The following is a 57,671-nucleotide window of genomic DNA, read 5'->3' as shown; positions in this document are numbered from 1 at the left end:
GATGTTGGCGCGGAAGCGGGCGAGCCCCTTCATGCCGAACGAGAGATCGAGCTCGTTGCGCTGCTCGAACGCCGCCACCTGCTCCTCGCTCAGCACCGAGTAGCAGAGCTGCTTCGTGTCGCTCGGCATGAGCGGCGGGAGCTTCAGCGGCACCACCGTGCCGTCGATGCGCAGGAGCGGCGGCGTGCCGCTCGTGATGTGCATGTCGCTCGCGCCCTTCTCCACCATCGCGCGGAGGAGCTGCTGGAGCGTGTACCGGAGGCCTTCCTGCTGTCCGACGAGCTCGGTGGTCATGCGCTCAGTCCCCCATCGTCACGCGGCCGACCTCCTCGGTCGTGGTGACGCCCGCGAGCACCTTCTCGATCCCGCTCATCCGGAGGGTCAGCATCCCGCCCTTGATCGCGGCGGCCTTGAGCTCGGCCGTGGACGCGCCCTGGAGGACCATCTCCTTCAGCGCGTCGGTGAAGCGCATGACCTCGTAGAGCGCGACGCGGCCCTTGTAGCCGGAGCCGTTGCAGGTCTTGCAGCCCGCGCCGCGGATGAGCTCCGCGCGCGCCACCTGCTGCTCGGTGAAGCCGAAGTCGAGGAGCACCCTCGCGTCGACCTTCAGCGGGACGCGGCAGTCCGGGCAGATCTTGCGCGCGAGGCGCTGGGCCAGCACGAGGTTCACGCTGGCGGTGATGAGGAACGGCTCCACGCCCATGTTGAGGAGGCGCGAGATCGTCGACGGCGCGTCGTTCGTGTGCAGCGTCGAGAGCACGAGGTGGCCGGTGAGTGCGGCCTTGACGGCGATCTCGGCCGTCTCGAAGTCGCGGATCTCGCCGACCATGATGATGTCCGGGTCCTGCCGGAGGAACGACCGCAGCGACATCGCGAAGTTCAGCCCGATGTCGTCGTGCATCTGCACCTGGTTGATGCCGTGCAGGTTGTACTCGACAGGGTCCTCGGCGGTGCTGATGTTCGAGCCGATCTGGTTGAGCTCCGACAGCGCCGAGTAGAGCGTCGTCGTCTTGCCGGAGCCGGTCGGGCCGGTGACGAGGACCATGCCCCACGGCTGGCCGATCGCCCACTTGAAGTCGGCGAGCGGCTTCGGATCGAAGCCGAGCTTCGCCATGTCGAGCTGCAGGTTCGACTTGTCGAGGAGGCGGAGGACGATCTTCTCGCCCCAGATCGTCGGCAGCACCGAGACGCGGAAGTCCATCTCCCGGCCCCTGCCCATCTTCAGCTTGATGCGGCCGTCCTGCGGGAGCCGCCGCTCGGCGATGTCGAGCGAGCTCATGATCTTGAGGCGGCTCGAGATCGCGTTCTTCAGCTTGATCGGCGGCTGCATCTCCTCCATCAGCACGCCGTCGATGCGGTAGCGCACGCGGAGCTTCTTCTCGTACGGCTCGACGTGGATGTCGCTCGCGCCCTTCTTGATGGCGTTCAGGAGGATCGCGTTGACGAGCCGGACCACGGGCGCGCCCTCGGCGGCCTTCTCCAGCTCGAGGACGTTCACGTCGTCGGCCTCGACCTGGAAGCCGACCTCCTCCTCCCCGAACTCGCTCAGCACCTCGTCGTAGGAGGGCCCGACGTTGTAGGCGCGCTCGATCGCCTCCGTGATGCCGGTCTCGGACGCGACGACGGGCTCCACGTTGAAGCCCGTGAGGAACTTGATGTCGTCGATCGCGTGGAGGTTCGTCGGGTCGGCCATCGCCACGACGAGCGCCGTCCCCGACCTGGAGATGGGGATGATCTTGTGCTTCTCGCAGACGTCCCGCGAGACGAGGCGCGAGACCTCCGCGTCGATCTCGTACTCGTCGAGGGCGACGGCCGGGACGCGGTACTGCGTCGAGAGGAAGCTCGTGATCTCTCCGTCGGAGATGTACCCGAGCTTGGCGAGCGCGTACCCGAGGTTCTGACCTGTCTTGCGCTGCTCCTCTTGGGCTTGCCTGAGCTGCTGGAGGCTGATGAGCTTTTCGCGGACGAGCAGTTCGCCGAGGCGGTTCGTTGTCGACATCGAGGCCGCAAATCCTGCGGGTGACGAGGGAGGGAGTCAACGCTGGCGGTTGGGGCCGGCGCGCATCAAGGGTAGGATGTCGGATGGGGGCGAGGATGGCGCTGCGTGAGTCTCTTTGAGTGGTTCGGGCTCAGGCGGGGGGACAGCCGACGCAGGGCGGCCGAGGCCAAGGAGCTCGCCGGCGATCTCGCGGGGGCGGTCGAGCTGTACCTCGACGCCGGGATGCCGGACGACGCGGCCCGGGTCCTCCTCCTCCGGGCGGACGCCGAGCGGAGCGTCGAGAAGCGGATCGCCTTCTGCGCGTCGGCGTCCCGCATGGCGGAGAGCCCGGAGCTCAAGCGCGCGGCGCTCGGGCGCAAGGCGCTGCTCGCGTTCGATCTGGTGCGCGCGCGGGGCGCGAGCGTGATGCGGAGCGAGGCGCTGGCCGTCGCGCGCGAGCTCGAGGAGGCGGGCGAGCTCGAGCGCGCGGCCGACGCGTACGCCCTGGTGGGCGACACCGAGTCGGAGACGCGGGTGCTGGCCGCGGCGGGCGCGATCGAGCGGCTCGAGGAGCGGCTCCGCTCCTCGATGACCGTCGAGAGGGACCAGCGAGAGCTCGCCGCCGTCCTGCGGTCGATCGCGGATCTCGACCGGATGGCGGAGCGCCGCGAGGCGATCGCGGTGGCCGAGGCCTGGATCGCGGGGAACCGCGGCGGCGAGCAGGTGGCCGACGCCCTGCGCGCGATCCGCGCGCGGCTCCTCTCGGGGCCGATCCTCTCGCTCGAGCTCGGCGGCGCGCTCCTGCGGTGCGCGCTCGGCGACGAGGTCACGATCGGCCGCGGCGAGGCGACCGTCGTCGTCGCGTCCCGCGCCGTCAGCAGGACGCACGTGCGGATCCGGCGCGGCCCGTCCGGCGTCGAGGTCGAGGACCTCGGGACGCGCAACGGCACGACGCTCGCGGGCGCGCGGCTCACGGGGCCGCTGCCCGTCGGCCGCGGCGTGCAGCTCCTGCTGGGCGGGGAGGTGCCGTGCGCGATCACGCCGGGGACGGGGGAGGGGTGCGTGGTGGAGATCGCGGGCGATCGCTTCACGGCGCCGCTCGGCGATCTGCCGGTCGGCCCCTGGCGGATCCGCGTCGATCGGGCTGGGGCCTCGGCGTTCGTCGCGCTGAAGACGCCGCCGGGGGCGCCGCCGCCGTTCCTCGGCGACTACCAGCTCGCGCCGTCGGTCGAGCTGTGCGCGGGCGACGCGATCGCCTCGGCGCGCGGGGGAACCGCGGTCTTCCGGCTACCCCCCGCGGGCGAGGCTCCGTCGATCCGGCGTGGCGGCGCCGAGGGCGGCGCGGCGTGAGCCTGTGGCGGCGGCTCAAGGAGCGCCTCGGCGGCGCCGCGGCGGACGGCGGTGCGCCGGCGGACGCGCGCGGCGCCGCCGGGCCGGGCGGGGCGGACGTCGGGGGCAGCGCGCATCCTGCGCGAGCGGAGCGGCCGCAGGCGCACGCGCGCGCGTCGCGTGAAGGTGGAGGCGACGACATCGCGCGCCTGCGGAGCTCCGGCACGCGGGAGGGGCCCTCGACGGACGAGGTCATCGCCGTGCTCCGGCGGGCGCGCGGGACGCTCCGGGAAGCCGAGGCCGTGGCGCACCTCGTCGCGGCGATGGAGGAGCGGGTGCTGCCCGATCCGATCCGCGTGGCCTGCGCGGATCTGCTCGCGGCCCGGGGCGACGAGCAGGGCGCGCTCGCCGTGCTGGAGGGCGCCGCGTCGCGCGAGCGCGGGGGCGCGTCGCGCGCCCAGCCGGTGTCCTCGACCGAAGGCCTCGTCCTCGCGGCCGATCTCTACGCCTCGCTGGGGCAGCTCCCGCGCGCGGTCGGCGCGATCGAGCGGGTGCTCGTCCGGGAGATCGGCGCGCCAGGCGCGCGCGAGCGCCACCAGCGCTGGCGGGCGGCGCTCGGCGCGGATCGGCCCGCCGCGGTCGCCCGGCTGGAGGATGTGACCGTGGTCGCGCCCTCGGCGGGCAAGAGCCCGTTCCGCCTGCTCCGGGAGGTGGCGCGCGGCGGCGCCGGCGCGGTTTACGAGGCCGAGGACGAGGTGCTCGGCCGGCGCATCGGGTTCAAGGTCTACCACGGGCGGGGCGGCGACAGGGCGCACCTCACCCGCGAGGTGCGGCTCGCCGCGGCGCTCGGGGGCCCCGGCGTCGTGCGGGTCTTCGACGCGGACCCCGAGGAGGGGTGGATCGCGCTCGAGTGGATCGCGCGGGGGTCGGTGAGGGACGTGCTCCGCGCCGGCGACGCGGCGGCGCTCGCGCCGATCGCGCGGTGGGCGCGTCCGCTCGCGCGCGCGCTCGCCCGAATCCATGAGCGCGGTTACGTCCACGCGGACGTGAAGCCGGCCAACGTGCTCCTGCGCAACCTCGGCGAGCCCGTGCTCACCGACTTCGGGCTGGCCAGGCCGCGTGGCGCGCCGTCCGCCGGCGGCAGCCCAGGGTACGTCTCACCGGAGCGGCTCGCCGGGCGGGCGAGCGATCCGCGCGATGACATCTACGGCTTTGGCCGCGTGCTCGAGGACGTCCTCGTCCACCTCGAGCCGCTCGGCGGCGAGGGCCTCGCTCCCTGGAAGGACCTGTCGCTGCTGTGCCTCGGCCCGGACGACGACAGGCCGCCGGACGGCGCCGCGCTCGTCCGGGCCGCCCGCTGAGCGACGCGGCGGGCTCAGCAAGCTTCGAGGCAGCGCTGGTACCGATCGAACGCGGCCGCGTCGGTGCCATCGAACGCGCCGCAGGGAGCCTCCGCCGCGCACGCCGACGCGCACCGGACGCGGCCGTCGCACGACGCCTCGGCGGAAATGCCGCTGCCGTGGAAGCCGCACTCGTCGGTGTGCTCCGTCGCCTCGTCGCACACGCTCCCGCAGCCGGACACGAGGGCGACCGCGAGCGCAATTGACGCGGCTGACGCGGCTGACGCGGCGCGAGCTGCTCGTGCGCTGCGGGGTACTTCCGTCCACCAACGACGCCTGCCTTCGCTCATGCCTGTTCTCTGCCGGCTGATCTCTCGTGCGGGGGACCTCACGCTGCGGCGTGGTGCGGCGCAGCGTGGCAACCCGCTTCGCTTCGGGCGCGGCCCTGGGTAGATTGCTCGCCTGCATGCGCGTACGCAACGAGAAGAGGGCGCCCTGATGCGCTTGGCCGTCGTCGCCACGCCCAGCCTGCACCGCGATCAGCGGCCGGCGCCCGGCTCGCTCGACGGAGATCTCATCCGGGCCCGCCTCTCGCTGGACGACGCGGGCTTCCGGGTGATCGACGTCGATCCCGCCCGGGATCTCGCGGAGCAGCTCGACGCGCTGTTCGACGAGGTCGTTGCGACGCGGAGGACCCTGGTCGACGCGGAGGACGCCGCGCGCGACGACGCATCCACCCTGTTCCTCTTCTACGCCTCCAGCGCGGTCGCGCTGTCGCCGGACGGGGAGCTCTTCCTCTGCCTCGACCCCGAGAACCCCGGCGTGGGCGACGCGCTGGGCGACATCGCCTCGGTGTTCCGCGATCGCGCGCGCGGCGAGGTGCTCTTCGTCCTCGAGTGCCATCACGGCCCCGGGGCGACCTCGCGCGCCGTCGTCGCCGCCGCGGAGCAGGCGGTGGCGTCTTCCGTGACGGGGGTCGAGCTCCTCGTCGCGGCCCACCCGATCGGCTCGCTCGACGCGGATCTGCCGTCGGTGCTCACCCGCGCCTTCGTCGAGCACCTCGACGAGGCCGAGCCGGAGCGCGGCCTCACCGCGGAGGCGATCTTCCGCCGCGTGGAGGGGAACGCCGACCTCGCCAGCGCCATCCCGTGCTTCGCGCGGACGGGCGGGCGGGGCTCCTTCTCGGTGCTCGTCCCGCGCGGCGGCGCCCCGGGCGCGCCCCCGGCGGAGAGGCCCGAGGCAGCGCAGCTGGTCGTCGCGGACGAGCGGGACGCCGCCACCACGCCGGCGCCGGCGCCGGACGATCCGGTCGCGCAGTACCTCGCGGCTGGCGACATGCTCGCCACCGCCGCGGACCTGGAGGGCGCGCTCACCGCGTACAAGAAGGCGCTCGCGCTCGTCGGCGTCGCGCACCGGGACGCCCGCGCGGAGGTGCATCTGCGCATCGCCCAGACCAGGTGGCGCCAGGAGCGGCACCGCGAGGCGATCGAGAGCTTCGACAAGGCGCTCGCGCTCGCGCCGGAGCACCGGCCCGCGCTCGAGGCGCTGGTCGAGCTCCACCTCACCGGGCGCGATTTCGTCCGGCTGCGCATCGCGGAGGAGCGGCTGCTCACGCGCGTCGAGGGGGACGGCGATCGTTTCGGGCTCCTCGTCCAGTTCGCAGAGCGCTGGGAGAGCATCGCCGGGGAGCCGGCGCGCGCGCTGGAGCTCCTCGAGCGGGCGCGGGAGCTCCGCCCCGACGACCCCACGGTCTTGCGCGGCCTGGGCCGGCTCTACCAGGCAGCGGGCGACGTCGATGCGTCGATCGTGGCGCGCCGATGCCTCATCGACCTGATGGAGGAGCCCAGGGAGCGGGCGGTCGCGCTCCTGGAGCTCGCGCGCACCGCGATGCAGGGCGAGGCCCGCGCGACCTTGACCGAGGTCACGCGGGAGCGGGACGGGATCGAGCTGCTCGAGCGCGCGCTGGACGCAGATCCCACGTTCCTCGATCCGCTCTCCCTCATCGCGATCCTCCTCTCGGCGCGGCAGGAATGGGGCGAGCTCGAGCTCGCGTACCGGCGGATGCTCGAGCGGGCGCAGCGCATCGCCGACCTGCGCGTCCGGAGCGACGTCACCTGGGAGCTCTGCCGCCGCCTCGGCATGCTCTTCCGCGATCACTTGGAAGATCCCAGCTCCGCGCTGGAGGCGTTCGAGGGCGCGGTGGATGAGCGACCGGACGATGTCCCGGGGCGGCTCAGCGCGGCGTCGCTCGCGCGGACCGCCGGCCGGCTCGAGCGCGCCGCCGCGCACCTCCAGGCCGCCGCGGTGCTCGATCCCGGCAACGTCCAGGTGTTTCACGACCTGTTCGACACGTTCCAGAAGCTGAGGCGGGTGGACCAGGCGTGGTCCGCCGCGAGCGTGGCTGTCTACCTCGGCGCGGCCGAGGCGCGGGAGCGCTTCATCTTCGAGGAGCACCGCCCGGCGGGCCTCGTCCAGCCTGCGCGCGGGCTGAGCGTCGCGACGTGGGACCTCCTGCGCGCGGGCGATCGCGATCGCGCGCTCGAGGAGGTCCTCGCGTCGGTCGCCGGCGCGGCGATCCGCGCGCGCTTCGCCCAGCGCGTGCGGGAGAAGCGGGTTCCCCAGCTCGATCCGGCAGCGCGCTCCGACGCGGAGCGGAACGCGGCCGGCGTGGTTCGCCTGTTCTCGTGGGCGAGCCGGTGTCTCGGGATCGCCGCGCCGGCGGTCTACCTCCGCAAGGACGCGCCGATCGCGGTCGCCGCGGTGCCGGTCGAGGAGCCGAGCATCCTCGTCGGCGGCGAGGCGCTCCGCGGGAGGACGGCGGCCGAGCTCGCGTTCCTGGTGGGCAGCCACGTCGCGTACCACGTCGGCCCGCACCGGCTGCTGCTCCATTTCCCGTCGCTCGAGGAGCTCGGCGTCTGCCTCGCGGCGGCCGTCAAGGTGGCGCGGCCGTCGGAGCTCGTACCCGCCGACCTCGAGGGCGCGGTGCTCGGGCTGGTGCCCCTCCTCGACGAGCACCTGACGGAGAGCGAGCGTGACGCCCTGGAGGCCGCGGTGTTCGAGCTCTACGAGATCCGCGCGCCGCTCGATCTCGCGCACTGGGTGGGATCGGTCGAGCGGTGCGCTGCCCGGGTCGGCTATCTGCTGACCAGCGATCTCTCGGTGGCGGCGTCGTCGCTCTCGCGGGGAGACGCGCCGGGCGTGCTGACGGCCGAGGAGAAGATCGGCGATCTCCTCTCGTTCACGGTCTCGGACGCCTACCACGCCTTGCGCGAGGAGCTCGGCGTCGCGATCGAGCCCTGAAGCTGCCCGTTCACTCCTTGCCCCGGAGGTAAGCGAGGTACGCGTCGTGGCTCGGCGGGCGGCCGAGGAAGCGGGTGACGAGCGCTCCTGCCTCGACGCCGCCGCCCTTCGCGAGCACCTCGTCGCGGAACGCGCGCGCGACGGCGGGGTTCAGCAGGCCTTCCTGCTTGAAGCGGGTGAGCACGTCGCGCGAGAGCGACAGCGCCCACTGGTAGCCGTAGTAGCCCGCGTCGTAGGTGATGAGGTGCCCGAAGCTCGACTGCAGGTGCGTCCCCTTCACGAAGGCGAAGGACTCGTTCGCGCGCTGCGCCTGCTCCACGACCACGGTCGCGTCGAAGCCCGGATCGCGGGTGTGGAGCTCCAGATCGATCGACGCGAGGGTGAGCTGCCGCTGCGTCGCGAGCGCTCGACCGAAGCCTCGCGCGCGGGTCATCGCCTGGAAGAGGGCGTCCGGGATCTTCTCGCCGGTCGCGTGGTGCTTCGCGAACAGATCGAGCACCTCGCGCGACCACGCCCACTCCTCGAACATCTGGCTCGGCGCCTCGACGAAGTCGCGCACCGTCGCGGTCCCTGAATAGGAGGCCAGCTCCGAGCGCGTCAGGAGGTGGTGCAGCACGTGCCCGAACTCGTGGAAGAACGTCACCACGTCCTCGTGGGACATCAGCGCCGGCTGCGCCCCCGGCTTCGGGAAGTTGCACTCGAGCGCCGCGACGGGGCTCTGCCACGACCCGTCGTCGAGCAGCTTCGCGGTCCGCACGGTGAACATCGCCGCGTGTTTGTACTTGTCGGGCCTGCTGTAGAGGTCGAGGTAGAACTTGCCGATCAGCTTGCCCTCGGAGCGCACCTCGTACGCGGTCACGTCGGGGTGCCACGCCTTCGCGGGGACCTCCTTGTACTCGAGGGCGTACATCTTCGCGGTGATGTCCATGAGCCCCTGCTTCACCGCGCCGAGCTCGAGGTAATCCGAGAGCGCCTGCGAGTCGAACTGGTACGTGGACGCGCGGACCCGATCCTCGAGGAAGTAGCGATCGGAGGGGGGGAGCTTGTCGGTCGGCTTGCCTCCGAGCCGCACGTGCTCCTTCATCAGCGCGGCGAACTCGGCCTTGGCGGGCTCTTTCAGCGCGGTCCTGACCTGGTCGAGGAAGCCGCGCACGGCGCCGCTCGTCTTGGCCATCCGCGGCTCGATGGCGTAGTCCGCCCAGCTCTTGTAGCCGAGCATCTTGGCCTTCTCGGAGCGGAGCGCGAGGAGGCGATCGACGAGCTTCACGTTCTTCTCGCCGCCGCGGTTGGTGAACAGGACGTAGAGAGCGAGCGCTGCCTTGCGGTCCTTGGCGTAGGTGACGAACGGGAAGAAGTCGGGGTAATCGGTGGTGATCTCGACCTTGCCGTTCGCCTTGGGCGCGTGCTTCGCCACGTACTCCTTGGGCAGCCCTTGGAGGGACGCGGGCGCGATCTCGATCGATGCGGTCGACGCGGACAGGTTCGACATGAACTCCTGCCCGATGCGGGTGATCTGCTCGTTCACGTCGCGGAGGCGCTGCTGTCGGTCGACCGGCAGCGACAGGCCGTTGCGGCGGAAGTCGCGCAGGACATCGGAGAGCAGCCGGGCGCGCTCACCGTTCAACGTCTCGCGCGCGTCGCCTTTCTCGGCGTACGCCTCGATGACGGCGGCGAGATCGGCGTCCAGCCACATCGCGGTCGTGAACCTGTCGACCTTCGGCTCGCAGAGCCTTGCGGCCTCTCGCACCGCCGCGTCCGGGTGCGCGACCCCCATCAGGTAGGGGAACTCGCCCGCGCTGTTCACCTCGAGCGCGGCGTCGTCGAACCGCCCGAGCGTCGCGGCGTAGGTGAGCTTCTCCGGCGGCGCGCCTCGGAGCGCCCTGATCGCGGCGAGGTGCCCCTCCGCGGCGCGCAGGTGCTCGTCGCAGAGCTGCTTCACGCCCTCCACGGTGAGCCCCTGCGCCACGGGATCGAACTCGGCGCGCGTCGGCGTCTCGGACGGCGCGGTCGTCGCCGGGGTCGACGTCGCCGCCTGCGGCGCGGCGCTGCCGGCCGTGGCCGGCGAGGAGACCCCGCCGGTCTGGGTGCCAGCGTTGCAGGCGACGAGCAGGAGAAGTGAGAGGAGCCCGGAGCGCGCGGGGGTGGTGCCGACCTTCATGTCGGTCGGGCTATACCACGGGGAGCGAGGTGCTTCAGACCGTCACTCGGTCTCCGGCGGCAGGTAGGCGAAGAGGCAATTGTATCCTCGGCTCGTCACGTCGGCGGCGGGCGTCCCGGCCGATACCCTGACGAGCAGCCGGTTGTCCGCTGGGGCCTCCGGGATCGCGACCCGCTCGACGTACAGGTTTTCGTCCTCGGTCTCCGTGGCCGAGTAGGTGGCGGCGTCGATCGATGTGCCGTCTCCGTTCAGCACCTCGGCGCTGAGCTCGCGGACCCCGGACCCGTTGCGCTGCGCTTCGCAGACGACCGAGAACGTCCAGCCCTCCTCCACGTCGTCGAGGGGGACGGCATAGATGTCGACGTCGGCGGTCTCTCCGTCGGCGAGCTGGCCCTCGATCGCGTAGCTGACGCCGCCTCCTCCGTTGGCGAAGGAGACAAGGCCGCCTTCCGGCGTCTCCACGACACCGTTGGTCTCCTCCTCCGCCTCGAGGGGATCGGAGCTCGTGCGGTTGTGCAGCACGATGTAGAAGTCGTTCTTTCCTACCTCTCCCGCAGGGCGCTTGACGAAGACGAAGTACTCTTGCCCAGCTTCCACCGGGAGGGCGATATCGCCGCCCGTCGAGGGGTCCACCTTCGCGTACGCGTTGGTCAGATCGGTCGAGGCGAACACGGCGATCTCGCTGACCTTCACCGTCGAGCCGTTGCCCTCGACCCCTGTCGGCTGGTCGACGATCAGCTGGGCGAGGATGGCATTGTCGACCGCAGGGGTCTCCGGCGGGGTGAACGAATACACGTCGACGTCGGTCGCGCTCTCGAAATTGCCGAAAGCGAAGGTGGTGAAGTAGCCCGACTCGTCGTTGTTCAGCTCATAGTGCAGCTGCACGGCCTGCTCGGCGTCATTGTTGGGCTCGGTGTCGCTGATGAGGCTGTCGGTATCGCTCTCCGCCACATCGAGCGCGAGGAGCGCCACCCCGTAGTCGAAGCTCACGACCTCGGCGGGGTCGAAGCAGCCGTTCGGGAAGGCGAACTGCGGGAAGGCGGCGTTGCAATCCTGGACGACGATGACGTACTCGCCGTCTGCTGGCAGGACGGTGAGCAGCTCGCTGTCATTGGTGAAGCCCTGGGCCGGGTCGTCGTTCTGCGCGAGCTGGTTCCCGTCGGCGTCGAGCAGCGTGATGACGGTATCCGGGTATGTCGGATCCCGCTCGTCATCCGAAGGCCTCGCGTCGCTCAGGATGTACACCGGCTGCCCCTTGGCTCCGGTGAAGCTGTAGTAGTCAGCGTCCTCGTCCAACGGCTCGAGCGTCCCCTCGAGCCAACCGTCCTCGGGTTGGATCGGCTCCGCTTCTTCGGGGCTGTCGTTCCCGTCGTCCACCTCGCCTGAGCCCGTGGAGGTGCTGCCGGCGGTGGGGCCGGTGGTCGCGGAGGACGTCGTGGTGCCCCCGGCTCCTCCCTCGCCGCCGCCGCCTCCGTTGCCCTCGTCGTCTCCGCCGCAGCCAGCGGCGGTCGCCGCGATCGTGCTGAGCACGAAGAAACCCAGAAAATGCATCGACTTCATGGCACCTCCAACGTTTTCTATCCCACAGCGACTCCAGGTGTAGCGGCGTGGGAAATATACACCTACGCTTCTGCTCGTCCTGCGCGCCATGGGAGCGCACGCTTTCGACGGGCGGAGATCTGGAGCATACGTAATGGCCGGGTGCTGCTCCACAGCCGAATGGCCGAGTTCGGATCGCCCTGTAGAGCTCGGTGGTTGGCGCGTCGGATGGCAATGGCTCCGGGCATGACTCCCTGAGAAGAGCCTCCGTCTTCGTTGGTGCGATTGACGACTCGGGCGGAACACGGAGTTCGCCGGTGGGCTCACCGGCTCGATTCGCCTCCGGCGGCGTGCGCTTCCAGCAGGGATCCGGGGCAGGGGCGAGCCGGCGCCGCGCGGCCGCCCCCTGCTCGCCTCTCGCCGCCGGCTCGGCCGCGTGCTCCGATGGCCGCTGGAACTTTCGCCATGCCCCGTCCCGCGCTCGTCCTGGCCCTGCTGCTCTTCGCTCCCACCCCTGGATGCTCGTCGGACATCGACGCGTGCGAGGTGGTCTGCACCAAGAACGCCGAGTGCCAGACCGACAGCCCTGGAAAGGACACGTGCGTCGCGCTGTGCCTCGAGCTGTCCGACCGCGCGTCCTATGCCACGGCCATCGAGCGCACGGCCGAGTGTTACGAGGAGGAGGCCCGGTCCTGCGCGGATCTCGCGGGTGGCGTCTGCGACTACTCGCCGGAGGATTGAGCGACGAGGCCCGCCGCCTCTCCGGCGCGGGGCGCGCTTCCTACTCGGCCGCCATGAACGGATAGGCGACCGCGCGCGGCGGGGCGAACGTCTCCTTCACGACCCGCGGGGAGACCCAGCGGAGCAGGTTGAACAGGCTGCCCGCCTTGTCGTTCGTGCCGGAGGCGCGCGCGCCGCCGAACGGCTGCTGCCCGACGACTGCGCCGGTCGGCTTGTCGTTGATGTAGAAATTGCCCGCGGCGAAGCGGAGCGCGTCGCTCGCCGCCTCGATGAACGCCCGATCCCGCGCGAACACGGCGCCGGTCAGGCCATACGGCGACGTCTCGTCGCAGAGCGCGAGCGCCCTGTGCTCCTCGCCGTCGGGGTAGACCCAGACCGTGAGCACCGGCCCGAACAGCTCCTCCGCCATCAGCGGGTGGCGCGGATCCGTGGTCTCGATCAGCGTCGGCTCGACGAACCAGCCGTCGCTCCCGTCGTGCGCGCGCGCGCCGCCGCCGCACACGATCGAGCACGCCGCGTCCGACTTCGCCGCGGCGATCCGCCCCGTGAGCCGGGCGTGCGCGCGCTCGTCGATCACCGCGCCCATGAAGTTGCGGAAGTCGGCGACGTCCCCCACGCGGATCGCCCGGATGTGGCCCACGAGCCGGTCCTTGAGGGCCGGCCAGAGCGAGCGGGGGATGTACGCGCGCGACGCGGCCGAGCACTTCTGCCCCTGGAATTCGTAGGCGCCCCGGACGAGCGCCACGGCGAGCACGTCGACGTCGGCGCTCGCGTGCGCGAAGACGAAGTCTTTCCCGCCGGTCTCGCCCACGATCCTCGGGTAGCTGCGGTAGCGCCCGATGTTCTCCCCGATGCGGCGCCAGATCGACTGGAAGACCGCGGTCGAGCCGGTGAAGTGGATGCCGGCGAAGTCCGGATGATCGAGGCACGCGTTCGAGACGAGCTCGGGCGGGCCCATGACGAGGTTGATGACGCCGCGCGGGAGGCCCGCCTCGATCAACAGCTCCATCACGAAGTGCGCCGAGTACAGCGCGTTCGCGGACGGCTTCCAGACCACCGTATTGCCCATCAGCGCCGGGGCCGCGCACAGGTTGCCCGCGATCGCGGTGAAGTTGAACGGCGTCGCCGCGAACACGAAGCCCTCCAGCGGGCGAGGCTCCGCGAGGTTCCAGATGCCGGGCGCGCTCGCCGGCTGCTCCGCGGCGATCCGGTGCGCGAAGTGGACGTTGTAGCGGAAGAAGTCGATGAGCTCGCACGCCGAGTCGATCTCCGCCTGGTACGCCGTCTTGCTCTGCCCGAGCATCGTCGCCGCGTTCAGCGTGGGGCGGTACCGGGTCGCGAGCAGCTCGGCCGCCTTGAGGAACACGGCGGCGCGCTCGGTCCACGGCGTCCTCGACCAGGCCGGGTGCGCCCGCCGGGCGGCCTCGATCGCGCGCGCGACGTGCTCGGCGCCGCCTTGATGGGCGCGGGCGAGGAGGAGGTCGCGTCGGTGCGGCGCGCGGACCTCGTCGAGCGCGCCGGTCCGGAGCGCCTCCCCGTCGATGACCATCGGGATCTCGATCGTCTCCCGCGCCCGGCGGTCGAGCTCCGCCTTGAGGGCCGCGCGCTCCGGGCTGCCAGGCGCGTACGTGAGGACGGGCTCGTTCAGGGGGCTCGGGGGCGTGGCGATGGCGTCGATCATGACGCGAGTCTAGCGGCGGAGCCGAGGGCGCGCAGGCTCCGGCGCCGCTGCTCTCCGCCGCGGCGTGAGCCAGATGGCCGCGGAGGAGAGCGCTCGGCGCAATCACGCGATTCGCACAACTCTGGCGATGTCAGGTTTCCGGCGTCGCTCGCCTTGGGCGGCGACCACGTCGCCGCTACTCTCGTCCGATGCGCGAGCTCATCACGCCGCCCGATACGATCCTCGACCCGAGCACGGGAGCGGCGCGCGTCGGGTCCTACCGGGGCGATCTCCCGCGCGTCGACCCGGCGCTCCTCGCGCCGCGCAGGCTCGATCGGCTGCTCAAGCACAAGCGATGGGTCTACGTGGCGATCGCGTCCGACGAGATCTTCGTCGCCGTCTCGGTCGTGCACCTCGGCTACCTGTCGATCGCGTTCAGCGTCGTCTTCGACAAGGCAGGCCGTCGATTGCTCGTGGACCGCGCGACGTTCGGGCCGCCGTTCGCGGTGAGCGTGGGCGACGCGGGCGGCGAAGGCCGCTCCGCGCGGGCGTGGCTCCCCCGCGCGCGCCTCCGGATCGAGCGGCCGCGCACGGACGCGACGACCGCGGTGACCGCCGCGCTCCGCGGCGTCGAGCTCGAGGCGCGGCTCGACAGCCGCGCGGCCCCGCCGGCGCTCTCGGCGATTGTGCAGGCCTCGGACGGCTTCCTGATCACCACCGAGAAGCGCCTGCTCCTCGGCGTCGAAGGCGAGGCGTCGGTGCTCGGTCGCCGCATCTCCCTCGACGGAGCGATCGCCAGCTACGACTACACGAGCGGCCTCCTGCGGCGCCGCACGACCTGGCGCTGGGCCCTCGCGCTGGGGCGCGCGGAGAGCGGCGAGCGCGTCGGCCTGAACCTCGGCGAAGGCTTCGTCGGCGACGCCGAGTGCGCGATCTGGATCGACGGCGAGCTCATCCCGCTCGCCGAAGGCCGGTTCACCTTCGACGCGGCCCGTCCGCTCGATCCCTGGCGCGTCCGGACCGCGGACGGCGCCGTGGATCTACGCTTCGTCCCCGGCGCGGCGCACTCGAACCACACGAACCTCGGCTTGCTCGCGTCGGAGTTCATGCAGCCGATTGGCCTCTACTCGGGCACGATCCGCCTCTCGGACGGGCGGCTCCTCGAGCTCCGGGACGTCCTCGGCGTCACGGAGGACCAGGACATCACCTGGTAGGGGCCCGACGGGTCGAGGCCGCGGCTCGCCTCGGTCAGCCGCCGCGGCGCTCGGCGATGAGCTTGTCCAGATCGTCCTCGGTGATGAGCTTCGTGCCGTACTTGCGCGCCTTCACCGCCTTGCTCGACGTGGACACCACGTCGGCGATGACGAGGTAGTTGAGCTCCTTCGTGACGCTGTTCAGCACCCGGCCGCCGTTCGACTCGACGAGGTGGGTGAGCTCGCCGCGGGGACGCGCGCCCGCGCCGGTGAAGCAGAACGTCAGTCCGGCGAGCGGGCCTTCGGCCTCGGGCGCGACCGGGACGATGCCGGCGGCGAGCAGCCGCCCGATCTCGTCGCTGCGGGCGCGCAGCCCTCGAACGATGCTCGCGGCCTTGATCGCGCCGAGGCCCGGGATGCCGGCGAGCTCGTCCTCCCTGGCGGCGAGCAGCTTCTCGATCGTCGTGTACCCCGCCGACACGAGCAGCCGCGCGGTCTGGATCGCGAACCCCTCGATGCCGAGCGCCGCGAGGAACACCGGCAGCGCGAGCGGGAGGCGGCTCTTCAGCTGCTCCAGGCACTTCGTCGCGCTCTTCTCGCCGCGCCGATCGAGGTCGGCGATGCTCTTGACCGTGAGCTTGTAGAGGTCGAGCGGCTCTCGCACGAGGCTTGCGGCCACCACCTGCTCGATCAGCTTATCGCCCCACTCCAGCGCGCCGATGGCGTCGATCCAGTTGTGGATGCGCCCCTCGATGAGCGCGCGGCACGCGGCGTTCCGGCAGAGGAGGTACTCTCCCTCGACGACGAGCGGCGCGCTGCAGACCGGACAGACCGATGGAGGGACGGCGGCGGGGCCGCGCTTCTCGACGACCTCCTCGACGTACGGGATCACGTCGTTGCGGCGCGAGACCAGCACCTCGTCGCCCACGCCGATGCCGAGGCTCCGCACGTTGGCCGAGTTGTGCAGGGAAGCGCGCCGGACGTTGGCGCCGGCGAGCTCGACCGGCTCGACGATCGCCACCGGGGTGACGCGGCCGCTCGGCCCGGTGTCCCACTGGATCGCCACGACCGTCGTCACCTTGGCGGGCGACGCGAACTTGAAGGCGACCGCGCCGCGCGGCCGGCGGTTGACGTCGCCGAGCAGGCCCTGGAGGTGGAGCGAGTCCACGTAGACGACGAGCCCGTCGATCTCGTAGTCGAGGCTCGCGCGGAGCTCGCTCGAGTAGCGCCGGTAGAGCTTCACGACGTCCTCGACGCTGCCGTGCGCGGTCTGCGGCGTCGCGAAGCCGAGCTCGCGCAGCCAGGCGAAGCGCGCCCGGCACGTCGGGATCTCGAGGTGCTCGGCGACGTCGTAGAAGAGCACGGTGCAGTGCTCTGCCCCCTGGCCGTCGAACCGCTTGGCCGCGCCTGCGGCCATGTTGCGCGGGCTGGTGACGCCGGGGAAGTGGCGCTTCATGTCCGAGAGGCGAAGGATGATCTCTCCGCGCACGGACAGCCGGCCCTTCTCCCGGATCCGCGAGGGGATCCCCTTCATCCGCGCGACGTTCGCGGTGATCCGCTCGCCCCACTCGCCGTCGCCGCGCGTGATGGCGTCGACGAGCTTGCCGCCCTTGTAGATGACCTCGATGGAGATGCCGTCGAGCTTCTCCGCCACGAAGAGGTCACCCGCGACGCTCGAGGTGGAGCCCGGTGCCGGCGGCGCGGCGCCCGTGCCGCCGTCGCCGTGCCCGTCCTTCACGAGGATCTCGTCGCACCGGGCGACCCAGCCCAGGAGCTCGTCCTCGGAGACGACCTTGTTGAGCGAGCCCATCGGGATCTCGTGCCGCGCCTTCTCCCACTCCGTGATCAGGGAGGCCGAGCCGACCCGGGCGAGCACCGGATGCGCCGGATCGAGGGCGCGGAGCTCGTCCTCGAGGGCATCGAACGCCGCGTCCGAGATCTCGGGGTGCCCTGCGTAGTAGCTCGCCCTGTATTTCTCGATGCGCTCGGCGAGCTCCTCGATCCTCGCCTTGTGCTTCGGATCCGTCGCGAGCCCGCCCTGCAGCGGGTTGCGCGCTCCGGCGTCGTCGTGGTGTGCCTGCGTCATCGCTTGCCTCGGCTCACTCGAGCTCCGTGTCGCCGGCGCGCCGGGCGGCGGCGAAGAGATCCCCCATGCCCATCGCGAGCTCGGACGGGAGCTCGTCTTCCCGGAACAGCCTGACCTCGCGGATCTCGAGCGGATTTTGCGGAGGGCGCGTCGGCGCGGCGATCCGGGCGGTGACGACGACCGTCACGGCGTGGAAGCGAATGTCGCGATCAGGCCGCGAGTACACGCCCACGACCCGCCCGAGCTCGACCTCGGTGACGCCGGCCTCCTCGGCGAGCTCCCGCACGATGCTGTCGCGGAGCGTCTCTCCCCATTCCAGGGTGCCTCCCGGGAGCGCCCATGTTCCGGTGTCGCTGCGGCGAATGAGCAGCCACCGGCCGTCGGCGGTCTGAGCGGCGGCGGCGATCCCGACGACAGGCCGCCGGAGCAGCGCGCGGGCGACCTCCTTGGCGAGGGCGAGCACGGAGCGCGGCAACAGCGACAGGGGAGCGATTTCCATGAGAATTTTTGTGGCGTGCGGGCAAAGCATAGGAGCGATCGGGCGCCGCCGGGAGAGGGTTCCGTGCGGCCTCGGCGGATCCTGCGGACATCCATGAGCCGTGCGGCTCAGGCTCGGTCGCGGGAGAGAGGCAGGCTACGCTCGTCCTCATCATGGCGATCGTGCGGAGGGCGATGCGCGCTCCTGTCGGGTTGTACGGCTGGGCTGTCCTCAGCGGCGTGATGGCCTGGGGCGCGGCGCTTGCGCTTGCGTCGCTCCCGAGCTGCACCGACGAGCGGCTCGCGTCGCCTCGCCCTCAGGCAGGCGTCTCCGCCAGCGCGGGCGCCTCGGGGGGGGCGCTGCCCGATGCGGGCGCCGACGAGGGGCCGGCGAACCTTTGCGAGTGCCTCGCGGCCTATGGCGGCGAAGCCGGACGCTGCGGCGATTGCTTCAACGAGCATGCGTCCCGCGGTGGGCGCTGCGAGGCGGAGCTCGCGGCGTGCGACGGGGAGCCTGAGTGCAGGCCGATCAGCCTGTGCCTGAAGGGGTGCGGCCACAACAAAGCCTGCCAGACGGCGTGCGTGTTCCCGGACGATGCGGGCGCTGCTCACCGGATCTTCCAGCGGGTGCTCGCCTGTGTATGCGCCGCGTGCAGCGCCAGGTGCACCTACTCCGGCGCGCCGCTCGAGTGCGCCGCGCCCACCGAGGTGGACGGAAGCGGTGGAGCCGCGGGCGCCAGCGGGGCAGGTGGCGCTGGTGCCGGTGGTGCCGGTGGCGCTGGTGCCGGTGGTGCCGGTGGCGCTGGTGCCGGTGGGGCAGGTGGCGCTGCCGGGGCAGGTGGCGCTGGTGCCAGTGGCGCTGTGGGCGCCGGCGGGGCAGGTGGCGCTGGTGCCAGTGGCGCTGCGGGAGCGTCCGGAGATCGAGGAATCTGACGAGCCCTGCGCTCCCGTCGGCGCGTGGTCCACGCCGGGTCCCCGTGCGGTAGGCTTGCCGCATGGAGAAACCGGTGATCTGGGCGGCCCTTCAGCTCTCCAGCCAGGAGAACGTGGGCGAGAACCTGGCGCGGGTCGAGGTGCTCGTCGTGGAGGCGGCGCGCCGTGGGGCGACGACGGTCGTGCTGCCCGAGAACTTCGCGTACATGGGCAACGAGGAGGGGAAGCGCAACATCGCGGAGGACCTCGACGCTGGCGGCGGTCCGATCGCGCGTCGTCTCGCCGACGCGGCGCGCTCCGCCCGGGTGACGATCGTGGCCGGCGGCTTCCCTGAACGCGCGCACGATCCGGCGCGGCCGTACAACACCTGCGCGGTCTTCGGGGCCGACGGCCGGCTCACCGCGCGCTACCGGAAGATTCACCTCTTCGATGTCGAGATCGCCGACGGAACGAAGTACCGCGAGTCGGCGTCGACGACCGCCGGGGAGCGCCCCGTCGTCACCGAGATCGACGGCGTGAAGCTCGGACTCTCGATCTGCTACGACGTCCGGTTTCCGGAGCTCTACCGTGCGCTGTCGTCCGCGGGTGCAGAGGTCATCGTCGTCCCTGCGGCGTTCACCCTGCTCACCGGCAAGGACCACTGGCTGGTCCTGCTCCGCGCCCGGGCCATCGAGGCCCAGGCGTACGTCGTGGCCGCGGCGCAGTGGGGCAAGCATCCTGGCGGGCGGGCGACGTTCGGGAAATCGTGCGTCATCGATCCGTGGGGTGAGGTGATCGCTCAGGCCTCGGAAGGGGAGGGGATCGCGATGGCGATGCTCGACCCCTCCTACCTCGATCGGGTCAGGGCGAACCTACCCTCGCTCACGCACCGGAGGCTCTGATCGTCATGTCATGGGGGTAAGCACTTTGTCCTCGCACCGGAGGCGGCGGTGCCGGCGCTTCATATGGCCGATCTCTGCCGTCAGCTCACTCGGCAGAGGCGTCGCTCGGCTCCGTCTCTGCGGCCGGGGGCGGCGTGCTGCCGCGCTTGGACAGGAGGGCGCGGAGCTCCGCAGGCCTGCGGAAGCCGATGCGGCGGGCGACCTCTCCCTCGGTTAGCCCCTCATGAAGGAGCGTTCGCGCGCGCTCCGCACGCACCTCATCGTAATAGACGTGGGGCGATGACCCGAAGGCGGCGCGGAAGAGCCGCGCGAAATGAAACTCGGACAGATCGAGGTCCAGCGCGACCTCGTAAGAACGGATCCTCTGGCCTGCTTCCGCGGCGCTGCGGATGCGGTCGCGGCCGAGCAGGATCCGCTCCGAGGTACTGCGCGGGAGCGGGGCTGCCGAGCGCGGTGGTGGCGTGGATCGGGAGGCGCCGGTCGCTGCAGAGCGCTCGCGCGGCGGCTGCGCGCTGTGGCTCGGCGCAGCGACGCCAGGCGTGGGGAGTGACGCCGGCCGTGCGGCAGGCGCGCCGCTCGGAACCGACAGGGAACATGCGGCCGGCATGCTGTGGGACGAGGAGGGTGCGATCGGAGTCGAGATAGGAAGCGCAGTCGTCACGAGTACCTCTCCAGCGGTGAAAGGGCGGTGTCTCGCGGTCATCGCGGCCACCGGCGCGACGTATTGCAACCAGCAGGCCGCAAGCTGATGCAGCGCTCTCGGCTCACGCGGTTCGGCGTTCAGCAGCACAAAATCCCGCGATTGCCCGGCCACCTGCTCGCGACGTCCGACGGGGTGTGGCCTGCCGTTCACGTGGCACAGGCGCCAGAGATCACCCGCGGTTGGCACATTGTGTCTTCGCGACGTGCACGCCATGGCGGTCGCCTGCATCGCGACATCCTCGCGGCGAGCTCATGGGGGTCAGGGAGGATGAATGCGGGAGCGCGGCGCCGCATCCAACGAGGTCCGCGCGAGGCGCGAAGTCGCCGCGACCTCTCGAACGAGGGATCGATGTCAGACGTCGATCTCGGCGTTCGGCGCGCGCTCCATGATGAAGCGGAAGCGCGCCTGGGCGTCCTTGCCCATCAGCTCGTTGAGGATGCGATCGGTCTCGATCTCTCCCTCGATCACGATGCGCAGCGCGCGCCGGCGTCGGATGTCGAGCGTGGTCGCCTTGAGGTCCTCCGCGGGCATCTCGCCGAGCCCCTTGAACCGCGAGATATCCGCCTTGGCCGTCTTGGGGAGCTTCGCGAGGACCCGGTCGCGCTCCGCGTCGTCGAGCGCCCAGTGCGTCTCCTTGCCGACGTCGATCCTGTAGAGGGGCGGCTGCGCGAGGAACACGTGCCCGCCGCGGAGCAGGCCGGGCAGGTGCCGGTAGAAGAACGTCAGCAGCAGCGTCGCGATGTGCTGGCCGTCGCTGTCGGCGTCCATGAGCAGAAAAATCCTTCCGTAGCGCAACTTGGAGGCATCGAAGTCCTTTCCAAAGCCGCAGCCCAGCGCGCTCACGATGTCCTGGAGCTCCTTGTTGCCGAGCACCTTCGAGGTCGAGGCCTGCTCCGCGTTGAGCACCTTGCCGCGGAGCGGGAGGATCGCCTGGGTCCGGCGGTCCCGGCCCTGCTTGGCCGAGCCACCTGCGCTGTCGCCCTCGACGATGAAGAGCTCGCTCTCGCTCGGATCGGTCGACGCGCAATCGGCGAGCTTCCCCGGCAGGTTGAGCCGGTGCGACACCGGCGTCTTGCGCAGGACCTGCTGGGTCGCCTCACGCCGCGCCTCCCTGGCGCGCGCCGCCAGGATCGCGCGGGCCACGATCGACTCGCCGGCCGTGCCGTTGTGGAGCATCCACTGCTCGAGCGCCGGCCGGACCAGGCCCTCGACCGCCGGCCCTGCCTCCGCGTTGTTGAGTCGATCCTTCGTCTGCCCCTGGAACTGCGGGTCCTGGATGTAGATGGACAGGACACCCACGATCCCCTCGCGGATGTCGTCGGCCGTCAGCGTCACCCCTTTCGGCTGGACCTTCTTCGCGTCCATGAACGCGCGGACCGCCTTCACGATCGCGGCGCTGAAGCCGGACTCGTGCGCGCCGCCCGCGTGCGTGGGGATACCGTTGACGTACGACTTCACGTACTCGTCGGTCGACTCGGTCCACTGGAGCGCGGCCTCCAGGCGGATCTCGCCCTCGCGCGCGACGTAGAAGATGGTCGGGTGCGTGACCGCCTTGCCGCGCTGGGCGACCAGCTTCGGCAAGAAGTCCGCGATGCCGTTCGGGTGGAGGAGCTCGATCGACTCTCCGGACGAGAGATCTCGGAACGCGATCTCGAGCCCTCCGTGGAGGTACGCCTTGGCCTCCAGGCGCTCGCGGATGGTCTCGGGATCGAAGCGCCGGCCCTGCCCGAAGATCTCCGGATCGGGCCGGAAATGGATGCTCGTGCCGTGCTTGCGGGTGGGCGCGCCCTTCTTGAGCTTGCTGGTCGGCGCGCCGCGCGAGAACGTCTGCTGGTGCTCGAACCCGTCGCGCAGCACCCGGACCTCCACGAGCTCGGAGAGAGCGTTGACGACGCTCGATCCGACGCCGTGGAGCCCGCCTGAGACCTTGTAGTTGTCGCTCGCGAACTTCCCGCCTGCGTGCAGCGTGCAGAAGATGAGCTCGAGCGCGGGGCGCTTGTACCTGGGATGGACGTCCACCGGGATCCCGCGCCCGTCGTCGATCACGGTGGCGCCCTGGAGATCGGCGTCGAGCGTCACCTCGATCCGCTTCGCGTGCCCGTTGATGGCCTCGTCGACGGCGTTGTCGACGATCTCCCAAAGCAGGTGGTGGTAGCCCCTGGCGTCGGTGCCGCCGATGTACATGGCGGGGCGCTTGCGGACGGGCTCGAGCCCCTCGAGCACCTCGATGTCAGCGGCCGTGTAACGTGCGCCGGAAGCGGCGCGGACCGGGGGATTCGTGGCGGCCATGTTCAGCTCACCTCCAGCGTCGGTACGACGACGGCCGGCGGCACCACGCGGGCGAAGCGGTCGCGTCGTGCGACAGGCTCGCCCTGGGTGCCGCGCTGGCCGGCGATTTTGCTCGCGGCGATCTCGAGCGTCTTGCCCTTCTCCGTCTCGACCGTGATCGCGTCGCTCGGCCTGAGGGCGAGCGCGGCGCCGACCAGGCGCTCACCTTCGGCGACCCGCATGACGACGGAGCCCTTGCCCGGGCCGGAGAGCAGGGCGAGCTCCTCCACGGCCACGCTGAGCGCCCAGGCGTCGCTCGAGGCGCAGAGCACCCGGTCGGCGCCGTCCACCGCGTGGACGAAGAGCACCTCGTCGCCCTCGTTCAGCTTGGCGAAGCGGCGCCCGGAGCGCGTCGATGGATCGCGGTGCGGCCGCAGCGAGAACCTGAAGCCGAGGCCTCCTCGGGTGATCGCCAGCGCGAAGGGCGGCTCCGGCTCGGCGGAGTCCGGGGTCTGCGCCGGGACGTCGAGCGCCCTCGGATCGAAGGACATCAGCGCGATCAGCCGCTCGCCGTCGGCCAGCTTGAACAGCTTCTGCACGGGATCGCCGTAGCCGGTCGACTGCGGCACCTCGTGGATGCGGCACACGTAGCACGCGCCGAGGTTCGAGAAGAACGCGACCGTCGACCGCGTCGAGCCGGCGACGGCCGCGAGGACGCTGTCTCCCTCGCGGATGCGCGTCGAGGCGAGATCCTTCACCTCGCGGACCCGCTTCACCCAGCCCTGCGCCGAGAGGATCACGTTCGCGTCCTCGGCCACGATGAAGTCCTCCGCCTGGTACTCGGGCTCGTCGATCGAGCCGACCACCTTCGTGCGGCGCTTCTCGCCGTAGGATCCCTTGATCTCGACGAGCTCGTCGCGGACGATCCCCCAGCGCTTCGCGTCGCTCCGGAGCAGCCCTTCGATCCGCTTGGCCTCCGCGCGCTTCTCGCCGAGATCCTTCTGCACGAGCTGGATCTCGAGCCGCGCCAGCCTGTAGAGCTTGAGCTCGAGGATCGCGTCCGTCTGCTCCTCGTTGAGGGTGAAGCGCTTCATCAGCTTCTCGGCCGCGTCGGCCTTGCCCTCGCTCTTGCGGATGATCCGGATCACCTCGTCGAGCGCGTCGAAGATCTTCTCGAACCCCTCGAGGATCGTGATCCGCCGCCTCAGCTCGCCGAGCTCGAACTCGAGCCGCCGCGTCACCGTCGCGTAGCGGAAGTCGAGGAACTTCGTCAGGATCTCGTGCAGGCCGAGCCGCCGCGGGGCGGCGATCTCCGCGTTGTCGGTGGGCACGAGGCAGGTGAGGTTCACCTGCACGTTGATCGCGAGCGGCGTCTGTTTGTAGAGGTACGCCATCACGAGCTGCGCGTCGGCGCCGCGCTTGAGCTCCATCACGATGCGCACCTCGCCGGTCGACTCATCGCGCACGTCCACGAGCGTCGGCAGCTTCTTGGAGAGGATCACCTCGGCGATCTTCTCGACGATCGCCTTCCGCTCGACGCCGTACGGGATCGAGGTGATCACGATCTGCGGAGCGGCGCCGCGCTTGCCGTCGCCCTCTTCCAGCTGCCACTCGCCGCGGAGCTTCAGCGAGCCCTGGCCTGCCGTGTAGATGGCCTCGAGCTCCTTCTTCGTCGCGTGCAGCTGACCTCCGGTCGGGAAATCCGGCCCCTTCACGTACGAGAGCAGCCGGTGCGTGGTGAGCTCGCGGCTCTCGATCAGCGCGACGCACGCGTCGATCACCTCGCCCAGGTTGTGCGGCGGGATGCTCGTCGCCATCCCGACAGCGATCCCCTGCGAGCCGTTCACGAGGAGGTTGGGGAAGCGCGACGGAAGGACGATCGGCTCGAAGCGGGTCCCGTCGTAGTTGGGACGAAAGTCCACGGTGCGCTGGCCGAGCTCGCTGAGCAGCTCCAGCGCCAGAGGCCGGAGCTTCGCCTCGGTGTAACGCATCGCGGCGGGCGCATCGCCGTCCACGGAGCCGAAGTTCCCGTGGCCGGCGATGAGCGGCGCCCGCATCACGAAGTCCTGCGCGAGCCGGACCATCGCGTCGTAGATCGCGACGTCGCCGTGCGGGTGGTACTTGCCCATCACGTCACCGACGACCGCGGCGCTCTTCCGGTACTTCGCGTCCGGCCCGAGGTGCAGGTCGTGCAGCATCGCGTAGAGGATGCGGCGCTGCACCGGCTTCAACCCGTCGCGGACGTCGGGCAGCGCGCGCGACGTGATGACGCTGAGCGCATAGTTCAGGTACCGGCGCTGCGCCTCGTCGGCGAGCGAGGTGTCGGGCGCCGGGGGCGGCGGCGGCTCGCTGTCACCGGGCCGGCCGCCACGGCGGCCCTTGCGGGACGCGTCACCGTCGGACGGAAGGGAGGGGGTTCGAGACACGCGATGCTCCAGGGAGTGCGCGGGCACCGGACGAACAGGTGCTCCGATGTTCAGGTGAACGCTGGCGAGCCTCGGCAATTACCCAGGGGCTCGCGCTCGGTCAAGGCTGCCTCGCGGGAATTTCTCGCAGCGCGTGCTCGCCTGCGCTCGTGCGGACCCTGGCATAGCGTCAGATGGCCGCGAGATCGACCCGAACGCGGGCAGCGCAGCGCGGCCTGACGGCGACGCCTTGATTTCGGCGTCCGCCCTTGAGACTCACGGCGCGCTGGGCTACGGGGTGGCGCCTTGTACGCGACAGGCACCCGACCCATGCTTCGCCTTCTCGGCCGCTGGCTGCGGCTCGTCTGGCTCGGCCTCTTCCTGGTGTTCGTTGCAGTAGCGGCGATACGGCCCCGGCTCGCGGCAGCTCAGGTGCCCGGAGGTGCTCCGGGCGCGCAGCCCCCCCGGGGCGGCGCCGCGCCGCCTCCCGCCCCGGCCAGCGCTGCGCAGCCGCCCGCGCCGGCCGACGCGACCGCAGGAGCCCAGCCTGGCGCCGGTACACCTGCGCAGGTCGCCGCCGACGCCGTCGAGCCGACGATCCATCTGGCGCCCACGGAGGCCGAGCTCGCTCGGGGGCAGCCGGTCGTTCAGGTCGCCATCGCCGGCAACCGGCGGATCTCGACCGAGGACGTGCTCGTCTACCTCGGGCAGACGCGGGTCGGCAGGCCGTTCACCCCCGAGGGGCTGGCGCGCGACGTGCGCGAGCTCTGGGACTCCGGCCTGTTCGACGACGTCGAGGTCGACCTCACGCGCCGCGACGACGGCGTGAGCCTGAGGGTGCTGGTCCGCGAGCGCCCGAGCATCAAGGCCATCGAGTTCTCCGGCAACAAGGAGATCGACGGCGAGGACCTCACCGAGGCGCTCTCGGTCGAGATCAAGACCGGCACGATCCTGAGCTACGCGGCGATCCGGCGTGGCGTGCAGAAGCTCCGCGACAAGTACGCCGAGGAGGGCTTCTTCCTCGCCGAGGTCAGCTACGAGGTCAAGCCGGAGCGGGAGAACCAGGTCACCGTCAAGTTCACGATTAAGGAGCACTCGCCGGTCACCGTCCGGCGCATCACGTTCATCGGCAACCAGAACATCTCGGACGAGGAGCTCCGGGAGGTCATGATCACGGGGCAGGGGGGCTTCTTCGCCTTCGGCACCGGCGGTCCGTTCCGCCAGGACGCGTTCGAGCGCGACGTCCTCGTGATCAACGCGCTCTACTACGATCGTGGCTTCCTCGCGGCGCAGGTCGCGACGCCCAGGGTGATGCTCACGCCCGACCGTACGGGCATCGAGGTCACGATCACGATCAACGAGGGGCCGCGCTTCCGCATCCGCTCGCTCCGCGTCTACGAGCGCGACGCCGACGGCCGCGAGATCGAGCCGCTCGGCGGGCGCCGCGCGCTGCGCGAGATGGTGCGGGCCAAGCCGGGCGACTGGTTCAACCGCGCCGAGCTCGCGAAGGATCTCGGCGCGATCCAGACGCTCTACCGGGACGCCGGGTACGCCAACGTCGAGGCGTCGCCTGACACCCAGCTCGACCCGGACAGGCGCGAGGTCGACATCACCGTCGGCATCCGCAGAAACCAGCTCGTCTACTTCGGGCGCATCGAGATCCGCGGCAACACGAAGACGCGGGACAAGGTGATCCGCCGCGAGATGGAGGTGGAGGAGCGGCGGCTGTTCAGCGAGACGAAGCTGGAGCGATCGAAGCAGCGGATCACGGCGCTCGGCTACTTCGAGCGGGTCGACATCTCCACCGAGCAGGGCGACGACCCCCAGCACATCAACGTCAACGTCGACATCGGCGAGAAGCCGACGGGCACCTTCCAGATCGGCGCGGGCTTCTCGAGCGTCGAGAACTTCATCGCGACGGCGCAGGTCCAGCAGGCGAACCTGCTCGGGAGCGGCCAGTCGCTGTCGCTCCAGGCGCAGATCTCCGGATCGCGGCGCCTCATCGACGTCCGCTTCTTCGAGCCGTACCTGTTCGACAGCCCGTTCTCCGCGGCGGTGAGCGTCTACAACCAGCTGCGGACCTACACGGAGTTCTCGCAGACCTCCACCGGCGGCTCGCTCACGCTCGGCTACCCGCTCATCGAACCGGAGCTGCGCGCGCAGCTGACCTACACGCTGGAGAACGACGAGATCTCGTCGGCCACGAACACCGGCCTCGGCACGGCAGAGGAGCGCGCCTCGTTCCAGCGGCTCCCGCTCTACAACCTCTTCAACGCCGGGCTCACGTCGAGCATCCGCCCTGCGCTCACCTTCGACACGCGCAACAACCAGCTCTTCCCGACCTCGGGCATTTACCTGCAGGGCTCGGTGGAGCTCGCCCACAGCGCGTTCGGCAGCGAGAACGAGTTCCTGCGGTACCGCGCCACGGGGAGGTTCTACTACCCGATCACGGACAGCCTGGTCCTCAAGCTGAACACCGAGGCCGGCATGGTGACGAGCCCCAACCCGCAGGGCGTGCCGATCTTCGCCCGCTTCTTCCTGGGCGGCATCCTCGACGTGCGCGGCTTCGAGATCCGGGACATCGGCCCGCGCCTCCCGCTCCGCGAGTCGCTCGATCCGAACTCGCTGCCCATCGCGAACGGCGCGAACATCGGCGGCAACCTGATGTACTACCAGAACCTCGAGCTGGAGTTCCCGATCCTCGAGGCCGTGCAGATCAAGGGCGTCGTCTTCACGGATCTGGGCAACGCCTGGAACCTCGAGAAGCTCTACTGCAACGCCGCCCCCGCATCGCCGCACGACGTCACGAACCCGTGCTTCTCGGCCGAGCGCCTCCTCGACGTCCGCACCTCGTGGGGATTCGGGCTCCGGTGGTTCTCCCCGCTCGGACCGCTGCGCTTCGAGTGGGGCTTCCCGTTCAAGCGGCTGCCCTACGAAGAGACGTACAAGTTCGAGTTCAACATCGGCAACTTCTTCTGAGCCGCTAGCCAGCGGACGCAGCAGGGACGTGCGCGCTCCCGGGGGGGCTGCCGGGGTGACTGTGCGCGGCCGGGCGGGCCCTGCCCCGGAGCGTCCTGGATGGCGCGCAGCGGGCGTCGCGGCCGCTGGATGGGGGGCGGCGCCGGGCGGATCGCCGTGGAGTCCGGGGGCAGCGGTTGCTCGTCGGGGGCGCCGCTGTTAGGTGGAGATCCATGCGCCCGGAGCACAGCTCGATGGGGTTCCCCAAGCCAGGCAAGGCCCTGCTGGGGATGATGATCGCGATCGGCTGTATCTGGGTGATGTTCACCCTGGGCCTGAACTGGGGGGGCGCCGGCGAAGGCGTGCTCCGTCCGTTCCTCGGGATCAGCGAGAAGGTGCTCCACGGTCAGGTGTGGCGGCTGCTCACGGCGCCGCTCGTCCACAGCCCGAGCAATCCCTGGCACTTCATCTGGACGCTGCTCGGCCTGTACTTCTTCGGCACCTCGCTCGAGGAGCGCTGGGGCGCCGGTCGCATGGTTGCGTTCCTCTTCGGCTCCGCGGCCTTCGCGTTCGCGCTTCAGGTGGCCGTCGGCGCCATCTTGCCGCAGGTGGAGCAGCCCGTGTTCTACGGCGGGTTCGGGATGGTCGGGGCGGTCTCCGTTGCGTGGGCGCTCGCGCACCGTCACGCCACGGTCCGCCTCTTCTTCGTCATCCCGGTGACGGGCACGATGCTGCTCGTCTTCATCTTCGCGATATCGGTGTTCTACGTGATCTCCAAGACTGCGCCGCCCCCGGAGGGGCAGATCACGCCGTTCGGCGCAATGCTCGCGGGCTACCTCTTCGGTGACTTCTCTCCGCTGCGTCGCTTCTATCTACGGATGCGCTTCCGCCAGCTGCAGGCGCAATCCGCGGCGCTCCGTCGCGTCCCCGCGGCGCGCGGCCGCTCCGGTGGCGTCCCGCTCCGGGTCATCCCCGGCGGCCAGAAAGACCCGCCGAAGGACAAGCGCTTCCTGAACTGAGATCGCCGCGGCGCGCCCGTCATGCCCCTCAGGCGCGGGCGCACGCGTTCACGGCGCGGCGCACCGACGGAGCTCCTCGAGCGTCTTCGCGCGCGTCAGGCAGCCGAGCTCGCCGGGGTCCACCTTGCTCCCGGCGAGCTCCCGCTTGCAGTCGGATGTCCACTCCGACGAGAGCCTCTCGCCCTCGCTGTCGATCACCACGGAGGCTTTCCCCGGGCCCCCTTTCGCGGCGGACCCCACCCGCTTTGCCTCCGCTGCCCACGCGGCGCGCATGCCCTCGCCGATCGTGCGGCAGTCTTCTTCGGACATCGTCTTGGTGCAGCAGCCGAGGACCGCGCTCGCGAGCACGAGGAGGGCCACGGCGGCGCGCTGCTCGCCGAGCGAACGGCTGCCCACGCGAGCGCGTGCTTGGCCAGCGAGAGGCCGGCAGCGCGGCCTGCGCGGGAGAGCTGCCTTCATTGGGCGAGCAGGCCAGCCCACGGACTAGCTGTCGATGAAGCTCTTGAGCTGCTTCGAGCGGCTGGGGTGCCGGAGCTTGCGGAGCGCCTTCGCCTCGATCTGCCGGATGCGCTCGCGCGTGACCTCGAAGTCCTGACCGACCTCTTCGAGCGTATGGTCGCTCTTCTCGCCGATGCCGAAGCGCATCCGGAGCACCTTCTCCTCGCGCGGCGTCAGCGTCTTCAGGACCTTACGGGTCTGCTCCGCGAGGTTCATGTTGATCACGGCCTCCGCGGGCGAGATCACGCTCTTGTCCTCGATGAAGTCGCCAAGGTGCGAGTCCTCTTCCTCGCCGATGGGGGTCTCGAGCGAGATCGGCTCCTTCGCGATCTTCAGGACCTTGCGCACCTTGTCGAGCGGGAGCTCCATCTTCTCGGCGATCTCCTCGGGGGTCGGCTCGCGGCCGTACTCCTGCACGAGGTAGCGCGAGGTGCGGATCAGCTTGTTGATCGTCTCGATCATGTGGACCGGGATGCGGATCGTCCGCGCCTGGTCCGCGATCGCGCGGGTGATCGCCTGCCGGATCCACCACGTCGCGTACGTCGAGAACTTGTAGCCGCGCTTGTACTCGAACTTGTCGACGGCCTTCATGAGGCCGATGTTCCCTTCCTGGATGAGGTCCAGGAACTGGAGGCCGCGGTTCGTGTACTTCTTCGCGATGGAGACCACGAGGCGGAGGTTCGCCTCGACCAGCTCCGCCTTGGCGCGCTCCGCCATCCGCTCGCCCTCGCGGATGTTCTCGTAGGTATCGCGGATCGCGGCGACGTCGATGTTGAGCTCTTCCTCGACCTTCTTCAGGCCCTTCTGGGCGTTCTTGATGGTCGATTCGAAGTCGTTGAGCTCCTCGCGGTTGACGTTGAGCTTCTTGGCGAGCCGCCCCTCGAGGGCGCGGTTGCCCTTCACCTTGATGAGCTCGCGCTTGAGCTCGCCCTTCGAGAGCCCTGTGCGCCGCTCCAGCTCCGTCGCGCCCGCCTCGGCCTTCTCGACCTTCGAGATGAGGCTCTTCAGCTTCTGGACGATCTTGTCGATCGTCCGCTTGTTGAGGCGCATCTCCTCGAGCGTCGTCACGAGCTCGGCTGTCGCCTGCGTCACCTCGACGTCGATCTGCTTGCGGCGGACCTCCGTCTTCACCTCTTTACGCTCCTCCAGGAGCTCCGCCTTCTTCTTGTCGACGCGCTTCACCTTGTCGATGAGGCGGATGATGCGCCGGTCGGCCTCCTCCTCGTCGAACTCCTGGTCGTCGTTCTCGGCGTCCTTGATGAGCTCCTTCACCCGGATCTTGTGCTTCCGGAGCTTCTCGCCGAGATCGATGATCTCGCGGACGGCGATGGGGGAGTCGAGGATGGCGGCGTTGACCTTCTGCTCGCCGATCTCGATCCGCTTCGCGATCTCGACCTCGCCCTCGCGGGTGAGCAGCGAGACGCTGCCCATCTTCCGGAGATACATCCGGACGGGGTCGTTCGACTTCGAGTAGTAGTCGACGTCCTCTTCCTCGCGGTCGGGCGTGACGACGAGCTTCTTCTCGCCCGCCTCCTCGTCCGCGATGCGCTTCGGCGCGATCTTCACCTGGGTCGCGCCGTCGACGATCTCGATGTCCTCGTCGCCGAGGGCGCCCACCACGTCGTCGAGCTGATCGGGCGCGACGTCCGCGGGGAGCGCGTCGTTCACCTCGTCATAGGTGAGAAAGCCTTTGCTCTTGCCGGTTTCAACGAGCTTTTCGAGCGTCTTCCGGTCCTTCTCTGACCGCTCGGCCCGGATGCCCGCGTCTCCTTTGTTGCTAGGGCGCGCCCCCCCCTCGGCGTGCCCGCGTGTCGATGCGTGCCGCGCGCCGTTCAGCGCGCCGCCCCCCGCCGCCCTCGCGACCCCGCCTGCCCGACCGGAAGATTGCTTGGCCTTGCTCGCCATTACCTCATGCTCCACTTACGGCGATCAGCTCGCCGCGACCGACAAGACACCCAATGACTCCGATAAACTCTAGGGATCACGCACGTCGGGTCGCCACGGCGAGGCGACCCGGAACGCATCAAGGAAGACCGAGACCCCCCGCTCTTCGCTGGAATAGCTCACGCAGCAAAGCGTTTTCAGCATCAGCGTCGACGGCGCTCTTCTGGAGCTGGCTCACGACGGCTGCTTTTTGTCGCGCTAGGGCTTGTCTGCTCAACTTTTGTGAATTCTCCAAGAGCGTCGCCTTGGCCGTTGAGGCCGCTTCGAAGACAGGCGAGACCAGCCGTCCAGCCGCGAATGAATGGATCGGAGCCGGGACTTGCGCAAGAAATTCGCTGGCGGCAAGACCCATTTCAAAAGTGAAATTGTGACGCGCCGCAACAATCGCCAGGGCGACGTCGCCTTCGAGGCACTCCAGCGCCGTCTGGAGATCGTCGTCGGCCAGCAGCTCGGGAAAATCGAGGATCGCGCCCAGGATCTCCAGGCTTACTTCCTGGATTTGCGCGCGTGAGCGAGCGCGCTCCCACGTCTCGGTCGTCTGTCCGGAGGGGATCACCTCGCGGGTGGGCTGGCTCCGCGGGCGGGAGAGGGACTCCTCGACGACGCGCTCCAACTGCCGGAGGTCGTCCGGTGAGCGGCCGCCGATCACGAGCTTCGAGGAGAGGCGATCGGCGTAGAGCTTCGCCATCATCCTGAGGTTCGGGTCGTCCTCTTCGGCGAGCAGCGTCGTCACGGCGCGCACGCGGGCGAGCTGCTCGGGCAGCGACGAGCCTCCGAAGCTGTCGCCGTCGAGCGCCTCGTCGATCAGGTGCTCGAGCAGGCCGCGCGCCGCCTTGACGATGCGCGTGATCGCCTCCGGGCCGTGCTTGCGCGCGAGGTCGTCCGGATCGACGCCCGAAGGCAGCACGGCGACGCGCGCGCTGAGCCCCGCCTCACGGCACGGGGCGCGCGCCGCGCGCGTGGCCTTCTTGCCGGCCGCGTCGCCGTCGAACAGCAGGATGACCGCGGGAGCGAAGCGCTTAATGAGCTTCGCCTGTCCGGGCGTGAAGGCGGTCCCGAGCGGAGCGATCGCCTGGCCGATGCCGCGCGCGTGGAGCGCGACGACGTCGAAGTTGCCTTCCACGAGGATCGCCTCGCCGCGCTGACGGATCGCCTGGCGCGCCTGGTGCAGCCCGAAGAGGTGCTCGCCCTTCGTGTAGATCGGCGACTCGGGGCTGTTGATGTACTTCGCCGGCGCGCCGTCGGCCTGCGGCGCAGGGCCGGTGAGGCCGAGCGACGAGAGCTCGGAAGGGCTGGGATCGGGCAACGCGCGTCCGCTGAACGCGATCACCCGGCCCATCACGTCGGTGACGGCGAACATGAGCCGGTGCCGGAAGCGGTCGTAGTGTCCGCTCCCCGACGAGCGCGGCACGAGGAGCCCGACGCGCTCCGCGAGGACCGGGGAGACGCCTTGCTGTCGCAGGTACGTGGAGAGCCCGTCCCATCCGAACGGGGCGTAGCCGATCCGGAACGCCTGGAGGGCGTCGGCGATCGGATCGGTGGCTCCATCGCCGTCGCGGAGCGGCAGGCCGCGCCGCTCGAGCTCCTCGTGAGCGTGGCGCGCGAGCGGGTGAGGAGTGCCGCCCGGCCCCCCGCGGAGGCTGTGCTCGAAGAACGTCGCGGCGAGGTGGTTGACGGCGTAGAGGTCGTCCTTCGACCTGCGCGCCGCCTGGGCCTCGCGCCGCTCGGCCTCGGTCAGCGACTCCGCCACCTCGATGCCGGCGCGCTCGGCGAGCGCGCGGACCGCCTCGGCGAACGTCCGGCCTTCGAGCTTCATCACGAAGTCGATGGCGCTGCCGGTCTCCTTGCAGCCGAAGCAGTGGTAGAACCCGCGGTTCGGGCTCACGTGGAAGCTAGGCGTCTTCTCCTTGTGAAAGGGGCAGAGCCCGGTGAAGGAGTGCCCTCGGCGGGCGAGGCGCACGCTTTCGCCGATGAGCGCTACGAGATCCGTGCGCTCTTTCACGAGCGCGATCGTCTCCGGAGAGATCATGGGCTGCCTTGGGGGCTCCGTGCGTGCGGGGCCCGCAGATCATCACGGGTGGACTCAGACGGCGTGGCGGCGTCCGCGCCAGCGCCTCGGCGGTACGGGCGGCTCGCGAAGCGGGAGACCCCCCAGTCCCTCGCGGCCTGTGTGGAGACAAGTGTCCTGTGCGGCGGCCGCACGTGCAAGGCGGTAGCCGCCAGAGACGTCACTTAGGATCGGGGAACGGAGAGCCGGGCTTCTTGTGGTCCGTCAGGCTCTCGTCGGGCTGGGAAGCCTCGACCATCTCGTCAACCGGCGGCGCCTCGGCGTGCTCGGCCAGGAAGCGCGTATCTTCGCGGACCATCGGAGGGGGCGGATCGCCGATGAGCTCGAGCTCGGTGGCGAGCCACTGCTCCTCTTCGATGAGCGCCCGGCGGCGCGGATCAGTCAGGTCGCCTTGCCAGTGGTCGAGCTCGGTATCGACCTCCTTGAGCCGGCGGCGTACCCTCACGACGTCGACGTCGTCCTTCACCGCGAAGCGCTCGGTGAGGAGCAGCGCGGTGTCGCCGGCGACCTCGACGAAGCCGTGATGGACGGCCAGGCGGTGCTCCTGACCGTTCTGGTGGTAGGTCACGAGGCCGGTCCGGAGCGCGGCGAGCAGCGGGAGGTGACCCGGGAGCACACCGAACTCGCCGGCGACGCTCGGCGCGGTCACGTCCGTGACCTGCTCGCGCAGCGCGACGCCGGTCGGCGTCACGATCTCGAGGAGGATTGTGTCGGCCATGGCTGCGTCAGGACGCCCTCTGCGACGCCTTGGCCTTCACGTCCTCAATGCCGCCCACCAGGTAGAAGTCCTGCTCCGCGACATGGTCGAGCTTGCCGTCGAGGATCTCCTCGAAGCCCGCGATCGTGTCCTTGAGCGGCACGAGCTTGCCCTCGAGCCCGGTGAACTGGGCGGCCACGAAGAACGGCTGCGACAGGAACTTCTGGATCTTGCGGGCGCGCGCCACGACGAGCTTGTCGTCCTCGCTGAGCTCGTCCATGCCGAGGATGGCGATGATGTCCTGGAGGTCCTTGTAGCGCTGCAGCGTCTGCTGGACGCGCCGCGCGACGGAGTAGTGCTTCTCACCGACGATCTGGGGGTCGAGCATCGTCGAGTTCGAGTCGAGCGGATCGACGGCGGGGTAGATGCCGAGCTCCGAGATCGCGCGCGACAGCACGGTGGTCGCATCGAGGTGGGCGAAGGCCGTGGCCGGCGCGGGGTCGGTCAGGTCGTCCGCGGGGACGTAGATCGCCTGGACGCTGGTGACGGAGCCCTTGGTCGTCGACGTGATGCGCTCCTGGAAGGCGCCCATCTCCGTCGAGAGGGTCGGCTGGTAACCGACGGCGCTCGGGATGCGTCCGAGGAGCGCGCTCACCTCGGAGCCGGCCTGGGTGAACCGGAAGATGTTGTCCACGAACAGGAGGACGTCCTGCCCCTCCTCGTCGCGGAAGTGCTCGGCCACGGCGAGCGCCGAGAGCGCGACGCGGGAGCGAGCGCCCGGGGGCTCGTTCATCTGGCCGTAGATCAGCGCGGCCTTCGAGATGACGGGGCTGCCGTCGGCGAGCTTCGACTCGCTCATCTCGAGGAAGAGGTCGTTGCCCTCGCGCGTCCGCTCGCCGACGCCGGCGAAGACCGACACGCCGCCGTGCGCCTTCGCGACGTTGTTGATGAGCTCCAGGATGAGCACCGTCTTGCCGACGCCGGCGCCGCCGAAGAGGCCGATCTTGCCGCCCTTGCGGTAGGGGGCGATCAGGTCGATGACCTTGATGCCCGTCTCGAAGACCTCGACCTTGGTCGACTGCTCGATGAACGGGGGCGGCTCCCGGTGGATCGGCGCCACCTTCTTGGCGTGAACGGGCCCGGCTTCATCGATCGGCACACCGACGACGTTCAGGATCCGGCCGAGGCACTCGTTGCCGACCGGCACCATGATGGGCTTGCCCGTGTCGCGGACTTCCATCCCGCGCACGAGGCCGTCGGTGGAGTCCATCGCGATCGTGCGCACCGACGACTCGCCGAGGTGCTGGGCGACCTCGAGCACGAGGTTGTCTGGCTCAGCCGAGATGCTCGGGTTGCTCAGCTTGAGCGCGTTCAAAATCTTGGGCAGCTGGCCAGCCGGGAAATCGACATCGACGACCGGTCCGATGACCTGGGTGATCTTTCCAACAACCATGGAGCGGGAGCCCTCCTCGTACGTGCTTTGACGAGTCGCGGGGCCCACTAGCACGGACCTGCGCGTCCGACTAGTGCCGTCTGCCAGAAATTCTGCGGGATTTTTGACAGCCGCGTCGCTGCGGACGCGCGGCATTGGGCGTGTTTTTCGGTCGCTAGGCTCCGTACGCGACGTCGGGGCGCAACGTTCATCCGCGCTCGCTCACCGGCGCTGGCGAGGGGGCGCCCGCGCGCGGCGGGCGCTCAGCGTCCTCTGGAGGCGGCAATCCGCGCAAACGCCTCCACGCTGAGCGTCTCGCCGCGAGCGTCGAGCGAGATGCCGGCGTCCTTCGCGTGCCGATCGAGCTCCTGGGAGGACCAGCCATAGAGGTTCTTCCAGGCGTTCCGGAGCGTCTTGCGGCGCGCCGAGAACGCGGCGCGCACGGCCGCTCGGAAGGCGTCCGTCTCCTCGGCGCGCCGCGGGCGCCACGGCGTCAGCACGACGACCGCCGAGTCGACCTCGGGCCTCGGGTAGAACGCGCCGGCGCGCGCGATCAGGAGGCGGCGCACGTCGAACGCGGCCTGCACGAAGACCGAGAGCGCGCCGTAGTCGGCGCTGCCCGGGGCGGCCACCAGGCGATCCGCGACCTCGAGCTGCACCATGAAGACCGCGCGATCGATCTGATGCGCGACGGTGGTCGCCTGCTCGAGGAGCCGGCCCGTGATGTGGTACGGGAGGTTGCCCGCCACCGCGTGCGGCCGCGCGTGGCCGGAGAGCGCGCCGACCCAGTCGACCTGCGCTGCGTCGGCCTCGAGCAGCGTCAAGCGGCCTTCCTCGATCGGTCCAGCGAGCTGCTCGCGCAAGATCGGGACGAGGTCGCGATCGCGCTCGATCGCGACGACGTGCGTGGCGCGATCGAGGAGCGGCCGCGTGAGCGCGCCGAGCCCTGCTCCGATCTCGATCACCGCGCCGCCCTCCGTCGTCGTGGCCGCCTCGGCGATCCGGCGCGCCGCATCGACGTCGACGAGGAAATTCTGCCCGAACCCCTTCTTCGGGGAGAGACCGCGTGTGCGCAAGAGCTCTGCGATGGCCATCGCCCGTCCTCAGATCTGCGGTGGGTGCGCCCCGTCGTGGGCTACGTCTGCGGCTCTGCTCGGCGCGGCCGCCGCGCGCAGCCGCACCACGCGCACGCCGACCTTGCGGAGCACGGCTTCGCGGCGGGTCTGAGCCACCCGCGCGCGGATGAGCACCGCCTCGGCCGCGATCGGCGCGAGCTCCTGGAACGCCTTGTTGGACGGCGTGGGGCCGCTCTGCCCCTCGTCGCCGTCGCTCTCCTGCGGTCGCGGCGCCTCCCAGGGAGGCCCGAGCCCTGGCTCGAGATCCGGGAGCGTCCACACCACGTGAACAGCCTTTCGCGAGAGCCGACGCACGGCCTCCGAGAGCTGGCCCAGCTGTGCGTCGGCCGGAGGCGACGCGAGGACATAGACCATGCTCGCGCGCGGCTTGACGCGCGCGATGTGCGTGAGCGACTCGGCGACCGCCACGGCGGGATCGCGCCGATCCGGCTCGGCGCGCGCGGGCGACTCGATGCCGTAGCTCGCGAGGTAGCGGCGCAGCGTCCGTTCGCGCTGCGAGCGCCCGAGCGGCGCCGGCGCCGAGAACGGCGCGCGCGCGCGCATCGACTCCGCGCGGGCCGCCAGCCGGTCGAGGTCGCCGCGGCGCAGATCGTCGAGCCCGCGCGCGTCGAGCGGCCTGAGGTGCTCGATGACGCGCGCCGCGACGTCCGACTCGTCGAGCTCGCTCCGATCCGCGTCGTACGTGCCGCACCCGACGGTGAGCGCCTGCGCGATCTTGTGACCATGTCCTGGGCCGTGATCGGGCGCGATCGTCACGCGCGGGCCGGGGGCCAGCACGATGAGCCCGACGCGATCGCCGCGCCCGAGGTGCCTCGTCGCGATGGCCGCGGCCTCGTCGATCATGAGATCGAGCGGAGCGCGGCCGAGCGGGCCCGCCCAGAGCTCCACGGCCGCGTCGACGAGGACCCAGACCACATCCCGCTCCTCGCGCTCGAACTCCCGCACGAGCAGTGTGCCCCGGCGCGCGCTCGCCTTCCACGCGATCTTCCGGAACGGGTCCCCCGGCTGGTGCTCTCGCAGCTCGCGCAGATCGTCTCCTTCGCCGCGTATGCGCCCGGGCTTGCCAGAGGCAGCGAGGAGGTGACTGCGTCCTCCGCGCGGCTGCGTCAGGTACGGCATGAAGGGCCGCGGGAGCACCTCGATGCCGTACGGGTTCGCGAAGGTCAGGGGCACCTCGAAGAGGCCCGGGGCGCCGTGCACCTCGAGCGCGAGCCCGTGGAGCCCGTGCTGGCCGACGCGCGGCGTTCGCACGATGACCTTCACCTTGAGCCGACCCGAGGCGGAGACTTCGCCGCGGTTCGGCTCGATGCGCACGTCGAGCTGCGACGAGGCGATGGTGCGCAGCTTGACGTAGCGAGCCGCGAGGGTGTCGCGGTTCCGGACCTCGGCCTCGATCTCCACGGTGCCTCCGCGCGCGGAACGGAGGATCCGCCGCGAGCCGCCCCAGAGCATCTCGAACCCAGCCGCGCGGATGCGCGCCACCGACACCAGCGTCACGCCGCGGGCGAGCGCGATCGCGACCAGGATCGCCCCGCCCCAGCCGACGATCGCCGGCTCGCGCGCGATGAGCCCGGCGCCCATGACCGCGACGCCGGCGATGGCCAGGTGGGCGGCGGTGCGCGTGGGGTAGAGCTGCATGCGGGTTTACGCCGGCCGCGCCGCGCGCCGGTACCCTACGCGCTGAACCGCCTCGTCGATGATCGTGTCGCGCGCCTTGGGATCGACGTCGGCCTCGGGCACCAGCACCAGGCGATGGGCCAGCGTCGCTTGTGCCATGCCGCGCACGTCGTCCGGCGTGACGAACGGGCGCCCGCCGATCACCGCCGCCGCCTTGGCCGCCTGGACCAGCGCGAGCGTGGCCCGGGGCGATGCGCCGAGCAGCACGCGAGGGTGCGTGCGCGTGAACGCGGTGAGGTTCACCGCGTACTCGTACAGATCGTCCTCGACGTGGATCCTTCGCGCGACGCCCTGCAGCATGAGGAGGTCCTGGACGGAGAGCGTCGCCCGCGCCCGCGGCGCCTCGACGTTGTGCGCGCGGAGCATCGCCACCTCGTCCTTGTGCTGCGGGTAGCCGAGGCTCACGCGGATGAGGAACCTGTCGATCTGCGCCTCGGGCAGCGGGTAGGTCCCCTCGAGATCGATCGGGTTCTGCGTCGCGAGCACCATGAACGGCGACGGCAGCTCGAAGCGATCGCCCTCGATCGTCACCTGTCGCTCCTGCATGGCCTCGAGGAGGGCCGACTGGGTCTTCGCCGGGGCGCGGTTGATCTCGTCGGCGAGCACGAGGTTCGCGAAGATCGGACCGGGGCGCAGCGTGAAGGTCCCCTCCTTGGGCGACAGGACATAGGTCCCCGTGATGTCGGCGGGCAGGAGGTCGGGCGTGAACTGGATCCGCCGGACCGTCGCGCCCAGCGCGGCCGCGAACGCCTTGACCAGCGTGGTCTTCGCGACGCCGGGGACGCCCTCCAGCAGCACGTGCCCCTGCGCGAGCAGGGCGGTGAGCATCAGATCGAGGGCGCGTGACGAACCGATGTAAACGCGCGTGATCTCTCGCCGGACCGCCTCGATCCGCTCCTTGGCCGCGGAGATTTCGTCGACGGCGACGGCCTGAACCTGGTTCATCGAGCGCCTTTGTCTGAGTGGGGTGGTGCGAGCTTCGCGTCTGTTGGCGACGGGGACGCCGTCGCAGGATCGGGGGGGGCGCCGGGGTGACGTCCGCGCGGTGGCTTCCGGCCGTCGGCGCCGCAGGCGGCGAGGACATGTCGCACGACGTCGGCGGCGTGCGAGAGCGCGGGCCTGGACACGTTCGCCGGTTTGCCGGCGACGACGGACGCTTCGACTCGGTACATGGTGCCCAGAACATCCTTGAAGGCCGAGAGGGCTCGCTCGTCAAGAGATCCCTCTCGCGCGACGAGCCGCGCGACCGTCTCCTGCGCCGGATTCGCCTCCAGGCCGAACCGCAAGGACAGCGCCTCGAACAGGGCGCTCTTCAGCTCGAGGAACGCGAGGCCCCGCGGGGAAGAGGGGGCGGCGAGGACGGCGAAGCGCCCAGCTGCGCCTCCCTGCGCGACGAGCGGCGTCGGACGGGCGTACCGGGGGAGCGGGCTCCGGTACGGCCGTGCGGAGGCGCGCGCGGTCCAGATGGCGAGGCCGAGGCCGGCGAGCGCCGCGAGCGCGAGGAGGGCGCCGCCCGGAAGCCCGTCGCGGCGGGCGTCCTCGACGGCGCTCGCGAGCGCCTTGAGCTGCGCGTCGAAGTCCTTTCGGAGCGACGTCTCGCCGCCGAACGAGCTCTCTTCATCGAACCGGTTCGCGACGATGTGGAGCCGCCCTCGGCGCGGCTGAGTTCCATCCTCGTCGACCAGGTAGCGCGTCAGGCCCGAGGCGAAGGCGCGGTTGCCCGGGTACCTGAGCATCATGTTCATCAGCGCGGACGGGTCGCCCATCGCGAAGAGCCGGCCCTTGCCGACCTGCCCGGCGACGGCGAGGATCACGTCCGGCTCGCTGACAGCGCGGATCCGCAGCACGGGCGAGAGGTTCGGATGCCGGAGGCCGGTCGCGTGGTTCGTGACGAGCCGCTCGACGTGGCTGACGACGGGGTGCCGGCCGACGGAGTGGCCCCCGACGGTGTCGGCGACCGGCTCCGCGATCGCGAGGGAGGGTCGGTTCCGGAGCGCGGCGAGCGGCCGGGCTGGCGTCGGGATGCGCTCGATCTGGAATCGTCGGAGCGTGTCGTCGCCGCGGCCGAAGTCGTCGATGATGGCGAGCCGCCCGCCGGCCTTCATGAAGGAGGTCGTCTCGTCGGCGTCGAGCGTTTGCAACGGGTGGAGGACCAGGATGCCGTCCTCGGGGCCGACCTGGCTCCAGTCGAGCACGGCGACGGGATGGACCCTCGCGGCCCCCAGCTCCGCGCGCGCGATCTCGAGAAGCTCCGAGCAACCCTCCCAGCTCGGGTCGTTCACGTCGAAGGCGGCGCCTGCTGCTCGGGCGGGCGCGAGCAGCGCCATCAGTGCGACGAGCGCCGCCAGGAAGGAGCAGGACGTGACCTGCGAGCGCACCGGCCAACGCCGATCTTCCCGAACAAGTTCGGAAGCGGAGCGGGAACCGGAACCAGAACTGGAACCAGAACCCGACCCGGGACCGGATCCTGAGGAGCATGCGTGCGCAAACCACGCGCCGTGCCGCGTCATGAGCGCTGCGAACATACCACTGTCGGCCCGACCGATAACCTTGACCCGCCATCCCACATTGCTAGATTCGCTTCTAAGAGCGGGGTGCTTTCTCGCAGACCTCGTTCCACCAATTCAGCCGAGCACTCTACGAGGTGGAGGGGTTAGTCGATGCTTCCTCCGTTCATCATCGAGCAAATACGGCAGCGCGAAGAAGAGAAGGATCGGTCCAGAAGAGAAGAAATTCGACCGCGCCTCGAGCTGCCGATCGAACGCTACCCCGCACCTCGTCGTCTTCCGGACTCGGAAGAGGACGATCCCAACCGGGGCGTCATCATCCTCGATCTGGGCTGACGCCACGTGTAGCACGCGCTCCCCCGTGAACCCCCTGGAAGCGCTGCTCCAGCAATGTGTCCTGGACGACGTACCTCCGAGACATTCCCCGTTTTCCTCGCAAATTCCACGAAGTTGGCGACCGTGCATGCACGCGGACCTCGGCTCCGCGCTCGCACCGGGCTCGTCCGGCGATGACGGTTGGCGACGGTTGGCGACTGAGCGCAAGGGGCTTCGAGCAGGCCGCAGGGGCCCGAACGTTGTCCTCCGCGGACGTGCCCTGCTCGTGCGGGGTTGACCCTCGGCAGGATCTTCGCATAGGTTGCGCCCCCACTTCTGGCGCCGAGCACTGAACGAGCTACGCTCCGGCGCCTCCAGAGCAGGCCGTGCACAACGTGGGCACGGGCTCTTCCATATCGATCGAGGTTCTACAGATGGCCGTTCATATTCGCCTCGCCCGCGCGGGCACCAAGAAGACGCCCTTCTACCGCATCGTCGTCGCCGACCAGCGCAGCCCGCGCGGCGGCAGGTTCATCGAGCGGCTGGGCACGTACGACCCGCGCAGGACCGAGATCCGCCTCGATGTTCCCCGCGTGAGGCACTGGATCTCGAACGGCGCCCAGCCGACGCACACGGTGGCGCTGCTCCTGAAGCACCCTGGCCTGGCCCAGGCGGCCGCTCCCGCGGACGCCGCGAAGTAGCATGGCCTCGTCGACGTCTCCGCTGGTCGATCTCGTCGCGCTCGTTGCCCGCGCGCTCGTCGATCAGCCGGACCGGGTCGTCGTGCGCGAGGTCGCGGGGGACCGCTTCCCCCGGATCGAGCTGACGGTCGCGCGCGAGGATATCGGCAAGGTGATCGGCAAGGACGGGCGCACAGCGCAGTCGATCAGGACGTTGCTGAGCGCCGCCGCGAGCAAGTCGGGGCGCCGCGCGCACCTCGACATCCTCGACTGAGAAGAGCCCGACGTGGAGCGACGCTACGTTCCCGTCGCGGATGTCGCCCGTCCGCACGGCGTTCAGGGGGAGCTGCGGTTGCGCCTCTACAACGAGGCGTCCGACCTGCTCCTCACGCGCCCTCCGATCAGGCTGCGCCTTACCGACGGCTCTGCGCGGGACGCGAAGATCGTCGCGACGCGGCCCGTCGACAAGGCGCTGCTCGTGCGGATCGCCGGGATCGACGATCGGGACGCGGCCGAGGCCCTGCGCGGAGCGACGGTGTGCGTCCCTCGGGACGTGTTCGCGCCGCTCTCCGAGGGCGAGTTCTACGCCTGCGACGTGGAGGGGGCGCGCGTGATGACGCCCGATGGCGATCTGCTCGGGCACGTGAGGTCGCTCCAGTCGTACCCGACCTGCGATGTGCTCGTCGTGGAGAGGCAGGGCGCAGATTCCATCGAGATCCCGCTGACCGAGAGCTTCGTCAGCAGCGTGGACGCGGAGCGGCAGGTCGTCCAGCTGGCGACGCTGGAAGGCCTCGTCTGAGCCGCCGTTCCACGCAAGGGAGCCGTCCTCGGCAAGTTCGATGCGCATCGACGTAGTCACCCTGTTTCCGGAGCTGTTCGAGGGGTTCCTGGCGATCGGCATGGTCGGGCGCGCGCTCGCGTCGGGTGCTCTCGCCGTGCGGACGCGCAGCCCGCGTGAGTTTGGCCTCGGCCGACACCGGAGCGTGGATGACACGCCTTACGGCGGCGGCTCCGGCATGGTGATGCGCGTCGACTGCATCGTCCGCTGCCTGGAGGCGCTCGACGAAGCCGCCGCCGAAGGCGACGCGTCGAGCGCGCCTCCGGGGGCCGAGGCGACGGCGTCCTCGGGGCCTCTGCCGCGCGCGCACCGGGTGCTGCTCACGCCGCAGGGGCAGCCTTTCCGTCAGGAGAAGGCCATCGAGCTCGCGGTGCGCCCTGCCGTTGCGCTCGTTTGCGGTCGCTACGAGGGGTTCGACGAGCGGGTGCGCGCTTTCGTCGACGAGGAGATCTCGCTCGGCGACTTCGTGATGACCGGCGGCGAGGTTGCGGCGATGGCGGTGATCGATGCGTGCGTGCGCCTGCTCCCAGGGGTGCTCGGGAACGCTGTGTCGGCGGAGCACGAGTCGCACAGCCCCGCGCTGGCAGGGCTCCTGGAGTACCCGCAGTACACCCGTCCCGTGGAGTTCCGTGGGCACAAGGTGCCCGACGTGCTGCAGCAAGGAAACCACGCGGCCATCGCGCGCTGGCGACGAGCGGAGGCCGAGCTGCGGACGGCCCAGCGCAGGCCCGACCTCTGGCGCAAGGCGCGGGGGGGAGAGCCGCCCGCGGACGAGAGCGGCGAGGCGCGGCGATGAGGCTCGCGCTCGCGCTCGTTCACTACCCCGTGCTCGACCGGTCCGGGGAGACGGTGACCACGGCGATCACGAACCTCGATCTGCACGACATGGCGCGGAGCGCGCGCACGTACGGCGCCGAGCGGCTCTTCGTCGTTCATCCGGTCGCCGCTCAGCGCGCGTTGGCAGAGCGGATCAAGGAACACTGGGTGCTCGGCTCCGGCAAGCGCCGGATCCCGGATCGCGCGGTCGCGCTCGATGTGCTGAGCGTGGTCCCCAGCCTGGACGACGTGTACTCCGCGCTGAGCGGCGCAGGTCGGCGCGGCGTCGAGGTCTGGACGACCGCGGCGGCCTCGCGAGGGCTGCCGGTGACGAGCTACGCAGCGACCAGCGCGCGCCTCGCGCAAGCGAGCGACCCGGTGGTGATCCTGTTCGGCACAGGCTGGGGCCTCGCGCCAGAGGTCATCGCCGATGCCGACGTGCGGATCGAGCCGATCAGGGCGGGGGCGAGCACCGGCTACAACCACCTGAGCGTGCGCGCGGCGTGCGCGATCACGCTCGATCGGCTGCTCGGCGACCGGAACGCCGGGTGATCTCGCGTGGCGCGCGGTCGTCGAGCGTGGCGCCAGCACCGCCGCGAGGCCTTCCGGTCCATCCTCCTGCGATGAGCGAGCGCGATGCCGATCGTACCGCCGGGGAGGCGAGCGCGGCGCGAACGACGCCCGACCGGCTGGTGCGCGAGCAGGCGTTCGCGCTCGGCTTCGACGTCGTGGGCGTCGCGCGCGCCGACGAGCCGCTCGGGGTCGAGCACGCACGGTACCTGGAGTTCGTCGCGCGCGGCATGCACGGGGAGATGGGCTACCTCGCGGAATACGCGGAGCAGCGGCGCCGGCTGGACACCAGCGCGATCCTCGAAGGAGCACGCTCGGTCGTGTGCGTGGGCCGCAGGTATGCGCGGCCCAAGGAGAGCGAGCGGCGCGACCCGCCGCTCGCGCAGAGCGTCGCGCGGTACGCGCGCGGGCAGGACTATCACAACCACCTGAAGCGGCGGCTCCGGCGGCTCGCGGCGTTCATCCGCTCGCTCGCGCCATCCGTGCTCGCGCGGCCGCTCTGCGATGTCGAGCCGGTCATGGAACGCGTCTGGGCGGCGCGCTCTGGCATCGGTTTCGTCGGCAAGAACGGGCTGATCATCACGCCGGGGCAGGGGAGCTACCAGCTGCTCGGCGAGGTGGTCACCACGCTGGATCTCGTCGCCGACGTGCCCATCGCGGAGCGCTGCGGATCGTGCACGCGCTGCCTCGACGCGTGCCCGACCCAGGCGTTCGACGCGCCGTTCGTGCTCGATCCGCGGCGCTGCATCGCGTACCTGACGATCGAACAGAGGAACGCGCCGGCCGAGGCGCTGCGGTCCGGCATGGGTGAGCACCTCTTCGGCTGCGACGTCTGCCAGGAGGTCTGCCCCTTCAACAGGACCGCGCCCCCGGCCCTCGAGCGCACCGCGCCGTTCCATCCTCTAGCCCGATGGGAAGCGCGGGACGTCGACGACCTCGTGGCGCTCGACGAGCAAGCGTTCGACGCGCTGACCGTCGGGACGCCGGTCCGGCGCGCGCGACGCGGCGGGCTCGCCCGAAACGCGACGATCGTCGCTGCGAACCGGCTGGCGAGCGGCGCAGAGGGCGCGGCGGCAGCGAGCGCGAAGCGCGCGCTCGTCGCGGCGCTCGCCCATGACGACGCCTCGGTGCGCGCCGTCGCGGCGTGGGGGATGAGCCACGCAGCGGGCGGCGAGCCGGCGAGCCCGGGCGCGCCGAGGCCTGACGGGCCGAACGAGGATCCCGGTGCAGGTTGAGGCGCGCCGCCCGCCGCGATCGAACGCAGCGCGGGAGCGCGGCGGTGCTCGGGCGCTCTTCGCGGGGGCCCGATGATCCGCTACGGTGTGCGCCGGCAAGGCGCCGCGCGCACGAGCACCAACGTGGATCTCCCCTCCAGGCTCCGAGCGCTCCTCGACGATCTACGCCGGCACGATTCCGTCCTCTGGCGGCGGGCGGTCGACGCTGGGGTGACCTACGGCCCGGACCTCCTCGTCCGGCACAGCCCTGCGTTGTTCGGGCTCGTCGTCGGGGCGGTGTTGCCGGAGCAGCGGAGGGCCGTGCGCCGGAACCTGCAGCTGGCGCTGGGCGAGCGGGGGACGCTCGACGAGTACCGCGACGTCGCCCGGGTGTTCATCAACTTCGCCAGCTGTCTCACGGACGCGTTCATCGCGGGCAGCAGCCGGCCCGATCGGCTCACCGGCCTGTGCGTGAACGACGAGCACTTCACGAACGCGTTCCGGCGGGGCCTCGGCGTGATCGTCGTCACGGCGCATACCGGCGGCTGGCAGGCCGCCGCGCCGCTGCTGCGATCGGTGCACGCGGCCGACGTGCTCATCGTGATGCAGCGCGAGCGCGACGAGCGAGCGCAGGCCATCCAGGACGGCACGCGAGATCGGGTCGGCGTACGGATGCAGCACGTTGCCGACGATCCGCTCGCGGTGCTCCCGCTGCTGGCGCACCTCAGGCGGCAGGGCGTCGTGGCCATCCAGATCGATCGCCTTCCGTCCGGGATGCGCGGGCGCGACGTCGAGCTCTTCGGGCGACCCTGGCGCGTCCCGGAGGGCCCGCTTCAGCTGGCGGCGGTCAGCGGCGCGCCGATCGTCCCTGTGTTCACGCGGCGGACCGGCTTCATGGAGTACGAGATCTGCATCGCGCCGCCCATCTCGCTCCCCCGCAAGCCAGGATCGTCCGAGCTCGACGTGGCAGCGCGGCAAATCACGGCGGAGATGGAGCGTTTCCTCCGGGACAACCCGACGCAGTGGTTCCACTTCGAATAAATCAAGGATTTTGCTCCTCAAATGAGAAATCGCGCCGCCGTCGGGCACGCGCTGCATCGGCGCGCAAGCTGGGTTAAGAGTCCGCGCTGATGGCCCGCCTCCTCGTCGGACTGCCCTCGCTCAAGGGCGATATCCAGAAGTACAAAGATCGCTTCGATCTGGTCGAGCTCCGCCCGCTCGATACGTCGCTGCCTCGCGCGACGACGCTGCGCAAGTGGCGCAAGGCGGTGCCGCCGGGCTTCGTCTTCAGCGTGGTGCTGCCGCGCGTTGTCGGCGAGCTCGCCGGCGGGCGCGACCTCGACGAGGCGCTCTCGGCCTCGCTCGAGGTGGCGGCCGTGCTGGAGGCGCGGTGCGTCCTGCTCCAGACGCCGGCGTCGCTCCGGCCGACGGCGAGCAACCGCAAGAAGCTCGCGGCGCTCTTCGAGCGCCTGCCCGCCGAAGGGGTCGTGCGCTGCTGGGAGCCCTCCGGCATCTGGGAGCGCGACGACATCGTCGCGACCGCGCGCGCCGCGAAGGTCATCCCGGTGCTCGACGTGGCGCGCGACGCGCCGCCGCCCGGGCCGATCGTCTATACACGGCTGCGCGCGCTCGGGCGGTCCTCGTCGATGGGAGCGGCCGCGCTCGAGCGGGTCGCCGAGCGCCTGCGCGGACGGCGTGAGGTGTTCCTGGTCGTCGAGGGAGACCGCGCGCCGCAGATCAAGGCGCTGCTCGCGGCGGCGCTCGCGCGCACGCCCGATCGCTCGACGGCGTCGGCTGTGGTAAGGCCGACCATGCCCATGCCCAGCACCCTCGTCGCCGAGGACGAGGAGCAGTGATCCGCGGCGCGGCAGCCACCGCGAGCGACGCTTTTGCGGCTTCGGCCGCGCGGGCCGCGCTCGAGTCCTCCGGCAGCGCGATCGACGCGATCGTCGCCGGCTTCTTCGCTGCAGCTGGCGCGCAGCCCGACGTGCTGCTCGCGCCCGCCGTCGCGCTGGCGGCCGGCGTCGGCGTCGGCGCGAGGGCGTTCGATGGACGGGCGATCCAGCCTGGGCGCGGCGCGCCGCGGCCGCGCGGGTTCGTCGATGGGCAGAGCGTCCCGGAGGCCGCGCACGTCGCTGTTCCGCGCTCGCTCGGCATGCTGGTCCTGCTGCATGGCTATCTCGGACGGGCGCGGCTCCGTGAGCTGGTTCGCTCCGGTGTGGTCGCGGCGGAGCGCGCCGGTGCGACCGGGCGCGCCGCGCTGCTCCGCGAGGTCGGCTCGCTCGGCGCGGTGGCGCTCCGGGCGCGCGATGTGGAGCGGGCGCTGCTGGCCGTCGGCGGGGCGGTCGCAGGGGGGACGCTGACCGCCGAAGACATCGCCGAAGCGGTGCCCGCCGAGGTGGAAGCCGCGTCGACCACGATCGCGGAGGGGGCGACCGCGCTCCAGGCGCCGTGGCCGGTAGGGGATGTGGCGCGACCCACGGACGCCATCGTCGCCTGCGACGGCTGGGGCACGGTCGCAGCGCTCGCCTACACGCGCACCGACGATGGCATCACCGTCCCCGAGCTCGAGATCGTGCTCGGCCGCGACGCCGTCCCGGTGCGCCGCGGGATCACGCGCCTCGCCCCCGGCACGCCCCTGCCCGCGGCCGCTCCGATCGGGATCCTCCAGCGCGGCGCCTTCGGGGCTGCGATCGCGCTCGCAGGCAAGCCCACGATCGAGGTGAGCGTCCTCACCGCGCTCCTCGGCGGCAACGCGCTCGAAGCTGCCCTTCATGATGTCCGCACGCAGCAGGGCGCCAGCGCCGCCATCGCCGTCCTGCGCGACGAGCGCGACGCGCGCACGGCCAACCTCGCAGCCGGCTTCATGGCGGGGGCAGGGACGCAGCCAGCGGAGGGGTGAGCGCAGCGGGCGTCGGTCGGCCGAAGCGGAGATCGGCCGGCCATGCGGCTTCCGTCAGCCGACGCGACGCGGGCCATCGAGGGCGCCGTGGAGGCGCGCCGAGGCGGCAGGGAGGTACAGCGAGCCGCTGCGCAACGTGCGCTGCGGCCGACGCCTGCCAGCTCGCACTGGCTGCATGCGCCGCGTGCCGTCACGCACGCGGCACTTCCAGGGCCGGAGATGGATGGAGGTGAACCCCGAGAGGGGGAGAACAGAGCGCGGCGCGCATCCAGCCGCGAAGCGGCGGCCGACATTCAGGCCGGCCGGCGCGCTGACGCTGGGCCTAGAGCGCGACGCCGTAGCGCTTCGCGTAGGCGACAACGCCGATCTTGTCGATCGTGCGGATGTCGCGCGTCGTGAGGTTGAGCTTCACGAAGCGGTTGAGCTCGGGGACCCAGACGCGCCGGGTCTGGATGTTCACGAGCTGCCAGCGCTTCGTCTTGATGTTGGAGTGGGAGACATTCTGCGCCAGAAGCTTCCGCTTCCCAGTGATGTCGCTCTTCGCCATGACGTCCTCGGTTGGAAGGGGCCCTGCGTCGGTGCCCCGACCGTAAATCGAACCAGCTGGCCGGGCGCACGCCCTGCGCGGGGGAGCAGGGGGGCTCGGGAGCGCGGGAAAGTGAAGGAAGCCGGGGGACATGTCAAGCGTCCTCCGGGGGGTTCATCGCGGCCGCTGGCTGGAAATCTCTGTCGGAGGGGTTGAGCGCGCGCTGACGCCGGCCGGACGCAGAACGGGATGGGGAAGCGCGGGTCGCAAGCCGGCCCGGACGAGCCCTTCCCCTCGGTATCCCCGACGCCTTACGCGCCTGCTGACGCGCGGCCTAGGTCAGCCACTCGCCGCCCGAGGGCGGACGCCGATCCCGCCCGTCCTTCTCGTTCTCGGGGCGGCGGGAGTGCAGATCGATACGCCGGGCGTCGGCTGCCAGGCGCCAGGCCAGGATCTGGAAGAGGCCGAGGCTCGTGATGGCGGACGTCGCCGCGAACGCAAGGCCCGCGGAGAGCACGATGACGATGTCCCGGGGCGAGAAGGTGTCGAGATGCGCGAGCCTGCCAACGACCAGGTCGGCCGTGAAGGCAAGCACCACAGCGACCGCAAGGATCGACCCGGCGCCCGTCGTCTCCGCACCCATGAAACCGGTAAGGCTGGATAGGACCGCCAGGATCACCAGCAAGGCGCCGAGATGGCCCAGGTGCGGGTCGTGCAGAGCCAGCTGTCCGATCGCATGCCCGAAGGATGGGAGCGTGACGAGGAAGGCGGCGACGAGCAGCCACCGCGCGCCGCTGTAGGCCCTGTAGCGAGACCGGAAGACGAGCGCCGCCGGGAGCGCTATCGCCGCGATGGCCCGGGCGGTTCCCCAGCCAACTGCGGTCCCCGAGCTCTGGAGGCCGAGGACGGTCGCGATCGCCCCGAGCACCACCATGGCGACGGCGCGCTGCCGGTAGCTCACCGACGTGAGCGCGGTGAACAGCGCGACGATGCCCAGGACGAACGCTGGCGGCCCCGCGACAACGCCGTCCGGGCGGAGCCCAGCGAGCGACAGGCCGCCGAGCAGAAGGAAGCCGGCGCCCACCGCAGCACACCAGATCCGCGCCGCGTCCTGCGCTGGACGCATCGGCGCCAGGTCCTCCATGAGCGCTTCGGACGCGAGGAGCGGCTTGGTGACGTGCTCGCGCGTGCTCGGGGGCGCCACCTCGATCGGGATGGCCGGGTTCGACTCTAGGCGCCGATCGACCGGCGCGACGCTGATCGACGCCGCAGCCGGTCCCTCCTGGGCGGGGTCGGCCGGGCTGTCGCCGGCTGGGGCGCCCTCCGGCTGGGCTGGCGCGGCCTTTTCCCGGTCGGCGATCGCGCGACGGCTCGCTGGCGGGCGGTCGCGGCTCGCCTCTCCGAAAGGCTTTTCCATTGATGGAGCTGGATCAGATCTCACGGGCGTCGAAGGGAGGGCTGCTGCGGAGCTGACCGAGCAGCTCGGCTGAGGTGAGCCGCGCGACCAGGGTGCGCCCGAAGTCTCGCACGGCAGGGAATCCTTGCCCATCCATGGCAAGGGATTGCTCGTCCATGTACAGCCGGCGTGCAATCTCGATTTGCACGGCGTGGACGGCACGGTGCGGTTGGCCGTAGTGTGCGGTGCTGAAGCCCCCTTTATAGGGGTCATCATGGCGCACGGAGAAGCCGCAGGCGCGCGCGTGCTGATCGACCACGTCGATCACCGCGCTCGCGGCGGTCGTCCGCCCGCGCGTGCCGGGGACGATGTCGGCCCGAGCGATCGCGCCCTCCGCGTGGCCGCGGCGGCCCTGGCTCGGCATCGAGTGCGCGCAGAGGAGGATCGCGAAGCCGAAGCGCTCGCGCTTGCGGGCGAGGAGCGCGCTGAGGGCGCCGTGGTAGGGGCGATAGAAGCGGTCGAGCCGGCGCTCCACCTCCTGCCGCGGCAGCCGAGCGGCAAGGATGGGCTCGCCGTCCGTGGTCATGCGCCAGATGAGCCCCCGCGGGTAGGGCGCCCGGCCGCCGCCCTCGACCGCGTCGCCGTCGCAGTCGGTCTCGCTCCGGTTGAGATCGACGACCAGCCGGCTCATCCTGGAGAAGAGGAGCGTCGCCCCCTCGGCCGGAGCGTCCTGGAAGAGCGCGTCGACGTACAGGTCCGCGTCGCGCCCGATGCTGCGCGCCGGCGCGATGGTCCAGGACAGCGACTCTGGGTCCACGTGGACGCCCGCGTGCGGTACCTCGACGAGGACCGGGCTTTCCGCTCCGCGGGGCTCGATGACCTCGAAGGCTGACACCACGGGGCCCACTGTGACGCATTCCGCGTCCGGCTGGAACCAGGACGGGGAGGTGAAACGCCGGAAGGGAGGAAGACGTATTGCCGTTCGGGGCGTTCTGGGTCGATCCGCTCCGGCCCGGCTTTCTGGCGCGCTTCGCCGCTTTCGACGTACCGTTGGCCGTGGACCTTGCGACCTGGGTGGACGCCTACCTGGATCACCTTCGCGTCGAGCGGGCTCTGGCGCCCCTGACGCTCGAGGCCTACGGCCATGATCTCGCCAAGCTCGTCGCCCATGCCGAGGCGAGCGGCGTCACGACCGTCGACGGGCTCGACCAGGCGCTGATCGGCACCTACCTGGTCGCGCTCGGCCAGGCGGGCATCAGCGCCAGCTCGGCGGCGCGCCACCTCTCCGCGGTCCGCGGGTTCATCCGCTTCCTGCTCCGCGAGCGCCGCATCGAGCGGGATCCGTGCGCGCTGGTCGAGCGACCCAGGGTCGGGCGGCGGCTGCCCAAGGTGCTCTCGTTCGACGAGATAGCGCTCCTCATCGAGGCGCCCGAGCAAGGGACGTTCAAGGGGCTGCGCGATCGCGCGATGCTCCACGTGATGTACGCGGCCGGCTTGCGCGTCAGCGAGGTGGTGCGCCTCAAGCTCGCGGACATCGACCGGCGCAAAGGGATCGTGATGGCGCTCGGCAAGGGGGGGAAGCGGCGGCTCGTGCCGCTCGGCGAGCCGGCGCTCGCGGCCATCGACGCCTACCTGGAGCTGCGCGCGACGCACCCGCGCAGCGCGGCGAGCCAGGTGCTGTTCCTCTCGCCGCGCGGCGGGCCGCTCACCAGGCAGGCGGTGTGGAAGCTCCTCGGCGGATACGCGCGCGCCGTGGGCATCGCCAAGCCGAGCTCGCCGCACAAGCTCCGCCACTCGTTCGCGACGCACCTGCTCGAGGGGGGCGCGGATCTCCGGAGCGTCCAGGCGCTCCTCGGTCATGCGAACGTCGTGACGACCGAGATCTACACGCACCTCGCCGACGACCACGTGCGCGCCGCGTACCGTCGGGCGCACCCTCGCGCGTGATCGCGCGCAAGACGGCTACTTGCAGCGCTTAAGGAATTTGCCGCAAGGCTTGCTCGCCGGCTGCCCCGCTGGCTGAGCCGGGGGGATCTCGGTGAGCTGGAACTCTTGCACGAGCGGCGTCCCGGCCTTGACGACCACGCTCAGGCTCCGCGGGAAGTAGCCGGTTCGCTTGACGCTCACCTTGTGAACCCCAGGGGTGAGCCCGAGCTCGACCTCCGGGGCCTGCGTCACCTTGCCGTCGATGGTGATCTCCTCGCAGGCGACGGGCTTGCAGGAGATCTTCACCGTCGCGTCGGTCGCCACGCCGGCGTCGGTCGAGGCGCCGGCGTCGATCGGGGGCTCGGCGGCCGGGGTCCCGGCGTCGGCGGCCGGCGCGCTGTGGGCTGGCTCCGGCGGAGCGGGCTCGGCCGACGGCGCGGGGGGAGCCGCCGCGGAAGCGCTGGTCGAGGCGCTGGGGCTCGGCTGCGCCTTGTCCTTGCGGTCCAGGACGTACCACGCGGCGGCCGTGCCCCCGACGAGCAGCACACCAACGATGCCCACCATCAGGGAGGCCGCCTTGCCCCACGGCGACCGGGGCGCGGTGCTGACCGCCGTCAGCGCGGGAACGCCGCTTCGGCGGGATGCGGTCTGGCTCTGGGCCGAAGGCGACGGCGCCTGTCCGGCGGGCGCGTCGGCAGAAGGCTGCGGCGAGGGCGCCAGCGGCGGCGAGGGCGAAAACGGCGCGTGCGACGGCTGCGGCGAGGGTGAAAACGGCGAGGGCACCAGCTGCGTGGCGTCGCCGGGCGGCAAGGGCGCGGGCGCGCTCGCCGCGGTGACCGCGACGGCCGGCGGCGCGGGCGCGACCGCCTCGTTCACCGAAGGAGACAGAGCGAGCGTCGAGCCCACCTCGATCGCGGCCGCCGAGAAGCCGCTGAGCATGGCCGCGAGCTCGCTCGCCGAGCGGAAGCGCTCGCGCGGATCGTGCGCCAGCGCGCGCGCGAAGGCGCCGTCGAGCACAGGGCTCAGCGGGACGCCGAGCTCCGCGGCCCGCACGGACGCGGCGAGGCGCGGCGCCATGAGCTCGCGCTGCCAGCCCTGGACGTCGACCTGACCCTGGCAGGAACGCCAGTACGAGCGGCCCGTGAGCGCGAAGAAAGAGACCAGCGCCGCGGAGAAGATGTCGGCGGCTGGTCCCGCCTGGCCGCCCGGCTGAAGCTGCTCGGGCGCTAGCCACGGCGCGGAGAGGAGGTACCCCTCCTGCGTCGGCACCATGCTCCGCGCGAGGGACGGCCCGAAGTCGGTGAGCTTCACGCTGCCCGGAGCGCTCGGGTCGATGAAGAGGTTCGTCGGCTTGAGGCCGTGGTGGGGGACCTCGCGGGCGTGGGCAGCGTCGAGCACCGCCGCGAGAGAGCGGAGCATCGAGCCGACCTCCTCGAAGCCCATCGGCCGGCGACGCGCGAGCTCGGCGAGCGACGGAAACGGGATCATGTCCGTCACCGTGAAGGGCGCGGCCGTCGCCGGGTCGTAGCCGGCCTCGAGGATGTGCGCGGCGAGCTCTGGCGGCAGCCTGTTCGTCTCGGCCACGTACCGCTGGAGGTGCTGCATCGCGTCCGCGCGCTGACCGACGACGGGCGAGTACAGCTTGATGGCGACGTCGCGCGCTTGCGCCGTCACCGCGCGGAAGGTGGCCGTCGCGCCCCCGTAGCCGAGGAGCGAGCGGACCGAGAACCTCCCCGCGATGACGCTGCCCGGCGCGACGTTCGGTGCCGTCACGCGATCACTCCGCCGCGACCGAGATCGACTCGATCGATTGCAGGATGGTCTCGTCGGCGCCGGAGTTGTCGTCCTCGGGGACGAAGCCGAGCCCCAGCACGATCTCCCCGTCCTTCCCGGCGTCGCCGAAGATCAGCAGCGGGCCCTTCCTGGCCCCGCGGGTCGCGCCCTCTTTCTGCCACAGGCCGATCTTCCGCCCGGCGACGTCCTTGATGTCGTCGGGCTTCTTCCAGTTCACCTTCTTCTTGGGCAAGGTCACGTTGATCTCGCGCGCCAGCGCCTCGAGCGCGGCGTCGCGCTTCTCGATCGCCTGCTTGCCTTCGCCCGCGTCGATCTGCGCCGTCGCGAAGGCCGGGCCCTCGTCGGCGGCCTGCGCGATCGTGGCGCTCTCCGCCTGGGCATAGGTCCAACCCTTCGCGGGCGTGAACACGAGTGAGCTCTGGGCGATCTTCGCCCGGGTCGATGCCTCTGCCTGGCACTGCTCGTCGAGCGCCTTGCAGGGCTTCGGAGCAGGGGGAGGCGGAGGCGGAGGCGCCTCAATCACGGCCGGCGGCGGCGCTACGGGTTGCGGTGGAGGCGGCGAACCGCACGCCGTCGCGAGCGCCGCCGCAGCGCTCAGCGCTAGGGTAGGCAATCGTCGGAAGAACATTGCGCCCGAGCGTTGCAGGACCGGACCCGGTACGGCAAGTAAAGAGCGACTGGGGGGCGACAGCTTGCGCCGCAGGACGCGGCCGGCGCCTCGCGGAAGGCTGACCGCGCCGACCGCGCCGGGCGGCTACTCCGGCGCGGTCGCGAGGCGCAAGGGCTACTTGACGACGGCGCCGACGTCCTGTTCGACCTGCTCAGCGACGCCTACCGGCACCTTGCCGTAGAGGCGGGTGCGCTCCGTGACCAGGAAATAGTCGGGCTTGCCGCTCGCCCCGGGGGGGCCCTTCACGAGCTCGGCGAAGCCGATGTCGCCAGAGCGGCCTGTGTACTCGATCCGCACCACGACCTCCTTCTGCTCCGGGGCAACGGCCACGTACTCGGTCGGACGGAGACGGTCGAGCTTGCTCATCCAGTTGCCTACCGTCTCGTCGTTCTGCTCGGGGCTCGCCGGATCGGCCCAGAACTTCTTGCCCTCGTCGCCGCTGCGCACGACCTCGCGGCGCTTGTCCCCGGCGATGACGCGCGCCCTGGCGAGATCGACGTCCTTCCACTCGTGCAGATCCCGCTCCAGGAGGCGTGACTCCGCGGTGTCGAGATCGCGGTAGATGTCGCCCTTGATGGCGTACACCTCGCCCGTGGCCTCGTCGCGCGCGTACCGGTCCGCGCCGCCGGGCGTCGCGCCGCCAAGGACCAGCTTTCGCTCGGCGCCGCGCAGCTTGACGGTGAGCGTGCCCTCGGGCTCGGCCAGCCCGAACTCGGCCGCGCGGTCGTCCGCGATGCGGCCGATCGAGCGCAGCGCCTTCAGCGGCGCGATCGCCTCGGCGAGCTTGTTGCCGGCGGCCACCGAGACGAACGTCGTCGTCTTGACCGTCGGCTCAGCCTCCGCGGGCGGCTCGTCGTCGTGCGCCCCGTCGTCGGGCTTGTGCGGGTCCTTCGGCTTCTCGGCCGGGGGCGTCGTCTTGCGCTCCGCCGTGCCGACGAAGTAGCGGCCCTCCTTGTCCTTCTTCGCCTCGAGGACGACCGTCTTCGATTTCCCTTCGAAGGCGATGCGCTCGACATCGTCGGCCCGGCCGGTCCAGACGGTCACGTCCGCGACCGAGAGGGCGGCCGCCTTCTCGTCGCGCGTCCAGACGAGGACCGCGGACAAGGCCGCGACCACAAGAAGGCCGAGGTGCACGAAAAAGCTGCGTTCCAACCTCATGCGCGCCTCCCGCTCGCGCGCCGCCCGCGGCGCGTGATGAAGAGCCCGAGACCCAGCACCATGGCCGGCGCCACGAGGATCGTGGCCCAGAACCACACCTGGTCCTTCTCCTTCGTGTGCTCGATCCGGACGTCCTCGCTCGTCGTGATCTCCCCGGCGTAGCTCTCCTCGCCGCCGAGCCACCGGAGCGCGTCCAGCGCGAGCACGATGTTGGGCTCGTTCCTGAACGCCGCGTCGCTGAACACGTCAGCGTCGGCGACCACGAACGCGCGCAGCTCCTTCTTCTCCTTGTCGTCCCCGCCAGGCGCGAGCTCCTTCGAGACCGCCGCCGCGAGGTTGTAGACGCTGCGCTTCTCGCCGCCTTCGTCGAACTTGAAGTTGCCGTTCGCGTCGGCGAACGTCTCGCCCAGCGAGCGGACGACGAAGTCGATCTTGAGGCCGCCGTCCTCGCGCTTGTCGAGCGACGACGCGCCCGGGAAGATCGTCGGCGCCTGCTGCGAGTGGCGGCTCAGCGTCGACACCGAGGCGTGCGAGGAGTACCGCGTCGTGACCAGCATCCCCTGGTCCGAGTCGTTGTAGCGCCGCCGCACGTACACCCGATCGTTCGCCAGGACCTCGGGCTTCCACGTGAGCCCCACGGCGCCGGCGAGCGGATCCAGATCGACCTTGGCGTCCGGATCGAGCGCGAGCAGGAGGTGCCCGCCCTCATCGGCGTGCCGCTTGAGCGCCGCGACCTCCTCCGGGAGGAACGCCTTCTGCGGGCCGAGCACGATGACGACGCTCGCGTCCTTCGGGATCTCGCTGCCGAGCCCCTGGGCGAGCCCGAGGTCCTTGATGACGTAGTTCTGGGACTCGAGCAGCTTGCGGAGGTTCTTGGTCGTCCGCCCCTCGGGGGAGCTGGCCGACTCGTTCAGCTCGCCGTGGCCGACCGTCAGGTAGGCGGTGCGCTGCGGCCGGATCACCTTGAGCAGCACCTTCTGGAAGTCGGCGTCGAGGCTCTTCAGCTTGGCGCCCGCGCTCTTGATGTCGGAGCCGACGGTGAGCGTCTCGCGCGAGCCGTCGCGCGAGAGCACGATGACGCCGTCTTGCGTGACCTTCGCCTCCTTGGCGAGCGCGGGGACGAGCAGGCGATCCTGCACCTCCACGGTGATCTGCGGCGACGCCGCCTTCACCTCGCGCAGGTAGCCCTCCACCTCGGCGCCGACCTCGTTCTGCTGCGGGTAGAAGGCCGTGATCTTGAGCGGCGCGGTCAGGCTCTCGGCGACGCGCTTCGTGGACTCGCCCGGGCGGGCGGTGCGGTAGTACGAGAAGTCCGCCTTGAGATCGAGCTTGCTCGCGGCGAACACGAAGAGCGCGGAGTAGACCGCGGCGAACCCGAGCGTCAGGCCCGAGAGCGTCGCGGCGCGCACCCGCCGGCCCTCGATGCGCTCGGCGCGCCGCATCGGCGCGAGCGCCGCCTCGCCGAAGAACAGCGGCACCGTCGCCATGACGAGCAGCGCGACCCAGGCGACCGTCGTGGCCGCGTCGATGCGCCCGCGCAGCTCGGGCGCGGCGCGCGAGACGCCGACCATGGCCTGCCCCGCGTCGGTCGTGGTGAAGTAGGCCGCCACCGCGACGACGCCGAGCGCCGACAGGATCGCGAGCGCGCGCTCGACCGCGCGGCGCTCGTCCGACTCGCGCACCGCGGTCGCGAAGCGCAGCGCGGTGACGAGGACCAGGGTCAAGAACCCGAGCCCCGACAGGGCATAGCGGAGCCACTCGATCGTGGGCACCACGCGCTCGCCGAGGAAGAGGGCGAGGAGCGCGCCCGCGTACGCCGGGACCATCCAGCCCCCGGCGCGGAGCGCGGGCGGCGCGGGCGGCGCGAGCGGCGCGGCGGGCGCCGGCTCGCCGGCCTGCGGGGCCTCTCGCCCTGCGTCCGGCAGGGACGCGGAGCCCG

46 protein-coding genes (2 of these 46 only partly in view) are annotated in these 57,671 nt (G+C 71.0%); 19 read left to right on the top strand and 27 right to left on the bottom strand.

The features are described 5' to 3' along the window. Positions 1 to 294 carry the start of a type IV pilus twitching motility protein PilT gene (locus WME95_RS24805; protein ID WP_437555162.1) on the bottom strand. 846 nt of this gene lie to the left of the window's left edge, so only the first 294 of its 1,140 coding nucleotides appear in the window; it begins with the start codon at positions 292 to 294; its stop codon lies beyond the left edge, outside the window. 4 nt (positions 295 to 298) lie between these two features. Further along, the gene (pilB, locus tag WME95_RS24800) at positions 299 to 1,999 is read right to left on the bottom strand and encodes a type IV-A pilus assembly ATPase PilB (RefSeq protein ID WP_437555160.1); all 1,701 of its coding nucleotides are present in this window, start codon (positions 1,997 to 1,999) and stop codon (positions 299 to 301) included. Positions 2,000 to 2,104: 105 nt separating this feature from the next. Here pilB and WME95_RS24795 point away from each other — a divergent pair, with 105 nt between their 5' ends. Both WME95_RS24795 and WME95_RS24790 read left to right on the top strand, forming a co-directional pair. Then, a complete protein-coding gene (locus WME95_RS24795; protein ID WP_437910867.1) occupies positions 2,105 to 3,328 on the top strand; it encodes an FHA domain-containing protein in 1,224 nt (407 codons plus the stop codon). Further along, positions 3,325 to 4,668: a serine/threonine-protein kinase gene (locus WME95_RS24790; protein ID WP_437910866.1), complete on the top strand. Its 1,344-nt coding sequence runs from the start codon at positions 3,325 to 3,327 to the stop codon at positions 4,666 to 4,668. The genes WME95_RS24795 and WME95_RS24790 overlap by 4 nt, the downstream gene beginning before the upstream one ends. Positions 4,669 to 4,682: 14 nt before the next feature. Here WME95_RS24790 and WME95_RS24785 read toward each other — a convergent pair whose 3' ends face one another. Then, a complete protein-coding gene (locus tag WME95_RS24785; RefSeq protein WP_437910865.1) occupies positions 4,683 to 4,889 on the bottom strand; it encodes a hypothetical protein in 207 nt (68 codons plus the stop codon). Between the two features lie 256 nt (positions 4,890 to 5,145). On the opposite strand from WME95_RS24785, the gene WME95_RS24780 reads away from it, so the two are divergent. Further along, positions 5,146 to 7,947, top strand: coding sequence for a tetratricopeptide repeat protein (locus WME95_RS24780; protein WP_437910864.1), 2,802 nt, complete (start codon positions 5,146 to 5,148; stop codon positions 7,945 to 7,947). A 10-nt stretch (positions 7,948 to 7,957) separates the two neighbouring features. On the opposite strand, the gene WME95_RS24775 is transcribed toward WME95_RS24780, so the two are convergent. Next, positions 7,958 to 10,105: a M3 family metallopeptidase gene (locus tag WME95_RS24775; protein ID WP_437910863.1), complete on the bottom strand. Its 2,148-nt coding sequence runs from the start codon at positions 10,103 to 10,105 to the stop codon at positions 7,958 to 7,960. A gap of 42 nt (positions 10,106 to 10,147) precedes the next feature. Continuing rightward, positions 10,148 to 11,665, bottom strand: a complete 1,518-nt coding sequence (locus tag WME95_RS24770; RefSeq protein WP_437910862.1) for a hypothetical protein — start codon at positions 11,663 to 11,665, stop codon at positions 10,148 to 10,150. A 444-nt stretch (positions 11,666 to 12,109) separates the two neighbouring features. Between WME95_RS24770 and WME95_RS24765 the strand changes: the two genes are divergently transcribed. Next, the gene (locus WME95_RS24765) at positions 12,110 to 12,385 is read left to right on the top strand and encodes a hypothetical protein (RefSeq protein ID WP_437910861.1); all 276 of its coding nucleotides are present in this window, start codon (positions 12,110 to 12,112) and stop codon (positions 12,383 to 12,385) included. 40 nt (positions 12,386 to 12,425) lie between these two features. Here WME95_RS24765 and pruA read toward each other — a convergent pair whose 3' ends face one another. Continuing rightward, a complete protein-coding gene (gene pruA, locus WME95_RS24760) occupies positions 12,426 to 14,066 on the bottom strand; it encodes an L-glutamate gamma-semialdehyde dehydrogenase (protein WP_437910860.1) in 1,641 nt (546 codons plus the stop codon). A gap of 188 nt (positions 14,067 to 14,254) precedes the next feature. Between pruA and WME95_RS24755 the strand changes: the two genes are divergently transcribed. Beyond that, complete coding sequence (locus WME95_RS24755) at positions 14,255 to 15,259, top strand: DUF2804 domain-containing protein (RefSeq protein ID WP_437910859.1); 1,005 nt, start codon at positions 14,255 to 14,257, stop codon at positions 15,257 to 15,259. A gap of 34 nt (positions 15,260 to 15,293) precedes the next feature. On the opposite strand, the gene ligA is transcribed toward WME95_RS24755, so the two are convergent. Together ligA and WME95_RS24745 are read right to left on the bottom strand one after the other, a co-directional pair. Next, positions 15,294 to 17,324 (bottom strand): NAD-dependent DNA ligase LigA, encoded by a 2,031-nt coding sequence (gene ligA, locus WME95_RS24750; RefSeq protein ID WP_437910858.1) that lies wholly within the window; start codon positions 17,322 to 17,324, stop codon positions 15,294 to 15,296. Positions 17,325 to 17,337: 13 nt separating this feature from the next. Continuing rightward, entirely contained in the window at positions 17,338 to 17,823 is a 486-nt protein-coding gene (locus WME95_RS24745) for an NUDIX hydrolase (protein ID WP_437555139.1), read from the bottom strand. Between the two features lie 973 nt (positions 17,824 to 18,796). Between WME95_RS24745 and WME95_RS24740 the strand changes: the two genes are divergently transcribed. Further along, a complete protein-coding gene (locus tag WME95_RS24740) occupies positions 18,797 to 19,615 on the top strand; it encodes a carbon-nitrogen hydrolase family protein (RefSeq protein WP_437910857.1) in 819 nt (272 codons plus the stop codon). An 85-nt stretch (positions 19,616 to 19,700) separates the two neighbouring features. Here WME95_RS24740 and WME95_RS24735 read toward each other — a convergent pair whose 3' ends face one another. The 3 genes from WME95_RS24735 to WME95_RS24725 form a co-directional block, all read right to left on the bottom strand. After that, positions 19,701 to 20,222, bottom strand: a complete 522-nt coding sequence (locus tag WME95_RS24735) for a helix-turn-helix domain-containing protein (protein WP_437910856.1) — start codon at positions 20,220 to 20,222, stop codon at positions 19,701 to 19,703. A 447-nt stretch (positions 20,223 to 20,669) separates the two neighbouring features. Further along, positions 20,670 to 22,607, bottom strand: a complete 1,938-nt coding sequence (locus WME95_RS24730) for a DNA gyrase/topoisomerase IV subunit B (protein ID WP_437910855.1) — start codon at positions 22,605 to 22,607, stop codon at positions 20,670 to 20,672. Positions 22,608 to 22,609: 2 nt separating this feature from the next. After that, a complete protein-coding gene (locus WME95_RS24725) occupies positions 22,610 to 25,012 on the bottom strand; it encodes a DNA gyrase/topoisomerase IV subunit A (protein ID WP_437910854.1) in 2,403 nt (800 codons plus the stop codon). Positions 25,013 to 25,321: 309 nt separating this feature from the next. Here WME95_RS24725 and bamA point away from each other — a divergent pair, with 309 nt between their 5' ends. Together bamA and WME95_RS24715 are read left to right on the top strand one after the other, a co-directional pair. Beyond that, entirely contained in the window at positions 25,322 to 27,970 is a 2,649-nt protein-coding gene (gene bamA / locus WME95_RS24720) for an outer membrane protein assembly factor BamA (protein WP_437910853.1), read from the top strand. Positions 27,971 to 28,182: 212 nt separating this feature from the next. Next, positions 28,183 to 28,968, top strand: a complete 786-nt coding sequence (locus WME95_RS24715) for a rhomboid family intramembrane serine protease (RefSeq protein WP_437910852.1) — start codon at positions 28,183 to 28,185, stop codon at positions 28,966 to 28,968. 48 nt (positions 28,969 to 29,016) lie between these two features. On the opposite strand, the gene WME95_RS24710 is transcribed toward WME95_RS24715, so the two are convergent. The 9 genes from WME95_RS24710 to WME95_RS24670 all read right to left on the bottom strand — a co-directional run bounded on the left by WME95_RS24710 (position 29,017) and on the right by WME95_RS24670 (position 40,798). Then, the gene (locus WME95_RS24710) at positions 29,017 to 29,364 is read right to left on the bottom strand and encodes a hypothetical protein (RefSeq protein WP_437910851.1); all 348 of its coding nucleotides are present in this window, start codon (positions 29,362 to 29,364) and stop codon (positions 29,017 to 29,019) included. An 87-nt stretch (positions 29,365 to 29,451) separates the two neighbouring features. After that, positions 29,452 to 31,371, bottom strand: coding sequence for an RNA polymerase sigma factor RpoD (gene rpoD / locus WME95_RS24705; RefSeq protein ID WP_437301468.1), 1,920 nt, complete (start codon positions 31,369 to 31,371; stop codon positions 29,452 to 29,454). Positions 31,372 to 31,489: 118 nt separating this feature from the next. Beyond that, the gene (gene dnaG, locus WME95_RS24700) at positions 31,490 to 33,439 is read right to left on the bottom strand and encodes a DNA primase (RefSeq protein WP_437910850.1); all 1,950 of its coding nucleotides are present in this window, start codon (positions 33,437 to 33,439) and stop codon (positions 31,490 to 31,492) included. Between the two features lie 199 nt (positions 33,440 to 33,638). Next, a complete protein-coding gene (gene atpC / locus WME95_RS24695) occupies positions 33,639 to 34,196 on the bottom strand; it encodes an ATP synthase F1 subunit epsilon (RefSeq protein WP_012237077.1) in 558 nt (185 codons plus the stop codon). Between the two features lie 7 nt (positions 34,197 to 34,203). Continuing rightward, positions 34,204 to 35,628: a F0F1 ATP synthase subunit beta gene (gene atpD / locus WME95_RS24690; protein ID WP_012237076.1), complete on the bottom strand. Its 1,425-nt coding sequence runs from the start codon at positions 35,626 to 35,628 to the stop codon at positions 34,204 to 34,206. Positions 35,629 to 35,870: 242 nt separating this feature from the next. Then, positions 35,871 to 36,701 carry a 16S rRNA (adenine(1518)-N(6)/adenine(1519)-N(6))-dimethyltransferase RsmA gene (gene rsmA / locus WME95_RS24685; protein WP_437555130.1) on the bottom strand — a complete coding sequence of 277 codons (831 nt, stop codon included), beginning with the start codon at positions 36,699 to 36,701 and terminating at the stop codon, positions 35,871 to 35,873. 9 nt (positions 36,702 to 36,710) lie between these two features. After that, complete coding sequence (locus WME95_RS24680; protein WP_437555129.1) at positions 36,711 to 38,381, bottom strand: DUF58 domain-containing protein; 1,671 nt, start codon at positions 38,379 to 38,381, stop codon at positions 36,711 to 36,713. Positions 38,382 to 38,387: 6 nt separating this feature from the next. Then, positions 38,388 to 39,365: an AAA family ATPase gene (locus WME95_RS24675; RefSeq protein ID WP_437910849.1), complete on the bottom strand. Its 978-nt coding sequence runs from the start codon at positions 39,363 to 39,365 to the stop codon at positions 38,388 to 38,390. Then, on the bottom strand, positions 39,362 to 40,798 hold the full coding sequence (locus WME95_RS24670; RefSeq protein WP_437910848.1) for a DUF4350 domain-containing protein: 1,437 nt from the start codon (positions 40,796 to 40,798) through the stop codon (positions 39,362 to 39,364). Before WME95_RS24670 ends, WME95_RS24675 begins: the two co-directional genes overlap by 4 nt. Before the next feature lie 282 nt (positions 40,799 to 41,080). On the opposite strand from WME95_RS24670, the gene WME95_RS24665 reads away from it, so the two are divergent. The 10 genes from WME95_RS24665 to WME95_RS24620 all read left to right on the top strand — a co-directional run bounded on the left by WME95_RS24665 (position 41,081) and on the right by WME95_RS24620 (position 48,262). After that, positions 41,081 to 41,263, top strand: coding sequence for a hypothetical protein (locus WME95_RS24665; protein ID WP_157906850.1), 183 nt, complete (start codon positions 41,081 to 41,083; stop codon positions 41,261 to 41,263). A gap of 413 nt (positions 41,264 to 41,676) precedes the next feature. Next, complete coding sequence (rpsP, locus tag WME95_RS24660) at positions 41,677 to 41,943, top strand: 30S ribosomal protein S16 (protein ID WP_012237071.1); 267 nt, start codon at positions 41,677 to 41,679, stop codon at positions 41,941 to 41,943. A 1-nt stretch (position 41,944) separates the two neighbouring features. Further along, positions 41,945 to 42,196, top strand: a complete 252-nt coding sequence (locus WME95_RS24655; protein WP_012237070.1) for a KH domain-containing protein — start codon at positions 41,945 to 41,947, stop codon at positions 42,194 to 42,196. A gap of 12 nt (positions 42,197 to 42,208) precedes the next feature. After that, the gene (gene rimM, locus WME95_RS24650) at positions 42,209 to 42,721 is read left to right on the top strand and encodes a ribosome maturation factor RimM (RefSeq protein WP_437910847.1); all 513 of its coding nucleotides are present in this window, start codon (positions 42,209 to 42,211) and stop codon (positions 42,719 to 42,721) included. Between the two features lie 40 nt (positions 42,722 to 42,761). After that, a complete protein-coding gene (gene trmD, locus WME95_RS24645) occupies positions 42,762 to 43,556 on the top strand; it encodes a tRNA (guanosine(37)-N1)-methyltransferase TrmD (protein ID WP_437910846.1) in 795 nt (264 codons plus the stop codon). Then, positions 43,553 to 44,128, top strand: coding sequence for an RNA methyltransferase (locus tag WME95_RS24640; RefSeq protein ID WP_437910845.1), 576 nt, complete (start codon positions 43,553 to 43,555; stop codon positions 44,126 to 44,128). Before trmD ends, WME95_RS24640 begins: the two co-directional genes overlap by 4 nt. 71 nt (positions 44,129 to 44,199) lie before the next feature. Beyond that, complete coding sequence (gene queG / locus WME95_RS24635; RefSeq protein ID WP_437910844.1) at positions 44,200 to 45,381, top strand: tRNA epoxyqueuosine(34) reductase QueG; 1,182 nt, start codon at positions 44,200 to 44,202, stop codon at positions 45,379 to 45,381. Between the two features lie 72 nt (positions 45,382 to 45,453). After that, positions 45,454 to 46,401 carry a lysophospholipid acyltransferase family protein gene (locus WME95_RS24630; protein WP_437555122.1) on the top strand — a complete coding sequence of 316 codons (948 nt, stop codon included), beginning with the start codon at positions 45,454 to 45,456 and terminating at the stop codon, positions 46,399 to 46,401. An 89-nt stretch (positions 46,402 to 46,490) separates the two neighbouring features. After that, positions 46,491 to 47,216: a DUF72 domain-containing protein gene (locus tag WME95_RS24625; protein WP_437910843.1), complete on the top strand. Its 726-nt coding sequence runs from the start codon at positions 46,491 to 46,493 to the stop codon at positions 47,214 to 47,216. After that, entirely contained in the window at positions 47,213 to 48,262 is a 1,050-nt protein-coding gene (locus WME95_RS24620; RefSeq protein ID WP_437555121.1) for a hypothetical protein, read from the top strand. The genes WME95_RS24625 and WME95_RS24620 overlap by 4 nt, the downstream gene beginning before the upstream one ends. 322 nt (positions 48,263 to 48,584) lie before the next feature. Here WME95_RS24620 and rpmB read toward each other — a convergent pair whose 3' ends face one another. From rpmB to WME95_RS24605, 3 genes are all read right to left on the bottom strand, one after another. After that, on the bottom strand, positions 48,585 to 48,809 hold the full coding sequence (rpmB, locus tag WME95_RS24615; RefSeq protein WP_012237062.1) for a 50S ribosomal protein L28: 225 nt from the start codon (positions 48,807 to 48,809) through the stop codon (positions 48,585 to 48,587). Positions 48,810 to 49,122: 313 nt separating this feature from the next. Continuing rightward, entirely contained in the window at positions 49,123 to 50,205 is a 1,083-nt protein-coding gene (locus WME95_RS24610) for a hypothetical protein (protein WP_437910842.1), read from the bottom strand. Positions 50,206 to 50,218: 13 nt separating this feature from the next. Further along, positions 50,219 to 51,082, bottom strand: a complete 864-nt coding sequence (locus WME95_RS24605; protein ID WP_437910841.1) for an N-formylglutamate amidohydrolase — start codon at positions 51,080 to 51,082, stop codon at positions 50,219 to 50,221. 158 nt (positions 51,083 to 51,240) lie between these two features. Between WME95_RS24605 and xerD the strand changes: the two genes are divergently transcribed. Further along, entirely contained in the window at positions 51,241 to 52,131 is an 891-nt protein-coding gene (gene xerD, locus WME95_RS24600) for a site-specific tyrosine recombinase XerD (protein ID WP_437910840.1), read from the top strand. A 15-nt stretch (positions 52,132 to 52,146) separates the two neighbouring features. Here the strand turns inward: xerD and WME95_RS24595 are convergent, their stop codons facing one another. The 4 genes from WME95_RS24595 to WME95_RS24580 all read right to left on the bottom strand — a co-directional run. Further along, positions 52,147 to 53,883, bottom strand: coding sequence for a serine/threonine protein kinase (locus tag WME95_RS24595; protein ID WP_437910839.1), 1,737 nt, complete (start codon positions 53,881 to 53,883; stop codon positions 52,147 to 52,149). A 4-nt stretch (positions 53,884 to 53,887) separates the two neighbouring features. Further along, positions 53,888 to 54,427, bottom strand: coding sequence for a hypothetical protein (locus WME95_RS24590; protein WP_437555116.1), 540 nt, complete (start codon positions 54,425 to 54,427; stop codon positions 53,888 to 53,890). Between the two features lie 261 nt (positions 54,428 to 54,688). Further along, a complete protein-coding gene (locus tag WME95_RS24585) occupies positions 54,689 to 55,732 on the bottom strand; it encodes a DUF4340 domain-containing protein (protein WP_437910838.1) in 1,044 nt (347 codons plus the stop codon). Beyond that, positions 55,729 to 57,671 carry the 3' portion of a Gldg family protein gene (locus WME95_RS24580; RefSeq protein WP_437910837.1) on the bottom strand. Its footprint extends 52 nt past the window's final position, so the window shows 1,943 of its 1,995 coding nt (coding positions 53-1,995); the start codon falls outside the window, past its right edge — the gene reads right to left on this strand; its stop codon occupies positions 55,729 to 55,731. The genes WME95_RS24585 and WME95_RS24580 overlap by 4 nt, the downstream gene beginning before the upstream one ends.

The organism is Sorangium sp. So ce327 (assembly GCF_051530205.1).
Lineage (GTDB): Bacteria > Myxococcota_A > Polyangia > Polyangiales > Polyangiaceae > Sorangium > Sorangium cellulosum_B.
This window is presented reverse-complemented; position numbering and strand designations above follow the sequence as displayed.

What these genes read in the sequence shown, in the direction of transcription:
- pilB (WP_437555160.1), bottom strand. Translation starts at nt 1,999, where the DNA reads ATGTCGACAACGAACCGCCTCGGCGAACTGCTCGTCCGCGAAAAGCTC.
- WME95_RS24780 (WP_437910864.1), top strand. Translation starts at nt 5,146, where the DNA reads ATGCGCTTGGCCGTCGTCGCCACGCCCAGCCTGCACCGCGATCAGCGG.
- WME95_RS24775 (WP_437910863.1), bottom strand. Translation starts at nt 10,105, where the DNA reads ATGAAGGTCGGCACCACCCCCGCGCGCTCCGGGCTCCTCTCACTTCTC.
- WME95_RS24770 (WP_437910862.1), bottom strand. Translation starts at nt 11,665, where the DNA reads ATGAAGTCGATGCATTTTCTGGGTTTCTTCGTGCTCAGCACGATCGCG.
- WME95_RS24765 (WP_437910861.1), top strand. Translation starts at nt 12,110, where the DNA reads ATGCCCCGTCCCGCGCTCGTCCTGGCCCTGCTGCTCTTCGCTCCCACC.
- pruA (WP_437910860.1), bottom strand. Translation starts at nt 14,066, where the DNA reads ATGATCGACGCCATCGCCACGCCCCCGAGCCCCCTGAACGAGCCCGTC.
- WME95_RS24755 (WP_437910859.1), top strand. Translation starts at nt 14,255, where the DNA reads ATGCGCGAGCTCATCACGCCGCCCGATACGATCCTCGACCCGAGCACG.
- ligA (WP_437910858.1), bottom strand. Translation starts at nt 17,324, where the DNA reads ATGACGCAGGCACACCACGACGACGCCGGAGCGCGCAACCCGCTGCAG.
- WME95_RS24745 (WP_437555139.1), bottom strand. Translation starts at nt 17,823, where the DNA reads ATGGAAATCGCTCCCCTGTCGCTGTTGCCGCGCTCCGTGCTCGCCCTC.
- WME95_RS24740 (WP_437910857.1), top strand. Translation starts at nt 18,797, where the DNA reads ATGGAGAAACCGGTGATCTGGGCGGCCCTTCAGCTCTCCAGCCAGGAG.
- WME95_RS24735 (WP_437910856.1), bottom strand. Translation starts at nt 20,222, where the DNA reads ATGCCGGCCGCATGTTCCCTGTCGGTTCCGAGCGGCGCGCCTGCCGCA.
- WME95_RS24730 (WP_437910855.1), bottom strand. Translation starts at nt 22,607, where the DNA reads ATGGCCGCCACGAATCCCCCGGTCCGCGCCGCTTCCGGCGCACGTTAC.
- bamA (WP_437910853.1), top strand. Translation starts at nt 25,322, where the DNA reads ATGCTTCGCCTTCTCGGCCGCTGGCTGCGGCTCGTCTGGCTCGGCCTC.
- WME95_RS24715 (WP_437910852.1), top strand. Translation starts at nt 28,183, where the DNA reads ATGCGCCCGGAGCACAGCTCGATGGGGTTCCCCAAGCCAGGCAAGGCC.
- rpoD (WP_437301468.1), bottom strand. Translation starts at nt 31,371, where the DNA reads ATGGCGAGCAAGGCCAAGCAATCTTCCGGTCGGGCAGGCGGGGTCGCG.
- dnaG (WP_437910850.1), bottom strand. Translation starts at nt 33,439, where the DNA reads ATGATCTCTCCGGAGACGATCGCGCTCGTGAAAGAGCGCACGGATCTC.
- atpC (WP_012237077.1), bottom strand. Translation starts at nt 34,196, where the DNA reads ATGGCCGACACAATCCTCCTCGAGATCGTGACGCCGACCGGCGTCGCG.
- atpD (WP_012237076.1), bottom strand. Translation starts at nt 35,628, where the DNA reads ATGGTTGTTGGAAAGATCACCCAGGTCATCGGACCGGTCGTCGATGTC.
- rsmA (WP_437555130.1), bottom strand. Translation starts at nt 36,701, where the DNA reads ATGGCCATCGCAGAGCTCTTGCGCACACGCGGTCTCTCCCCGAAGAAG.
- WME95_RS24680 (WP_437555129.1), bottom strand. Translation starts at nt 38,381, where the DNA reads ATGCAGCTCTACCCCACGCGCACCGCCGCCCACCTGGCCATCGCCGGC.
- WME95_RS24675 (WP_437910849.1), bottom strand. Translation starts at nt 39,365, where the DNA reads ATGAACCAGGTTCAGGCCGTCGCCGTCGACGAAATCTCCGCGGCCAAG.
- WME95_RS24665 (WP_157906850.1), top strand. Translation starts at nt 41,081, where the DNA reads ATGCTTCCTCCGTTCATCATCGAGCAAATACGGCAGCGCGAAGAAGAG.
- rpsP (WP_012237071.1), top strand. Translation starts at nt 41,677, where the DNA reads ATGGCCGTTCATATTCGCCTCGCCCGCGCGGGCACCAAGAAGACGCCC.
- WME95_RS24655 (WP_012237070.1), top strand. Translation starts at nt 41,945, where the DNA reads ATGGCCTCGTCGACGTCTCCGCTGGTCGATCTCGTCGCGCTCGTTGCC.
- trmD (WP_437910846.1), top strand. Translation starts at nt 42,762, where the DNA reads ATGCGCATCGACGTAGTCACCCTGTTTCCGGAGCTGTTCGAGGGGTTC.
- WME95_RS24640 (WP_437910845.1), top strand. Translation starts at nt 43,553, where the DNA reads ATGAGGCTCGCGCTCGCGCTCGTTCACTACCCCGTGCTCGACCGGTCC.
- queG (WP_437910844.1), top strand. Translation starts at nt 44,200, where the DNA reads ATGAGCGAGCGCGATGCCGATCGTACCGCCGGGGAGGCGAGCGCGGCG.
- WME95_RS24630 (WP_437555122.1), top strand. Translation starts at nt 45,454, where the DNA reads ATGATCCGCTACGGTGTGCGCCGGCAAGGCGCCGCGCGCACGAGCACC.
- WME95_RS24625 (WP_437910843.1), top strand. Translation starts at nt 46,491, where the DNA reads ATGGCCCGCCTCCTCGTCGGACTGCCCTCGCTCAAGGGCGATATCCAG.
- rpmB (WP_012237062.1), bottom strand. Translation starts at nt 48,809, where the DNA reads ATGGCGAAGAGCGACATCACTGGGAAGCGGAAGCTTCTGGCGCAGAAT.
- WME95_RS24610 (WP_437910842.1), bottom strand. Translation starts at nt 50,205, where the DNA reads ATGGAAAAGCCTTTCGGAGAGGCGAGCCGCGACCGCCCGCCAGCGAGC.
- WME95_RS24585 (WP_437910838.1), bottom strand. Translation starts at nt 55,732, where the DNA reads ATGAGGTTGGAACGCAGCTTTTTCGTGCACCTCGGCCTTCTTGTGGTC.